Source organism: Kocuria sediminis, assembly GCF_009735315.1.
Taxonomy (GTDB): domain Bacteria; phylum Actinomycetota; class Actinomycetes; order Actinomycetales; family Micrococcaceae; genus Kocuria; species Kocuria turfanensis.
The window spans coordinates 340099-396579 of record NZ_WOGU01000002.1; the positions used below are offsets into that span (position 1 = coordinate 340099).

52 protein-coding genes, 4 tRNA genes and 1 riboswitch (1 of these 57 only partly in view) are annotated in these 56481 nt (G+C 73.5%); of the genes, 39 read left to right on the forward strand and 17 right to left on the reverse strand.

Translation table 11 applies throughout. The features are described 5' to 3' along the window. Nucleotides 1-117 precede the first annotated feature (117 nt). On the reverse strand, nt 118-279 hold the full coding sequence (locus GMA12_RS03760; RefSeq protein ID WP_156267260.1) for a hypothetical protein: 162 nt from the start codon (nt 277-279) through the stop codon (nt 118-120). A 111-nt stretch (nt 280-390) separates the two neighbouring features. Next, nucleotides 391-882 (reverse strand): YajQ family cyclic di-GMP-binding protein, encoded by a 492-nt coding sequence (locus GMA12_RS03765; RefSeq protein WP_156267262.1) that lies wholly within the window; start codon nt 880-882, stop codon nt 391-393. Between the two features lie 139 nt (nt 883-1021). On the opposite strand from GMA12_RS03765, the gene GMA12_RS03770 reads away from it, so the two are divergent. From GMA12_RS03770 to GMA12_RS03785, 4 genes are all read left to right on the forward strand, one after another. Then, nucleotides 1022-1330: a hypothetical protein gene (locus GMA12_RS03770; RefSeq protein WP_156267264.1), complete on the forward strand. Its 309-nt coding sequence runs from the start codon at nt 1022-1024 to the stop codon at nt 1328-1330. An 88-nt stretch (nt 1331-1418) separates the two neighbouring features. Continuing rightward, nucleotides 1419-1500, forward strand: a tRNA-Tyr gene (locus GMA12_RS03775). A 565-nt stretch (nt 1501-2065) separates the two neighbouring features. Next, complete coding sequence (locus tag GMA12_RS03780; protein ID WP_156267266.1) at nt 2066-2731, forward strand: hypothetical protein; 666 nt, start codon at nt 2066-2068, stop codon at nt 2729-2731. A gap of 87 nt (nt 2732-2818) precedes the next feature. After that, nucleotides 2819-3499, forward strand: coding sequence for a class F sortase (locus GMA12_RS03785; RefSeq protein ID WP_156267269.1), 681 nt, complete (start codon nt 2819-2821; stop codon nt 3497-3499). Between the two features lie 15 nt (nt 3500-3514). Here the strand turns inward: GMA12_RS03785 and GMA12_RS03790 are convergent, their stop codons facing one another. Next, the gene (locus tag GMA12_RS03790; protein WP_156267271.1) at nt 3515-4552 is read right to left on the reverse strand and encodes an LLM class flavin-dependent oxidoreductase; all 1038 of its coding nucleotides are present in this window, start codon (nt 4550-4552) and stop codon (nt 3515-3517) included. A 116-nt stretch (nt 4553-4668) separates the two neighbouring features. Between GMA12_RS03790 and GMA12_RS03795 the strand changes: the two genes are divergently transcribed. After that, nucleotides 4669-5046: a thioredoxin family protein gene (locus GMA12_RS03795; protein ID WP_062735004.1), complete on the forward strand. Its 378-nt coding sequence runs from the start codon at nt 4669-4671 to the stop codon at nt 5044-5046. A 98-nt stretch (nt 5047-5144) separates the two neighbouring features. Here GMA12_RS03795 and GMA12_RS03800 read toward each other — a convergent pair whose 3' ends face one another. Both GMA12_RS03800 and GMA12_RS03805 read right to left on the reverse strand, forming a co-directional pair. Continuing rightward, nucleotides 5145-5864 (reverse strand): VIT1/CCC1 transporter family protein, encoded by a 720-nt coding sequence (locus GMA12_RS03800; protein ID WP_156267273.1) that lies wholly within the window; start codon nt 5862-5864, stop codon nt 5145-5147. A 62-nt stretch (nt 5865-5926) separates the two neighbouring features. Further along, nucleotides 5927-6919, reverse strand: a complete 993-nt coding sequence (locus GMA12_RS03805; RefSeq protein WP_156267277.1) for a DNA-3-methyladenine glycosylase family protein — start codon at nt 6917-6919, stop codon at nt 5927-5929. Nucleotides 6920-6925: 6 nt separating this feature from the next. On the opposite strand from GMA12_RS03805, the gene GMA12_RS03810 reads away from it, so the two are divergent. The 13 genes from GMA12_RS03810 to GMA12_RS03870 all read left to right on the forward strand — a co-directional run bounded on the left by GMA12_RS03810 (nt 6926) and on the right by GMA12_RS03870 (nt 18862). Further along, nucleotides 6926-8437 (forward strand): DUF2079 domain-containing protein, encoded by a 1512-nt coding sequence (locus GMA12_RS03810; RefSeq protein WP_240898570.1) that lies wholly within the window; start codon nt 6926-6928, stop codon nt 8435-8437. Nucleotides 8438-8676: 239 nt separating this feature from the next. Then, complete coding sequence (locus GMA12_RS03815; RefSeq protein WP_156267279.1) at nt 8677-10548, forward strand: DEAD/DEAH box helicase; 1872 nt, start codon at nt 8677-8679, stop codon at nt 10546-10548. An 87-nt stretch (nt 10549-10635) separates the two neighbouring features. Further along, nucleotides 10636-12225: a sensor histidine kinase gene (locus tag GMA12_RS03820; RefSeq protein WP_156267281.1), complete on the forward strand. Its 1590-nt coding sequence runs from the start codon at nt 10636-10638 to the stop codon at nt 12223-12225. A 9-nt stretch (nt 12226-12234) separates the two neighbouring features. Next, on the forward strand, nt 12235-12903 hold the full coding sequence (locus tag GMA12_RS03825; RefSeq protein WP_162459441.1) for a response regulator transcription factor: 669 nt from the start codon (nt 12235-12237) through the stop codon (nt 12901-12903). Nucleotides 12904-13046: 143 nt separating this feature from the next. Then, nucleotides 13047-14243, forward strand: coding sequence for a glycosyltransferase family protein (locus GMA12_RS03830; RefSeq protein ID WP_156267283.1), 1197 nt, complete (start codon nt 13047-13049; stop codon nt 14241-14243). Nucleotides 14244-14255: 12 nt separating this feature from the next. Then, the gene (locus tag GMA12_RS03835) at nt 14256-14618 is read left to right on the forward strand and encodes a hypothetical protein (RefSeq protein WP_156267285.1); all 363 of its coding nucleotides are present in this window, start codon (nt 14256-14258) and stop codon (nt 14616-14618) included. A 100-nt stretch (nt 14619-14718) separates the two neighbouring features. After that, nucleotides 14719-14790 (forward strand) — tRNA-Thr (locus GMA12_RS03840). 61 nt (nt 14791-14851) lie between these two features. Further along, a tRNA-Met gene (locus GMA12_RS03845) sits at nt 14852-14925 on the forward strand. Between the two features lie 226 nt (nt 14926-15151). Then, nucleotides 15152-15607, forward strand: a complete 456-nt coding sequence (locus tag GMA12_RS03850) for a MaoC family dehydratase N-terminal domain-containing protein (RefSeq protein ID WP_156267287.1) — start codon at nt 15152-15154, stop codon at nt 15605-15607. Further along, complete coding sequence (locus tag GMA12_RS03855; RefSeq protein WP_162459442.1) at nt 15604-16083, forward strand: MaoC family dehydratase; 480 nt, start codon at nt 15604-15606, stop codon at nt 16081-16083. Before GMA12_RS03850 ends, GMA12_RS03855 begins: the two co-directional genes overlap by 4 nt. After that, nucleotides 16080-17330 carry an MFS transporter gene (locus tag GMA12_RS03860; RefSeq protein WP_156267290.1) on the forward strand — a complete coding sequence of 417 codons (1251 nt, stop codon included), beginning with the start codon at nt 16080-16082 and terminating at the stop codon, nt 17328-17330. Before GMA12_RS03855 ends, GMA12_RS03860 begins: the two co-directional genes overlap by 4 nt. A 10-nt stretch (nt 17331-17340) precedes the next feature. Further along, nucleotides 17341-18456, forward strand: coding sequence for a UDP-N-acetylmuramate dehydrogenase (locus GMA12_RS03865; protein ID WP_156267292.1), 1116 nt, complete (start codon nt 17341-17343; stop codon nt 18454-18456). A 10-nt stretch (nt 18457-18466) separates the two neighbouring features. After that, nucleotides 18467-18862, forward strand: coding sequence for a PGPGW domain-containing protein (locus GMA12_RS03870; RefSeq protein WP_156267294.1), 396 nt, complete (start codon nt 18467-18469; stop codon nt 18860-18862). A gap of 45 nt (nt 18863-18907) precedes the next feature. Here the strand turns inward: GMA12_RS03870 and GMA12_RS03875 are convergent, their stop codons facing one another. From GMA12_RS03875 to GMA12_RS03915, 9 genes are all read right to left on the reverse strand, one after another. After that, nucleotides 18908-19288 carry a GntR family transcriptional regulator gene (locus GMA12_RS03875; RefSeq protein WP_162459443.1) on the reverse strand — a complete coding sequence of 127 codons (381 nt, stop codon included), beginning with the start codon at nt 19286-19288 and terminating at the stop codon, nt 18908-18910. 2 nt (nt 19289-19290) lie between these two features. Further along, nucleotides 19291-20433 carry an aspartate-semialdehyde dehydrogenase gene (gene asd, locus GMA12_RS03880; protein ID WP_156267296.1) on the reverse strand — a complete coding sequence of 381 codons (1143 nt, stop codon included), beginning with the start codon at nt 20431-20433 and terminating at the stop codon, nt 19291-19293. A 10-nt stretch (nt 20434-20443) separates the two neighbouring features. Continuing rightward, a complete protein-coding gene (locus GMA12_RS03885; protein WP_162459444.1) occupies nt 20444-20836 on the reverse strand; it encodes a GNAT family N-acetyltransferase in 393 nt (130 codons plus the stop codon). Between the two features lie 69 nt (nt 20837-20905). Then, the gene (locus GMA12_RS03890) at nt 20906-21472 is read right to left on the reverse strand and encodes a dihydrofolate reductase (RefSeq protein ID WP_156267300.1); all 567 of its coding nucleotides are present in this window, start codon (nt 21470-21472) and stop codon (nt 20906-20908) included. After that, nucleotides 21469-22317, reverse strand: coding sequence for a thymidylate synthase (locus GMA12_RS03895; protein ID WP_156267302.1), 849 nt, complete (start codon nt 22315-22317; stop codon nt 21469-21471). Before GMA12_RS03895 ends, GMA12_RS03890 begins: the two co-directional genes overlap by 4 nt. Nucleotides 22318-22348: 31 nt before the next feature. Then, nucleotides 22349-23446: an NUDIX hydrolase gene (locus GMA12_RS03900; protein WP_156267304.1), complete on the reverse strand. Its 1098-nt coding sequence runs from the start codon at nt 23444-23446 to the stop codon at nt 22349-22351. A gap of 86 nt (nt 23447-23532) precedes the next feature. After that, the gene (locus GMA12_RS03905; protein ID WP_156267306.1) at nt 23533-25812 is read right to left on the reverse strand and encodes an RNA degradosome polyphosphate kinase; all 2280 of its coding nucleotides are present in this window, start codon (nt 25810-25812) and stop codon (nt 23533-23535) included. Nucleotides 25813-25868: 56 nt separating this feature from the next. Then, a complete protein-coding gene (mshD, locus tag GMA12_RS03910; RefSeq protein WP_156267308.1) occupies nt 25869-26804 on the reverse strand; it encodes a mycothiol synthase in 936 nt (311 codons plus the stop codon). A 53-nt stretch (nt 26805-26857) separates the two neighbouring features. After that, nucleotides 26858-27541: a response regulator transcription factor gene (locus tag GMA12_RS03915; protein ID WP_162459445.1), complete on the reverse strand. Its 684-nt coding sequence runs from the start codon at nt 27539-27541 to the stop codon at nt 26858-26860. A gap of 202 nt (nt 27542-27743) precedes the next feature. Between GMA12_RS03915 and GMA12_RS03920 the strand changes: the two genes are divergently transcribed. The 3 genes from GMA12_RS03920 to ygfZ all read left to right on the forward strand — a co-directional run bounded on the left by GMA12_RS03920 (nt 27744) and on the right by ygfZ (nt 30160). Next, nucleotides 27744-28349, forward strand: coding sequence for a hypothetical protein (locus tag GMA12_RS03920; protein WP_062734985.1), 606 nt, complete (start codon nt 27744-27746; stop codon nt 28347-28349). Between the two features lie 117 nt (nt 28350-28466). Next, a complete protein-coding gene (locus GMA12_RS03925; RefSeq protein ID WP_162459446.1) occupies nt 28467-29066 on the forward strand; it encodes a heme-binding beta-barrel domain-containing protein in 600 nt (199 codons plus the stop codon). Between the two features lie 5 nt (nt 29067-29071). Beyond that, nucleotides 29072-30160, forward strand: a complete 1089-nt coding sequence (gene ygfZ, locus GMA12_RS03930) for a CAF17-like 4Fe-4S cluster assembly/insertion protein YgfZ (RefSeq protein ID WP_162459447.1) — start codon at nt 29072-29074, stop codon at nt 30158-30160. Between the two features lie 236 nt (nt 30161-30396). Here ygfZ and GMA12_RS03935 read toward each other — a convergent pair whose 3' ends face one another. Beyond that, a complete protein-coding gene (locus GMA12_RS03935; RefSeq protein WP_156267312.1) occupies nt 30397-31428 on the reverse strand; it encodes a 6-phosphofructokinase in 1032 nt (343 codons plus the stop codon). 193 nt (nt 31429-31621) lie between these two features. On the opposite strand from GMA12_RS03935, the gene ppk2 reads away from it, so the two are divergent. Beyond that, entirely contained in the window at nt 31622-32521 is a 900-nt protein-coding gene (gene ppk2 / locus GMA12_RS03940) for a polyphosphate kinase 2 (protein WP_156267543.1), read from the forward strand. Nucleotides 32522-32592: 71 nt separating this feature from the next. Here the strand turns inward: ppk2 and GMA12_RS03945 are convergent, their stop codons facing one another. Both GMA12_RS03945 and GMA12_RS03950 read right to left on the reverse strand, forming a co-directional pair. Then, nucleotides 32593-32928: a hypothetical protein gene (locus GMA12_RS03945; protein ID WP_370830149.1), complete on the reverse strand. Its 336-nt coding sequence runs from the start codon at nt 32926-32928 to the stop codon at nt 32593-32595. After that, nucleotides 32925-34130 (reverse strand): pyridoxal phosphate-dependent aminotransferase, encoded by a 1206-nt coding sequence (locus tag GMA12_RS03950; RefSeq protein ID WP_156267314.1) that lies wholly within the window; start codon nt 34128-34130, stop codon nt 32925-32927. Before GMA12_RS03950 ends, GMA12_RS03945 begins: the two co-directional genes overlap by 4 nt. Before the next feature lie 287 nt (nt 34131-34417). Here GMA12_RS03950 and GMA12_RS03955 point away from each other — a divergent pair. The 17 genes from GMA12_RS03955 to GMA12_RS04035 all read left to right on the forward strand — a co-directional run. Further along, nucleotides 34418-34490, forward strand: a tRNA-Trp gene (locus tag GMA12_RS03955). Nucleotides 34491-34599: 109 nt separating this feature from the next. Beyond that, nucleotides 34600-34872, forward strand: a complete 273-nt coding sequence (secE, locus tag GMA12_RS03960; RefSeq protein WP_047803896.1) for a preprotein translocase subunit SecE — start codon at nt 34600-34602, stop codon at nt 34870-34872. Between the two features lie 77 nt (nt 34873-34949). Further along, the gene (gene nusG / locus GMA12_RS03965) at nt 34950-35741 is read left to right on the forward strand and encodes a transcription termination/antitermination protein NusG (protein WP_162459448.1); all 792 of its coding nucleotides are present in this window, start codon (nt 34950-34952) and stop codon (nt 35739-35741) included. A 146-nt stretch (nt 35742-35887) separates the two neighbouring features. After that, on the forward strand, nt 35888-36319 hold the full coding sequence (gene rplK, locus GMA12_RS03970) for a 50S ribosomal protein L11 (protein ID WP_047803898.1): 432 nt from the start codon (nt 35888-35890) through the stop codon (nt 36317-36319). Nucleotides 36320-36407: 88 nt separating this feature from the next. Continuing rightward, complete coding sequence (rplA, locus tag GMA12_RS03975) at nt 36408-37112, forward strand: 50S ribosomal protein L1 (RefSeq protein ID WP_047803899.1); 705 nt, start codon at nt 36408-36410, stop codon at nt 37110-37112. 118 nt (nt 37113-37230) lie between these two features. After that, nucleotides 37231-38379, forward strand: a complete 1149-nt coding sequence (locus GMA12_RS03980; protein ID WP_162459449.1) for a GNAT family N-acetyltransferase — start codon at nt 37231-37233, stop codon at nt 38377-38379. 325 nt (nt 38380-38704) lie between these two features. Then, complete coding sequence (rplJ, locus tag GMA12_RS03985; protein ID WP_156267316.1) at nt 38705-39229, forward strand: 50S ribosomal protein L10; 525 nt, start codon at nt 38705-38707, stop codon at nt 39227-39229. A gap of 96 nt (nt 39230-39325) precedes the next feature. Continuing rightward, nucleotides 39326-39709, forward strand: a complete 384-nt coding sequence (rplL, locus tag GMA12_RS03990) for a 50S ribosomal protein L7/L12 (protein ID WP_047803902.1) — start codon at nt 39326-39328, stop codon at nt 39707-39709. Nucleotides 39710-39829: 120 nt separating this feature from the next. Then, a riboswitch (glycine riboswitch) is annotated at nt 39830-39937 on the forward strand. Nucleotides 39938-40102: 165 nt separating this feature from the next. Next, nucleotides 40103-42955 (forward strand): aminomethyl-transferring glycine dehydrogenase, encoded by a 2853-nt coding sequence (gene gcvP / locus GMA12_RS03995; RefSeq protein ID WP_156267318.1) that lies wholly within the window; start codon nt 40103-40105, stop codon nt 42953-42955. Next, nucleotides 42952-44061: a glycine cleavage system aminomethyltransferase GcvT gene (gene gcvT / locus GMA12_RS04000; RefSeq protein ID WP_156267320.1), complete on the forward strand. Its 1110-nt coding sequence runs from the start codon at nt 42952-42954 to the stop codon at nt 44059-44061. Before gcvP ends, gcvT begins: the two co-directional genes overlap by 4 nt. Before the next feature lie 245 nt (nt 44062-44306). Continuing rightward, a complete protein-coding gene (rpoB, locus tag GMA12_RS04005) occupies nt 44307-47816 on the forward strand; it encodes a DNA-directed RNA polymerase subunit beta (protein WP_156267322.1) in 3510 nt (1169 codons plus the stop codon). A 62-nt stretch (nt 47817-47878) separates the two neighbouring features. After that, nucleotides 47879-51763 (forward strand): DNA-directed RNA polymerase subunit beta', encoded by a 3885-nt coding sequence (locus GMA12_RS04010; protein WP_156267324.1) that lies wholly within the window; start codon nt 47879-47881, stop codon nt 51761-51763. Between the two features lie 163 nt (nt 51764-51926). Beyond that, nucleotides 51927-52703 carry an IclR family transcriptional regulator gene (locus tag GMA12_RS04015; protein WP_156267326.1) on the forward strand — a complete coding sequence of 259 codons (777 nt, stop codon included), beginning with the start codon at nt 51927-51929 and terminating at the stop codon, nt 52701-52703. 97 nt (nt 52704-52800) lie between these two features. Then, nucleotides 52801-53997 (forward strand): 4-hydroxybenzoate 3-monooxygenase, encoded by a 1197-nt coding sequence (locus GMA12_RS04020; protein ID WP_156267328.1) that lies wholly within the window; start codon nt 52801-52803, stop codon nt 53995-53997. 165 nt (nt 53998-54162) lie between these two features. Continuing rightward, nucleotides 54163-54990, forward strand: coding sequence for a protocatechuate 3,4-dioxygenase subunit beta (gene pcaH, locus GMA12_RS04025; RefSeq protein ID WP_156267330.1), 828 nt, complete (start codon nt 54163-54165; stop codon nt 54988-54990). Continuing rightward, nucleotides 54983-55567, forward strand: a complete 585-nt coding sequence (gene pcaG, locus GMA12_RS04030; protein ID WP_156267332.1) for a protocatechuate 3,4-dioxygenase subunit alpha — start codon at nt 54983-54985, stop codon at nt 55565-55567. The genes pcaH and pcaG overlap by 8 nt, the downstream gene beginning before the upstream one ends. 97 nt (nt 55568-55664) lie before the next feature. Further along, nucleotides 55665-56481 carry the 5' portion of a lyase family protein gene (locus GMA12_RS04035; RefSeq protein WP_156267334.1) on the forward strand. 629 nt of this gene lie beyond the right edge of the window, so only the first 817 of its 1446 coding nucleotides appear in the window; its start codon is at nt 55665-55667; its stop codon lies off the right edge, out of view.

Here is a 56481-nt window from a genome sequence, read left to right on the forward strand (position 1 = left end):
CCTCCGGTTCATCCGGGGGCGGTACGGTCGTGCCGTCCACCCCCGGGGACGGGTGCCCGAGACCCCCATCGGGTACAAGGACGCCCCGTCTGCCGCACGGCAGGCGGGGCGCTCTCGTCACCGCTCGAGCGTCGCCTCGGCGTGCTCGAGCAGCTCGGCCATCATGCTGAGCACGGCGTGGCGCTCCAGCGCGTTGATCGCCGCGGGATCCGTCCGGTACCTCGTCGACAGCGCGGTGTGGAAGGTGCGGATCTCCTCGAGCCGGTGCGCAGTCATCATGCACCGACCGTAGCCGCGGGCCGGACCGCCGACCAGCTGTTCCGCTGTGACCGTGCGACGTCGGGGAAGCCCCTCCGTAGCCCGCGCGCCGGCCGGGGCCGGCGCCCGGACTCAGCGGTAGTTGATGAACTGCAGGTCGACCTCGAGGTCCGAGCCCTTGAGCAGGGCGATCACGTCCTGCAGGTCGTCGCGGGACTTGGAGGACACCCGCAGCTCGTCGCCCTGGATGGTGGCCTTCACGCCCTTGGGGCCCTCGTCGCGGATGAGCTTGGTGATCTTCTTCGCCTGGTCCTGGGCGATGCCCTCCTTGACGGAGGCCTCGATCCGGTACTCCTTGCCGGAGGCGAAGGGCTCCCCGGCGTCGAGAGACTTCAGGGAGATGCCGCGCTTGACGAGCTTCGACTGGAAGACGTCGAGCACCGCACCGACCCGCTCCTCCGAGTTGGCCTTCATGAGGATCTTCTCGCCGGAGAAGTCGATCTCCGCCCCGACGCCCTTGAAGTCGTAGCGCTGGGCGATCTCCTTCTGCGCCTGGTTCAGGGCGTTGGACACCTCCTGCTTGTCCACCTTGCTGACGACGTCGAACGAGGAATCGCTGGCCATTGTGCCTCCCGGACTGTGAGCTGCGGAGCGGGCGACGTGCGTCCCGCCGGACTGGGCGCCAGTCTAACGGGCGGTCCCCGTCACCGTTTCGTGACCCGCACCCAAGGATCCGTCCAGGTCGGCCTTCGAAGATGGCGGCATGAGCACACCCCAGGACCCCGACGACGTGGTGCCCGGTCCGGCTCGGAGCCTGCGCGGGACGGCCGTGGCGGCGACCGCCCTGGCGGCCGCCCTGCTGATGGGCATCGGGCTCGGCCCGGTCGCGGCCGACCCGGCCGCCGCTCCGGGGGGCACGGTCACCGCCGCCCCCGCAGCGATCGGCCCGGAGGCCGCGGAGCGGCTGGCCGGGATCGCCGAGGATCTCGCGGAGGCCGTCACCCACGGGGAGATCACCACCCAGCAGGCCGAACGCTTCCTCCTGCAGGTCCACCACCGCATCGTGTCCTGAGCCCGCCGGGACGGGGGACCGGGCAATTTCGCATCCCGCTCGATCTTCTGTACTGTTGAAGTGCTCCCGCACGCGGGGGCCGCACCCCGGCAGATTACCCGAGCGGCCAAAGGGGGCTGACTGTAAATCAGCTGGCATTGCCTACGGGGGTTCGAATCCCTCATCTGCCACAGTGAGATGTCGCAGGACATCGGAAACACCCCGGACCTGTGGTCCGGGGTGTTTTTTCGTGCCCGGGCGCTGATGGCCGGGTCGCCGGCGAGGGCGTCGCCGCAGCGTGCGCCGGCCCCGATGTCCTTCCGGCCTGCCGTGGGCCCGCGCCGGTCCCTCGCCGCCGGGACGGGAAGGGCCGGCGCCGGACCCGCTCCGGCCGTGGGGAGGTCCGGCGGTCGCGGCGCCACCGGTCCGTCGTCGCAGGCGCCGTGTCCGCGCCGTCCCGCGGGCGGCGCCCCCGGAAGAGGGGACCGGGCGGCGGAGCCGCCGCGCCGACGCGCCATTAACAATTGCTAAAAAGATGCAAATCCTTGTAGCTTGAACCGACAGCATCATCCGGCCGCGCTCCAGCACCCCCCGAGCTGGGCGCCGGGACCCCCCACACCGGATGAACCAGCAGCACGACGAACCCTGCCGCGATTCCGCCGGTGCACGTCCCCGGGACGCCAGGAGAACTGTGCCGCGCGCTGGTACCCCAGGGGCAGGCCCGGGGTTCTGAACGATCTGAGGAGACGTACCGATATGACTGCTGTGAAGAAATGGGTGGCCGCCGGTTCGTCGGCCGCGGTTCTGGCGGGCGGCCTGTTCCTGGGTGCTCCGGCGGCCCACGCCGACACCTGCACCGCTCCCGAGATGAGCGCCACCGTGAGCAACCTGGTCACGGCTGCCGACCACCTCCACGACACGAGCGTGCACTTCAACTCCCTCGTGGCCGACGCGGGGACCCTCGCCCAGCTCGAGACGGCGCAGGCCGACCTGGAGCAGGCCATCGTGCACGCCGACACCATGGGCCCGGCGCGCGACGCCTGGAACACGATCCTCGGGCTGCAGCAGGGCTACGCCGACGCCACCGAGGACCCGGCGGTCGACGAGGCCGCCGCGGCCTCCGCCGCCGCCGCCGCGCACTTCCAGACGGCCGCCACGGACGCCCGCGCCCAGGGTGAGGTCTACATGGAGGACGGCGCCGCGCTCCTCGCCCTGTTCCAGGGCAGCTGCGGCGGCCTGCTCACCGGCGCCGACGACTGGACCGGCGCCGAGGGCGACTCGGCCGCCGGCGTGAACGAGGGCATCAACATGCAGACGGCCGAGCAGAGCGGCCCCGGTGCCGGCGTGCTCGCCGCGCTGCTGGCCTCCGTCGCGGCCGTGGCCGGGGCCGTGGCCTTCCGGGTGCGCCGCGCCCGCGCCTGATCCCGTCTAGGCTGGAACGCCCTGGTGCCGCGCCCGCGCGGCACCAGGGCGCAGTCGTCTGCCGACCCGAGCACGGAGGCTCCCCGCATGGACCCCACGCAGCACCAGGCACCACGCCGCCGGTCCGTGGCGCGCTGGACGGCCGCGGCCGGCGGCCTCGCCGCCGTGGCGGTCCTGTCCACGGTCCTGCTGACCGACCCGCTCGGTGCGACCCCGCCGGAGCCCGCCCCGCAGGCCCCCGCCGCGTCCGTGACCGCGGCGCCCACCCCGGCCCCGGCCGCCGAGGCCGCGCCGGAGCCGGACGCCGCCCGCCCGGAGGCCGCTGCGCCCGTCCGGCTGCGGGTCGAGGACGCCCAGCTCGACGTGGCGGTGCTGCCCCTGGCCCCCAGCGAGCAGGAGCTGGCCACCGAGATGCTCGTCCCGCCGGACACCCTGGACGGCTACTGGCTCACCCCCTACGGCATGCCGGGGGAGGGCTCGGAGAACACCACGTACATCACGGGGCACAGCTGGGAGGGCCGTGACGCCCCGTTCAACCGGCTGAGCGACCCGGGGCTCGTGGGCAGCGAGATCGAGCTGGAGACGGAGACCGGGACCCTCGAGTACCGGGTGGACTCCGTGGTCACCCACGACAAGAACACCCTCAAGGACAGCGACATCTGGCGGATCGTGCCGGACCGGCTGGTCGTCGTCAGCTGCTACACCGAGGACCTCTGGGGCAAGAACGTCGTGCTCACGGCCTCACCGGTGCCGCCGGAGCAGGCCTGAGGACTGCCGGGGCGCTCAGCACAGCGCGGCCCGCACCCGGGGCACCACCTCGGTGCCGAGCAGCGTGATCGCCTCGAGCGCCAGGCGGTGGGGGACGCCTCCGGCGTCCATCCGCAGCAGCAGCCGCCCGTGGCCCAGCGCCTGCTGCTGGGCCACGATCTTGGCGACGACCTCGTCCACGTCCCCCACCACGAGGGAGCCCTCGGGGGCGCACTGCCGGTCGTACTCCTCGCGGGTCCACCGGGGATCACGCGCGAGGACGGGGCCGTGGCTGCGGGCCCCCGCCGCGAAGTAGGGATAGCTGAGCTCGCGCGCCTGCTCGGGGGTGCGGGCGACGAAGCCGGGGACGTTCAGGCTCACCGGGGTGCCCGTGTCCCGCCCGGACTCCTCGAGGGCCTGGCGGTAGGCCGCCACGGCCGGGAGCGCGTCGGCGAGGGGACCGTGCGTGCGCAGCAGCGCGAGGGGCAGGCCCAGCACGCCGGCGCGCACCACCGAGTGCAGGGTGCCGGAGGAGCCCACCCACACCGGAAGGCGCGCCTGCAGCGGGCGCGGCTGGAGGTCGAGCTCCGCCTCCCGGCCGGCGAGCCGGCCGTCGAAGGTCGAGGGGTTCGTCTCCAGCAGCTCCAGCAGCTGGAGCAGCTTCTGCTCGAACAGCGCGTCGTGGTCCTGGCCCTCCAGTCCCAGGGCGCGCAGCACGCGTGCGGACGCGCCGCGGCCCACGACCATCTCGGCGCGCCCGCCCGAGATGTTGTCCAGCATCGCAATCTGCTCGTAGAGCTGCACGGGGTTCCCGGCCGTGAGCACGGACACGGCGGTGGTGAGGCGCAGCAGGCTGGTGCGTCCGGCGATCGCGGACAGCAGCACCACCGGTGAGGCGGCCACCACGTCCGTGCCGTGGTTCTCCCCGACGCCCATGACCGTCAGACCGGCGCGCTCGGCGGCCTCGGCCTGCTCGATCATGTCCCCGAGCCGCTGCCGGGTGTCGGGCCGGGCGCCCGTGACGGGGTCCTGGACGACCTCGCCGAGGGAGAAGATGCCGATCTCGAATTCCATGGTCCGCCTCCGCCCGTCCCGGTCGTGCCCCTCAGTGTAGGAGCAGCGCGGGCCCGTCTTGAGCCACGAGTGAAATCCGGTGCCGCCCGGGCGGCCCGGCCCCTACGCTGGGTCCCATGGCTACCGTTGACATCACCCAGGACACCCTGGGCCAGACCATCGCCGAGAACGACATCGTCCTGCTCGACTGGTGGGCCGAGTGGTGCGGACCGTGCAAGCAGTTCGCGCCCACGTACGAGGCCGCCTCCGAGAAGCACGAGGACATCGTGTTCGGGAAGGTCGACACCGAGGATCAGCAGATGCTCGCCGCGTCGGCGCAGATCTCCTCGATCCCCACGCTCATGGCCTTCCGCGAGGGCATCCTCGTGTTCTCGCAGCCCGGTGCGCTGCCCTCCTCCGCTCTCGACCAGGTGATCGACGCCGTCAAGGGCCTCGACATGGACGAGGTCCGCGCGGAGGTCGCCAAGCACTCCCAGGACGCGACCGACGCCTGAGCGCCGGTCCGCTGCCGCTGACGACGCCGGGCCCCGCCTCCTCGTGAGGCGGGGCCCGGCGTCGTCGTGGGCGGGACGCGCACCCGGTCGCGCCCGGGTCAGGCGACGCCGGCGACGCCGAACAGCGAGCCGAGCGCGAAGGTGGCCACCAGGGCCAGCGCCCCGCCGACCACCACGCGCACCACCGCGCGGCCGCGCTGCGGGGTGCCGCCGAGCTGGGCGCCCAGCCAGCCGGTGACGGCCAGGGCGGCGAGCACGGCGACGAAGGTGACCGGGATCCGCCAGGCCTCCGGCGGCAGCAGGATCGCCAGCATGGGCAGCAGCGCCCCGACGAGGAAGGACAGTGCCGAGGCGACCGCCGCGCCCCACGGGCTGACGATGTCCTCCTGGTCGATGTTGAGCTCCGCGTCCAGGTGCGCGGCCAGGGCGTCGTGCTCGGTGAGCTCGCGCGCCACCTGCCCGGCCGTGCCGGCGGACAGGCCCTTGGCCCGGTAGATCTCGGCGAGCTCGCGGAGCTCGGCCTCGGGCATGTCGATCAGCTCCTGCTTCTCCTTCTCGATGAGGGCCCGGTGGGAGTCCGCCTGGCTGGACACGGACACGTACTCGCCCTGGGCCATGGACAGGGCCCCGCCGACCAGGGCGGCGCCCCCGGCCAGGAGGATCGCGCTGGTGCTCGTCGTGGCGCCGGCCACGCCCACCACCACCGCGGCCACCGAGACGATGCCGTCATTGGCGCCCAGGACCCCGGCCCGCAGCTTGTTCATCCGCTCGGTGTAGCCCGCGCCGTGCGGTTCCTCGATCACGTGTTCGGTCGTCATGGCTCCATTGAACGCCCGGCGGCGCCGTCCGGCCAGGAAGGACAGGATGTCCTCACCGCGCGTCAGCGGTGCCGGTGGTCCTCCGGGTGCAGCCGCGGGGCGAACGAGGGCTTGCGGAAGCCCGAGGCCCGCAGCAGGCGCACGACCCGCTGCCGGTCGCCCCGCCACGGCTCGAGCAGCTCGAGCATCCGCCGGTCGTCGCCGGGGCGGCGGTCGAAGAACCAGCACACGGTGTCCGCGAGGTGGAAGTCGAAGACGCTGACCGAGTCCGGGTCCCCGTGCGTGCACTGGAGGATCTCCGCGGCCGTCCACGGGCCCAGGCCCGGGATCGAGCGCAGGGCCCGGTGCAGGCCGGCGTCCAGCGGGCCGCGGCCCAGGCGCTCCAGGGCGGCGGCCCGCTCGGCCACGCGCCGGACGGTGGCCGCCCGCGCGCCGTCGACCCCGGCCCGGTGCCACTCCCACGAGGGCACCGCGCGCCACGCCTCGGCGGTCGGGGGGATCCGCATCCCCTCCGGGGCCGGCCCCGGCGCGGGCTCGCCGTGGCGGCGGACGAGCCGGCGGTGCGCGGCCACGGCCTCGCGCACGGTGACGCGCTGCTCCAGCACCGACAGCACCGCCCGGTCCAGCAGCCGCCCGGTCGAGGGCAGCCGCAGGCCCGGGTGGTGGTGCCGCGCCGCGGCCAGCCGGTGCGGCAGCGCGCGGAAGGCGTCCGAGGCCTCGAACTCCGCCCAGGAGTCCTCCGCCCCGGCCCACCGCGGGGCCTCCGCGAGGAACTCCTCCGCCCCGGGGCCCCAGGCGCGCACCAGCACGGGACGCTGCAGGGGCCGGCCCGCTCCGGTGCGGGAGAACCGGGCCGTCACGGGTCCCGCCGCCGTGCGGGCGGCCACCCACACGCCGTCGGGCGCCGTCACCCGGACCAGCGGGTCGCCGGACCCGCGGGAGAGCACCCCGAGGGTCTGCCCCAGGTGCAGGGCGCCCGCGGGGTCCCACACCAGCTCGGCGTCCGCGGGCCGGGCCGGGCGGGGGCCGGCGGACGGGGGAGCGGGGGCGGTCATGAGACCATGATGGCAGTCCTGTCCGACGGCGCCGCGCCGGTCCGGGCGGGCCGCCCAGCCACCGAGGAGGCCATGCCCGCCACCGCGCTCCGGCGCCCCGCAGCCCCGGCCCCGCCGCCCGGACCCCTCACCGGGCGGGCGCGGCTGGTGCCCGTGGGCGTGGGGGCGCTCGTGCTGGTCCTGTACATGTGGTGGTCCCTGCTGCAGTGGCACCGCTGGGAGGTCCCGTCCTGGGACCTGGGGATCTTCACGCAGCTGGCCAAGTCCTACGCGGGCGGGCACGGGCCGGTCGTCCACCTCAAGGGGCACGGCGCCAATCTGCTGGGCGACCACTTCCACCCGATCCTCGTCCTGCTGGGCCCGCTCTACGCCCTGTTCCCCTCCGCGCTGGCGCTGCTGGTGCTCCAGGACGTGCTCGTGGCGGTCTCCGCCGCGGCGCTGACCGGCTTCGCCGTGCGCGGTCTCGGCCCGGCGCCGGGTGCGGCCCTGGGGCTGGCCTACGGGCTGAGCTTCGGGCTGCAGGCCGCCGTGGCGGTGCAGTTCCACGAGGTCGCCTTCGCCCTCCCGCTGCTGGTGCTCGCCCTGGGGTGCCTGGTGGAGCGCCGCTGGACGCCGGCCGCGCTGTGGGCCGCGCCCGTCGTCCTCGTCAAGGAGGACCTCGGCGTCACCGTGGCGGTGCTCGGCCTCGTGCTCGCCTGGCGGGCCCACCGGGAGGCGGGCGGGGACCGCGGTCCGGTTCTGCTGGGTCTGGGCCTCGCCGGGTGGGGGCTCTCCTGGTCCCTCCTGGCGGTCGCCGTGGTGCTGCCCGCCCTCAGCCCGGACGGCCGGTTCGCCTACGCCGACCGGCTGGACCTCGCGGCCGCCGCGGCCGATCCCCTCGGGGCGCTGGTCTCCCTCGTGGTGCCGGGGCAGAAGGCGCTGACCTGGCTGACGCTGCTGGCCACCGGGGCGGTGCTCGCGCTGCGCTCGCCGCTGGTCCTCGTGGCCCTGCCCACGCTGGCCTGGCGGATGCTCTCCCCGAACCACGGCTACTGGGGCACCGGCTGGCACTACAGCGCGGTGCTCATGCCCGTCGTCCTGCTCGCCCTGCTCGACGCCGTGCTGCGCCTGCGGGACGGGCGGCTGCACCGGCTCGCCCGCGCCGCCCCGGCCCTGGCCCTCGCGGTGGCGCTGCTGCTGGTCCCGGGCCGGCCGCTGGCCGACCTCGCGGACCCGGCCGCGTACCGGCCGGACCCCCGCGCGCCCGCCAAGGAGGCGGTCCTCGCCGCCGTTCCCGAGGGGGCGAGCGTGGCCACGGACCTGACCCTGATCCACCACCTCGTCCCCGGCGGGGAGGTGCACTGGCTGGGCTCCGAGGGGGACCCCGCCCCGGAGTACGTGGTGGTCGACCGGCTCGGCGCCACGTGGGGCGGGAACCCGCCCGGGGACGTCGCCGCCTACGCCCGGGACCGCTACGGGGCCGAGTACACGGTGGTGCGTGACCAGGACCACCTCGTGCTCGTGCGGCGCCGGACCTGAACGGGCCGCCGCGTGCGATAGAGTGGTCGGACCGAATCCGGTCACTCCCTCACTTTCTCGTGCAACGCGATGCCATGACGCGCATCGTGTTCGGCCGCGGCCCGTCCGCGCCGTGTCCGACGCTCCCGCCCCGCGCGGGGCTCCAAGTGGTTGGCAGGGACGTCCGGACACCACGACCGTGGCCGACGCCCCTGGGAACGCTCCCGGGCCGCCACCCGCACAGAACGAGGCACTGCTCCATGACCACCGACACCTCCACCGCGCCCGGCACCGCCGACGAGCACACCACCACCTTCGCCGAGCTGGGCATCGACCCCCGCGTGCTCGCCACCCTCGACGAGGTCGGCTACGAGAACCCCACCCCCATCCAGGCCGCGACCATCCCGGCGCTGCTGGCGGGCAAGGACGTCGTGGGCCTCGCCCAGACCGGCACCGGCAAGACCGCTGCCTTCGCGGTGCCCGCCCTGTCCCGGCTCGCCGAGCTCTCCGACGTCAACGGCGTCTCCCGCGACACCCAGGTGCTCGTGCTCGCCCCGACCCGCGAGCTCGCCCTCCAGGTCGGGGAGGCGTTCTCCTCCTACGCCGGCCACCTCGAGGACTTCACCGTCCTGCCGGTCTACGGCGGCTCCCCCTACGGCCCGCAGCTGGCCGGACTGCGCCGCGGCGCCCAGGTGGTCGTCGGCACGCCCGGCCGCGTGATCGACCACCTCAAGAAGGGGTCCCTGGACCTGTCCCACCTGCAGTACGTGGTCCTCGACGAGGCCGACGAGATGCTGCGGATGGGCTTCGCGGAGGACGTCGAGGAGATCCTCTCCCAGACGCCGGTCGAGAAGCAGGTCGCGCTGTTCTCCGCGACCATGCCCCCGGCCATCCGCAAGATCGCCAAGCAGTACCTGCGCGACCCGCAGGAGATCGCGGTCAAGGGCAAGACCACCACGGGCACCAACACCCGGCAGCGCTACCTGCAGGTCATGGGCTCGCACAAGATGGAGGCCATGACCCGGATCCTCGAGGTCGGGGACTACGACGGCGTGATCGTCTTCGTGCGCACCAAGGCCGCCACCGAGGAGGTCGCCGACCGGCTCAAGGCCCGCGGCTACGCCGCCGCCGCCATCAACGGCGACATCCCGCAGAACATGCGCGAGCGCACCGTGGAGGCCCTGCGCGAGGGCAAGGTCGACATCCTCGTGGCCACGGACGTCGCCGCCCGCGGCCTCGACGTCGAGCGCATCTCCCTCGTGGTCAACTACGACATCCCCCACGACACCGAGTCCTACGTGCACCGGATCGGCCGCACCGGCCGCGCCGGGCGCTCCGGCGAGGCGATCCTGTTCATGACCCCGCGGGAGAAGTACCTGCTGCGGGCCATCGAGAAGGCCACCCGCCAGCCGGTGGAGCTCATGCGCATGCCCTCGACCGAGGACGTCAACCGCACCCGCAAGGACAAGTTCGCCCAGCAGATCACGGACACCATGGAGTCCGAGGACCTCGCCCAGTTCCGCGAGCTCGTCGAGCAGTACCAGGCCGAGCACGACGTCGACGCCGTGGAGATCGCCGCCGCGATCGCCGTCATGGCCCAGGACGGGCGGCCCTTCTTCGTGGAGGAGCTGCCCGAGCCGCCGCAGCGCAGCCGGGACCGCGAGCGCCCGGGCCGGGACGGCGACGACCGGCCGCGGCGCGAGCCGCGCAGCGAGAAGGGCATGGCCACGTACCGGATGGCCGTGGGCCACCGCCACCGCGTGTCCCCGGGCTCCGTGGTGGGCGCGCTCACCAACGAGGGCGGCCTGAGCGGCGAGCAGATCGGGGCGATCGACATCCGCTCCACGCACACCCTCGTGGGCCTGCCCGAGAACCTGCCCGCCTCCACCCTGGAGCGGCTCTCCCGCACCCGCATCAACGGCGAGCTCATCCAGCTCGAGGCCGACCGCGGCCCGGGCGCCGGTGGCCGGGCCCGGCCGCGGAACACCTCCTCCTACCAGGACCGCCCCCGCCGCGGCGGGCCCCGGGGCGGGGAGTCCCGCGGCGGCTACCAGGGCCGCAAGCCCGGGTACTCGGCCGGGGAGCGCGACGGCGACCGGACGCACCGCAAGCCGCGCCACAAGAACTACTGAGCCGGGCGGCGGCACCGCGGTGCCGCCGGGCGAGGGTGGGCCGGCCGGCCCACCCTCCTCCCAGCTCCCGGCGCTAGACTGCCGCCCATGGCGGTCGCACGCTGGGGGAGGCTGCGGACGGAGCTGCGTTCCGTCCGCACCAGGGTGCTCGCCACGACCCTGGCCGTCCTGGCCGTGGCGCTGCTCGCGGTGGGCGGGCTGACCCACTACCTGCGGCTCGTGGACCTCGACGAGTCGGTGCAGCGCGACCTGGCCCAGGAGGCCGGGGAGCTGCAGAGACTGGCCCAGCGCGGCCCCCTGCGGCCCGGGGCGCCCCTCTCCGACGACCTGGACACCCGGTCCCAGGAACGGTTCACCGACCTGCGCCGGCTGTTCTACTCCTTCATGACCACCACGGTCCCGGGCGAGTACGAGAGCGTGCTGGCGGTGATCGACGGGGAGCCGATCTTCGAGCACGCGGACCGGTCCCGCTTCGAGCTCGACGACCCCGGCACGCTCGCCGCGGTCTCCGAGCGCGTCCTCCCCGGGCAGACCGTGGTCTTCGACGTCGAGCAGAACGGACGGCAGCTGCGCCTGGGGGTCGTCTCCGTGCTCCTCGACGAGGACCCCCGCCAGGGCTACCTGGTGGTGGGCGTCGACATGGGGGCCCAGCGCGCGATCATCCTCGACTCCCTGTGGCGCTACCTCGGCGTCTCGGCCCTCACCGTGGGCGTCGCGGGCCTGGTGGCCTACGTCCTGGTCGGCCGGGTCACCGCCCCCATCACGCGGCTGCGCCGGGCCACCGAGCAGATCAGCCCCGAGGACCTCGGACAGCGCGTGCCCGTGGCGCAGAACGACTCGGACGTGGGCCAGCTCGCCGTGAACTTCAACGGCATGCTCGACCGGATCGAGGCGGCCTTCGCCCAGCAGCGCCAGTTCCTCGACGACGCCGCCCACGAGCTCCGGACCCCGCTGACCATCCTGCACGGCAACCTCGAGCTGCTGGACGAGCAGGACCCGGCGGACGTGGAGGAGACCCGGGCGCTCCTGCTCGACGAGATCGAGCGGATGAACCGGCTCGTGGACGATCTGCTCCTGCTGGCGACGGCCCAGCGGGCGGACTTCATCCGCCCCGGCGACCTCGACGTGCCGGTGTGGCTGGCGCGGACCATGGAGCGGGTGCGCGCGCTGGGCGACCGGCGGTGGGCACTGGAGTCCCGGGCCGAGGGGCGGATCGTGGCCGACGGGCAGCGGCTGACGCAGGCCGTGGTCCAGCTCGCGGCCAACGCCGTGAAGTTCTCCGGCCCGGGGGACACCGTGGCCCTCGGGGCGGCCTGGGCCCCGGGGCCGGCGAGGCCCGGGCCCGGCACGCCGGGGCGGCACCTCGAGGTGTGGGTGCGGGACACCGGAGTGGGCGTGGCGCCGGAGGACCAGCAGCGGATCTTCGAGCGCTTCGGCCGCGCCGAGTCCGGGCGCACCGTGGAGGGCTCCGGGCTCGGTCTCGCCATCGTCGCGGCCATCGCCCAGGGCCACGGCGGGACCGTGGCGCTGCGCTCGAGGCCCGGACAGGGAGCCACCTTCACGCTCCGGCTGCCGGGCTCCCCGCCCGCCGCCCCCGGAGCCCCGGCCCCGGGCGCCCCGGCGAGCGCCCCCGCCGCCGGCACCTCCCGGCCGGCACGAGCCGGCCTCGGAGCCTAGGGGCACCCGGTGGTGAGCATCCTCATCGCCGAGGACGAGGAACGGATCTCCCGCTTCGTCCAGAAGGGCCTGCGCGCCGCCGGCTACACCACCACCGTGGTGGAGGACGGGCTCAGCGCCCTGGACTACGCCAGCACGGGGGAGTTCGACCTGCTCGTCCTCGACGTGGGGCTGCCCGGCATGGACGGGTTCACCGTGCTCTCGGCGCTGCGCTCCATGGGCAGCTCGCTGCCGGTGATCATGTGCACCGCCCGCGACTCCGTGGCGGACACGGTCGCGGGCCTGGACCAGGGGGCCGACGACTACCTCGCCAAACCGTTCCGCTTCCAGGAGCTGCTCGCCCGCGTCCGGGCCCGGCTGCGGGACCGTCCCACGGACCGGCCCGCCCCGGACCGGCTGAGCTACGGGGGGCTCTCCCTGGACCTGGACACGCGGTGCGCGGTGGTCGAGGGCCGGCAGATCGAGCTCTCCGCCCGCGAGTTCGCGATGGCCCGGACCTTCCTCGAGAACCCGGGCCAGGTGCTCACCCGGGACCAGCTGCTCACCAAGGTCTGGGGCTACGACTTCACCGGATCGTCCAACGTGGTCGACGTCTACGTCCGGCACCTGCGCACCAAGCTCGGCGCCGAGCGGATCGTGACCGTGCGCGGGGCCGGCTACCGCCTGGCCCTCCTCTGAACGGCACCGGGGCGTCCGGGCGGCGCCGGGGCCGTCGATGAAAGCCCTCTCATCGACGGCTCATGTCCCCGTCATGTCCCGCGGCCACAATCGACGGCGGAGGAACCACGCCGGACCGTCCGGGCCTCCGCGAGGAGGACTCGATGCACGACGACGAGCTGCGGCTGGTGCTGTACTCGCACGACCGCGGGGGACAGGGCCACGCCCGGCGGAACCTGGCACTCGCCGGGGCCCTCGCCCGGCAGCTGCCGGTGCTGACCGGACGCCGGACGACGGGCGTGCTGCTGACCGGTGTCGACGTCGCCGCCTCCCGCGCCTGGCCCGCGGGGTTCGACCAGGTGGTCCTGCCCGGCAGCGGCCAGGACACGGACGGGCGCGTCCCCGCCGCGCCGGCCGTGCCCGCGGCGCGCGTGCGCTCCGAGATGGTGGACGCCGTGCTCACCGACGTCCGCCCGCACCTGGTCGTCGTGGACGGCCGCCCGTGGGGACCGGACCAGGAGCTGCTGGAGCCGCTGCTGAGGCTGCGCGCCGGCTCGCCCGGCACGGTCGTCGTCCTGGGTCTGCCGGAGGTGCTCGGCGAGTCCTGGGCCGCGGCCCGCGAGTGGATCGCCCCCGAGGACCTCGGTCTCCTGCAGGAGGCGTACGACCAGATCTGGGTCTACGGCGACCCCGCCGTGCACGACCCGCTGTCCACCGGCGAGATCCCCGCCGCGCTCGCCGGCCGGGTCCGCTGCACCGGCTACCTGGCCGAGGGCCGGGATCCCCGGCGGCGCACCGCCGGCGACGACGCGCCCCACGTCCTGACGCTGGCGGGCGCCGGGCCCGAGGGCCACCGCCTGGCCCTCACAGCCGCCCGCACCCGGGTCCCGCACGGTCACCGCCACGTGCTGGTCACCGGGCCGCAGATGCCCGAGGAGCACGCCGCGCAGGTGCGCGCGGCCGCCGTGCCCGGCACGCTGGTGCTGCCCGTCCTCCCGGACGCGCTCGCCGAGGTCGCGGACGCGGCCGCCGTCGTGTCCTCGGGCGGCTACACCTCGGTCGCAAAGATCCTCGGCACGCACGCCCCCGCCCTCGTGGTGCCCCAGGCCGGTGCCGGCCCGGAGCAGCTGATCCGGGCCCGGGCCCTCCAAGGGCACGGCGCGGTGGACGTGCTGACCGCGGACTCCCTGACCGGCGCCGCGATCGGCGGTTGGCTGCACCGCGTGGTCGGCACGGTGCGGCCGCGCGAGCACCTCTCCCTCGACGGACTGCGCGTGGCGCCGGCCCTGGCCGCGTGCCTGCTGCCCGGTCCGGGCGCCGAGGACGGCGCCGAGCTCGCGCTCGCCGGACTGAGCGCCTGAGGGCGCCCTCCGGTGACCGAGCCCGCCCCGCCCCGGTCCCCGGGGCCGGGCAGGACGCAGCTGTGGGCGGCGGTGCTGCTCGCCCTCGCCGTGGGGACGGTGCTGCTGCTGCGGCACGTGCTCGGCGGCCCGGACGGGACGGAGATCGGACGGGACGGCGTCTCCGTCGGCGGCACCCCCGCGCCCTCGTCCCTGTCCGTGCCGGTCGGTCCCGCTCCGCCGGCGCAGCTGCCCCTGCCAGTCCGCCCCGCGCCGGCCGGCCCGGACCGGGACGACGGCGGCGCTGCGGCCCCCGGCACGCTCCGCGCCCCTCCGCCGGGCTCCCCGGAGGCGCCGGGAGCGCCGCCGGGGGGCGGCCGGGAACCGCCCCCGTAGGAGGCCGGGAACCCGGGGACACGGCTGCCGGCGGAGCGCCCGGCGGGGACCTCCGGCGATTTTTGTTTTGCCCGAACGTACTGGTAGAGTCTTCGTCGTTGCCCCGATAGCTCAGTGGTAGAGCGCCATCTTGGTAAGATGGAGGTCCCGGGATCGATTCCCGGTCGGGGCTCTCGTGATGAGATCCCGTGGGCACGGCCACCAGGCCGTGCACCGCGGTTTCCCATCGACCTGGCGGTGTAGCTCAGCTGGTTAGAGCGCACGACTCATAATCGTGAGGTCGACGGATCGAGCCCGTCCACCGCTACGGCGAGAAGCCCGTGACCCTTGCCGGTCACGGGCTTCTGTCGTCCCCGACCGGCTGCTCCCCGCCCGGGCTCCCGGCACCGGCCCCGCGGCGACCCGGGCCCCGGCCGCGAGTCCGCGGGCCGGAGCGCGCGCGCCGGGCGGCGCACCACGACGGCGAGGGGCCCCGCCGTAGACTGGGCAGGTTCCTGCCGCTCCAGCGCGGCGCCGTCCAGCGAGGAGCTGCCATGCCCGTGAACCCCGATCTGGTCGGGCGGACCTATCCGCCGACCGAGACCTACAGCGTCGGCCGGGAGGCGATCCGCGAGTTCGCCCGCGCCGTCCAGGCCGGCCACCCCGCCCACCACGACCTCGAGGCCGCCCGGTCGCTGGGGCACGCCGATCTCGTGGCGCCCCCCACCTTCGCGATCGTCGTGGCCCAGCGTGCCGACGCCGCGCTCATCGCCGACCCCGAGGCCGGCATCGACTTCTCGCGCGTGGTCCACGCCGACCAGCGCTTCACGCACCACCGCCCGATCGTCGCCGGCGACGAGCTCGTGGCCGAGCTGCACGTGGACCAGGTCCGGGCCATGGGCGCCGGCGCCATGGTGACGTCACGGGCCGAGATCCGCACCGTGGACGGCGAACAGGTCGCCACGACCGTGTCGTCCCTGCTGGTGCGCGGAGAGGAGCAGGACGCGTGAGCATCGCCTTCGACGACCTCAAGAAGGGCCAGGAGATCGGGCAGCGCCGCATCGAGCTCTCCCGCGCGGACCTGGTCCGCTACGCCGGCGCCTCCGGGGACCTCAACCCCATCCACTGGAACGAGCAGTTCGCCCGGGCCGTGGACCTGCCCGACGTCATCGCGCACGGGATGCTCACCATGGGCGCCGCCGTGCAGCTCGTCACCGACTGGGCCGGCGACCCCGGCGCCGTGGTCGACTACCAGACCCGCTTCACCAAGCCGGTCGTCGTGCCCAACCGCTTCGGGACCGCGGTGGAGGCCTCCACGGCGCTCACGGTCACCGGGAAGATCGGGGCGCTCGACGCCGCCGCCCGCACCGCGCGCGTGGACCTCACCGTGACCGCCCCGGACCTCACCGCCCCGGACGCCGACCCGGCGACCGCCGCGCAGCTCAAGGTGCTGGTGAAGGCCCAGGCCGTGGTGCAGCTGGCATGAGGGCCTGGCGGGACGCGGTCCTCGCCGTCTACCTCGCCTCGGGGCTGGCGCTCTCGGCCTGGCTGACCCGCCTGCCCGCCATCGCCGACGGACTCGGGCTCTCGCCCGCGGGACTGGGGGCCCTGCTGCTCACGCAGACGGTGGCGGCCTTCGTGTCCGTGTCGCTGTCCGGGGTCACGGTGGCGCGCCTGGGCCCGGCCCGTGCCCTGCGCCTGACCTCCGCCCTGGTGGCGGCCGGGCTCGTGCTCATCGGCGCCGGCGCCTCCGCGCTCGGGTCCCTGCCCGTGACCACGGCCGGTTTCCTGCTCTTCGGCACCGGCCTGGCCACCTGGAACGTGGCCGCCAACGTCGAGGGAGTGGCCTGCGAGAGCGCGCTCGGCCGGACGGTCATGCCGGTCATGCACGCGTTCTTCTCGGTCGGCACCGTGCTCGGCGCCGGGATCGGCGCCGGTGCCGCGGCCCTCGGGGTGCCGGTGGCCTGGCACACGGGGGCCATGGCCGTGGTCGTCCTGGCCGTCGTCCGCACGGCGGTGCGCTCCTTCCGGGGGGAGGACCCCCGTGTCCGGGCGGAGCCGCGCACCGACACCGGGTCCCTGGACCTCGAGGCCGTCGCCGCCGCGTCCGCGCGCACGCACGGGGTGCGGGGCGCGTGGCGCACGCCGCGCAACCTGGTGGTCGGGCTCTTCGTGCTGGGCGTGGCGCTCGCCGAGGGCGCGGCCAACGACTGGGTGGCGCTCGCCCTGACCCAGGGCTACGGCACCACCGAGGCGATCGGCGCCCTCGGCTACGGGATCTTCGTGACGGCGATGACCGCCGGACGGCTCGCCGGGACGCCGCTGCTCGACCGGTTCGGGCGGGTGACGATCCTCCGGGCGGCGGGCACCCTGGCCGCGGCGGGTCTCGGCGTGTTCGTGCTCTCCCCGTGGCTGTGGCTGGGTCTCGCCGGGCTGTTCGTGTGGGGCCTGGGGGTCTCCCTCGGCTTCCCGGTCGGCATGTCCGCCGCCGCGGACGACACCGAGAACGCGGCCGCCAACGTCTCCGTCGTCTCGACCATCGGCTACGGCGCCTTCCTCGGGGGCCCACCGCTGCTGGGCCTGCTCGGCGAGGCGGTCGGGGTGCGCCCGGCGCTGGGCGCCGTGGCGCTGTTCGTCGTCGTCTCCCTGCTCCTGGTCCCCGCGCTGCGCCCGGCGAACCCCTCGGCGCCGCCGCGGGCCGTGGGCGCCGGCTCTCCCCGGGACGGCCGATAAACTGGGCGCCATGACGTCCCCTCACCTCGCAGACCTCACCACCGCCGCCGTGGGCGGTCCCGCCCGGCACTACGTGCGGGCGGAGACCGAGCAGGCGGTCGTCGACGCCGTGGCGGAGGCCGACGCCGCCGGGCGGGCCGTGCTCGTGGTCGGCGGCGGATCCAACCTCATCACGGCCGACGACGGGTACGCGGGCACCGTGGTGCACGTGGCCTCCCGGGGCGTGCAGGTCGTGGCGGAGGACGCGGGCAGCGTGCTCCTGGAGGTCCAGGCCGGGCACTCCTGGGACGAGCTCGTGGCGCAGGCCGTGGCCGAGGGCCTGGTGGGCATCGAGGCGCTCTCCGGCATCCCGGGGACCACCGGCGCCACCCCGGTGCAGAACGTGGGCGCCTACGGCCAGGAGGTCGCCCAGACCGTGGAGCTCGTGCGCGCCTGGGACCGGCACGAGCGCCGGGTGCGGGAGTTCGCCCCGGCCGAGCTGGCGTTCGCCTACCGCGACTCGGCGCTCAAGCGCAGCACCGTGGACGGCTCGCCCCGCCACGTGGTCCTCGCGGTGCGCTTCCGGCTCGCGCGCGGGGCGGCCAGCGCCCCCGTCCGCTACGGCGAGCTCGCCCGCCGGCTGGGCGTCGAGGTGGGGGAGCGCGCCCCGCTGGCGCAGGTCCGCGAGACCGTCCTGGCCCTGCGGGCCGGCAAGGGCATGGTGCTCGACCCCGCCGACCGCGACACGTACAGCACCGGCTCGTTCTTCACCAACCCGATCCTCCCGGTGGGCGCGCTCGGGGACCGGCTGCCCGCCGAGGCCCCCCGGTTCCCCGTGGTGGACGCCGCCGGGAACCCGCTGGAGGACCGGGTGAAGCTCTCGGCCGCCTGGCTCATCGACCACGCCGGCTTCGGCAAGGGCTTCGGGCTGCCCGGGACGCGCAACGAGGTGCTGGACCTGGACGGCGCCGCGGTGGCCGGGGGCCGGGCCTCGCTGTCCACCAAGCACACGCTCGCGCTGACCAACCGCGGGGACGCCTCGGCCGCGGACCTCATGGCCCTGGCCCGCACCGTGCGCGACGGGGTGGCCTCGGTCTACGGGGTGGACCTGGTCGCCGAGCCCGTCATCGTGGGCACCGGCGTCTGAGGCGGCCCCGATGAGCAGCCTCGAGGACGAGATCGCCCAGGGGGAGGACTCCGAGGGCCGGGTGCGCCGGACCCTGGGCCGGGTGCGCACCTGGGCCCGGGGCCACCCGCTGCTCTTCGTCGCCTACAAGACGTTCGTGACGGTCCTCGGCGGGGTGTTCGTGCTGGCCGGGCTGGTCATGCTCGTCACCCCGGGCCCGGGCTGGCTGGCCGTCTTCCTCGGCCTGGGCATCTGGAGCACCGAGTACCACTGGGCGCACCGGCTGAACATGTGGGCCAAGGGGCAGGTCATGCGCTGGTGGCGCTGGTGGCTGGCCCGCACCGCGGAGGGCCGTCACCGCCGGGCGCTGGCCGGTCCGGGCGGGCTGGTGCCGGGGCCGCGGCACCTGCGCAGTCCCGGGGCCTGAGCTCGGGCAGTGCTCAGCCGGGCCGGGGCTCAGCCGGGCCGGGGCTCAGCCGGAGCGGCGCAGCTGGGCGGCGACGAGCTCCAGGGCCCGTGCGGACGGGACCCCGAGCCCGGCGACCGTCTCGGCGTAGCGGCGGGCGGCCTCGACGGCCAGCTCCTCGCCGCGGTCCCCGGCGCGCACGAAGCTGCCCAGCCGGCCGCGGGTCTCGATCACGCCGGCGGACTCCAGCTCCCGGTAGGCCTTGGCCACGGTGTTCGCCGCGAGACCGAGCGCCTCGGCGAGCCGGCGCACCGGCGGGAGCCGGGTGCCCGCCGGCAGGGTGCCGTCCTCCCGGCCCCGCAGCACCGCCTGCTTGAGCTGCTCGTAGGGCGGGCGCGGATCGGCGGGGTCGAGGGCCAGCGCCGCGGGGACCCCGGTCTCGGCCACGGCTACAGGGTGCCGGTGGCGATGCGCAGCATGCGGCGCAGCGGCTCGGCCGCGCCCCACAGCAGCTGGTCGCCGATCGTGAAGGCGCTGATGTAGCCCGGGCCCATGGCGAGCTTGCGGATCCGGCCCACGGGGATCTGCAGCGTCCCGGAGGTCGCCACGGGGGTCAGGGCCCGCATCGTGTCCTCCTTCGTGTTGGGCACCACGGTGGCCCACTCGTTGTCGGCGTCGATGATCCGCTCGATCTCCTCCACCGGCAGGTCCTCCCGCAGCTTGAGCGTCAGGGCCTGGGAGTGCGAGCGCATCGTGGCGATGCGCACGCACAGCCCGTCCATGGGCACCCAGTCCTGGGCGAAGCGGTCCGTGCGGCCGAGGATCTTGTTCGTCTCGGCCGCGGACTTCCACTCCTCGCGGGACTGCCCGTTGCCGAGGTCGGCGTCGATCCAGGGGATCAGGGAGCCGGACAGGGGCGCGCCGAACATCGAGCTGTCCAGGGCGTCGCCGCGCTGGGTCTCGAGGACCTTGCGGTCGATCTCCAGGATCGCGGAGGCGGGGTCGGCGAGCTCGTCGGCGACGGCTCCGTGCAGGGCGCCGAACTGCGTGAGCACCTCGCGCATGTGCCGGGCCCCGCCGCCGGAGGCCGCCTGGTAGGTCATGGACGTGGCCCACTCGACGAGGTCGTTGCGGAACAGCCCGCCCAGGCCCACGAGCAGGCAGGAGACCGTGCAGTTGCCGCCCACGAAGTCCTTCACGCCGGCCTCGAGGCCCCGGTCGATGACGTCGCGGTTGACCGGGTCCAGGACGATGATGGCGTCGTCGTTCATCCGCAGGGTCGACGCGGCGTCGATCCACAGCCCGTCCCACCCGGCGGCGCGTAGCTCGCCGTGCACGGCCTTGGTGTAGTCCCCGCCCTGGGCCGTGACGATCACGGGCAGCGACGCGAGGCACTCGAGGTCGTAGGCGTCCTGCAGCACCCCGGCGTCCCCGGCGAACGAGGGGGCGGGCCGGCCGGCGCTCGAGGTGGAGAAGAACACCGGGGTGATGCCGGCGAAGTCCCCCTCCTCCTGCATGCGCTGCATGAGCACGGAGCCCACCATGCCCCGCCAGCCGACGAACCCTACCTGATCTCCCGCGCGAAAAGTCATGGCCCCCAGTCTAGTGGGAGCGGTGCAGGGCCCAGCGACGCCGCTTCTCCTTGACCGCCGGGGCGGGGGGCAGCTCGCAGCCGGGCGCGATGAGATCCTGGTACTGGGGGAAGCGGTGCAGGTAGTCCTGGACGTAGGTGCACGTGGGCCGCACGGTGATCCCCTGGGCCCGGAAGCCCTCCAGGAGCAGGGTCACGAGGGTGCGGGCATAGCCCTGCCGGCCGAACTGCTCGCCGATGATCGTGTGCTGCAGCTCGACCGTGCCGTCCTCGTGCTTCTGGAAGCCCTCGAAGCCGATGAACTGCTCCCCGTTCCACAGCTCGTAGCGGTCGAGGTCCGCGTTCTCCACGACGCGCAGCTGCTCGTCGTCGCGGATCGCCGGGTCGGGGTGCGGTGCGGTCACGGTCGTCCTCCTGGTCGGGGTGCGGCTCACGCTACCGCAGCGCCGGGACGGACGGAACAGGCCGGCGGGTCAGGAGCGGGTGCGCCGGTCGATCCGGTAGCCGAGTCCGGTGCGGGAGACGGAGGGCCCCACGACCGGCTCCGTGGTCCACCCGTCGCCGAGCTCCGGGGCGTGCGTGTCCCCCTCCACGGTGAGGTCGATGACCGTCACGAGCACCTCCGTCACGGGGTCGCGGGGGTCGGCCAGGGCCTGCCGGTAGACCTCCCCGCCGCCGATCACCCAGATCCGCTCCGCGCCGGGGCTGCTCCGCGCCAGCGCGACGGCCTCGGGGTACGACGGCGCGGTGCGCACGGCGCCGTCGCCGCCGCCGGGGGCCACCCGCTCCGGGGCGGAGGTGACCACGATGTTGGTGCGCCCGGGCAGGGGACGGAAGCGCTCGGGGAACGACTCCCAGGTGCGCCGGCCCATGATCACGGGGTGGCCGGTGGTCGTGCGCCGGAAGAAGGCCAGGTCCTCCGGCAGGGACCAGGGCATCGTGCCGCCGCGGCCGATGACGCCCTCGGCGGTCTGCGCCCAGATCGCCCCCACGGTCCCCGCGGGGGCCTGCGGCGCGTGCTGCCCGGAGTCCTTGCTCATACGGCCACCGGCGCCTTGATCGCGGGGTGGTGGCGGTAGTCGACGACCTCGAAGTCCTCGTAGGCGTAGTCGAAGAGGGAACCGGGCCGCCGGGTCAGCCGCAGCCGCGGATAGGGGTAGGGCGTGCGGGAGAGCTGCTCGCGGACCTGCTCCACGTGGTTGTCGTAGACGTGGCAGTCCCCGCCGGTCCACACGAACTCGCCGGGCACCAGGTCGGTCTGCTGGGCCACCATGACGGTCAGCAGCGCGTAGGAGGCGATGTTGAACGGCACGCCCAGGAACATGTCCGCGGAGCGCTGGTAGAGCTGGCACGAGAGCCGCCCCGGCCCGTCCTCGGCGGGCTGGACGTAGAACTGGAACAGGGCGTGGCACGGCGGCAGCGCCATCTCGTCCACCTCGGCCGGGTTCCACGCCGTCACCACGTGCCGGCGGGAGTCGGGGTTCGTGCGGATCTGCTCCACGACCTTCGCGATCTGGTCGATGGAGCCGCCGCCGGGGGTGGGCCAGGAGCGCCACTGCACCCCGTAGACGGGCCCGAGCTCGCCGTTCTCGTCGGCCCACTCGTCCCAGATGGACACGCCGCGCTCCTGCAGCCAGCGCACGTTCGAGTCCCCGCGCAGGAACCACAGCAGCTCCAGCGCCAGGGACCGGAAGTGCACCCGCTTGGTGGTCAGCAGCGGGAAGGAGTCCGCGAGGTCGAAACGGATCTGGCGGCCGAAGACGCTGCGGGTCCCGGTGCCCGTGCGGTCCGGCTTGTGCACGCCCGTCTCGAGGATCTCGCGCAGGAGGTCCTCGTAGGGAGTGGGCACGGGCGTGGTCGCGGGCACGGGGGAGGGGGAGGTCATGCGGGGCTCCTCGGGCAGGGAGACGGAAGGGTCAGTCGTCGAAGGGCTTCACGAGCTCCACGGAGACCACCCGCCGGCGGTGCCGCCGGGAGATCTGGAGCACGATCATCTCGCCCGGCGACAGGTACGGGTCCTTGGCGGGCAGCTGCTCGGCGAGCTCGGGCGCCATGTGCCGGGCGAGCACCTTCAGGACGGTCGGCAGCACCGGGCGGTGGGTGCACAGCGCGGCCGGGACGTCCTTGTCGAACAGGGTCTGCACCACGGCGGCGGCCTTCTTGGGGTGGCGCTTGTGGGAGGCCTCGGTCAGCTGGGGCCGCTCCCGCACGGTGACCCCGGCCTTGCGGGCGTAGGGCACCACGGTGGACAGGCAGCGCAGCCAGGGGGAGGTGACGATCCGCTCGGGCGACCACGCCCGCAGGAGCCGGGTCACCGCGAGCGCCTGCCGCTTCCCGGTCGCGGCGAGCGGACGGTCGCCCTCCGCCCGCGACCACGCCGAGCGCGGCTTGGCCTTGGCGTGGCGCACCACGATCGCCGGGCGGGTGGCGAGGTCGCCGCGGGCGTGCAGGTCCACGAGCGCGGCCAGGGGCTCGAGGTCGGAGGGGTTGGTGAGCATCCGGGCCGCCGTCTTGGGGTCCGTCCAGCGGACCTCGTCGACCTCCCGCCCGTCGGGCACGGGCCGGGCGCCGGGGCCGAACTCCGCCGCCCAGTAGCGCACGTCCTTGACGCCGTCCTTGACGCCGTAGCGGATCGTGGGCAGCGGGACGCCCAGGCGCGGCAGCAGCCCGATCTCCTCGCCCACCTCCCGGTGGGCGGTCTCGGGCAGCGTCTCGCCGGCGTCCTGCTTGCCCTTCGGGAAGGACCAGTCGTCGTAGCGCGGGCGGTGGATGAGGAGCACCTCCACCCCGGTGCCCGCGCGGCGCCAGCACAGGCACCCCGCCGCCAGCACGTCGGCGGGGCGTGCGGCCGACCCGCCCTCCCGCGGAGCGGCCCGCCCGGCGGGCTTCTCGGCAGTTTTCTCCGGGACCTTCTCCGGGGTCTTCCCGTTGGACTTCCCAGCGGACTTCCCGGTGGTCTTCCCGGTGCTTGTCTCAGTGGTCCTCGGAGCGGTCTTCTCAGCGGTCCTGGGCATGGTCCCTCTCTCGTCCCGTGTCCGTGGTGCACCGCCCCGCCCCGGCCCGGGGTCCTCGGGTGGCACCCCCACGATGGTACCGGTGCTCAGATCGTGGGGCGGCCCAGGGCCCGGCTGCGCAGGAGGTGCTCCTGGACGTCCACCAGCGGGCGCCCCTCGGCGTCCCGGTGGTGCCGGGTCCACACCCCGTCCGCGCCCAGGTGCCAGCTGCTCGTGGCGTCCGAGGCGTACCGGGCGAGCAGCCGCACCAGCGCCTCGGCCTGCTGCGGGTCGGTGATCCGCACGAGGGTCTCCACCCTGCGGTCCAGGTTGCGGTGCATCATGTCCGCCGAGCCGATGTAGACCAGCGGCTCCCCGGCGTTGCAGAACGCGAAGACCCGCGAGTGCTCCAGGAACCGGCCCAGCACCGAGCGGACCCGGATGTTCTCGCTCAGCCCCGGCACCCCCGGGCGCAGGGCGCAGATCCCGCGCACCACCACGTCGACGGGCACCCCGGCCTGGGAGGCCCGGTAGAGGGCGTCGATGACGGCCTCGTCCACGATGGAGTTGCACTTGACCTGGATCCGGGCCGACCGGCCGGCCCGGTGGTGGCGGATCTCGGCCTCGACCAGGTCGACCAGCCCGGAGCGCACCGACCGGGGGGCCACCAGCAGGCGCTGGAAGGTGGTCTTCGGGGCGTAGCCGGAGAGCTGGTTGAACAGCCGCGAGACGTCCTCCCCGACCTCCGGGTCGCAGGTGAGCAGGCCCAGGTCCTCGTAGAAGCGCGCGGTGGAGGGGTGGTAGTTGCCGGTGCCGATGTGCACGTAGCGGCGCAGCCCCTGGTCGTCCTGGCGCACCACCAGCGAGAGCTTGCAGTGGGTCTTCAGCCCCACGATGCCGTAGACCACGTGCACCCCGGCCTGCTCGAGCTTGCGGGCCCAGGAGATGTTCGCCTGCTCGTCGAAGCGGGCCTTGATCTCCACCAGCGCCAGGACCTGCTTGCCCGCCTCGGCGGCGTCGATGAGCGCGTCCACGATCGGGGAGTCCCCGGAGGTGCGGTACAGGGTCTGCTTGATCGCCTGGACCTTCGGGTCCGCGGCGGCCTGCTCCAGGAAGGCCTGCACGCTGGTGGCGAAGGAGTCGTACGGGTGGTGCAGCAGCACGTCCTGGGACCGGGTCGCGGCGAAGACGTCGGCGGCCTTCGCGGTCTCCGCGGCGTTGAGGTAGCGGGAGGTGTGGGCCACGTGGCGGGGATAGTGCAGCTCCGGGCGGTCGACGCCGGCGATGACCCCCAGCCCGCGCAGGTCCAGCGGGGCCGGCAGGCGGTAGATCTCGGACTCGTCGATGCCCAGCTCGGAGACCAGCAGCTCGAGCACCTCCGCGCTGATGCTGTCCGTGACCTCCAGGCGCACCGCCGGGCCGAAGCGGCGGCGCAGCAGCTCCTTCTCCAGGGCCTGCAGCAGGTTCTCGGCGTCATCCTCCTCGACCTCCAGGTCCTCGTTGCGGGTCACCCGGAACACCTGGTGCTCCTCGACCTCCATCCCGGGGAACAGGTCGTCCAGGTGCTGGGCGATGACGTCCTCGAGCGGGATGAAGCGGACCTGCCCGTGCGGCGCGCGGGACGCGCTCGGCCCGTCCACCGAGAGCAGCCGGGGCAGCTGGTCCGGGACCTTGACGCGGGCGAACAGCCGCTTGCCCGACTGCGGGTTGCGGACCATCACGGCCAGGTTGAGGCTGAGCCCGGAGATGTAGGGGAACGGGTGGGCCGGGTCCACCGCCAGCGGCGTGAGGATCGGGAAGACCTTGCGGTGGAAGTCCCGGGTGAGCCGCTCCCGGGTGGGGCCGTCGAGGTCCTCCCACCCGATGAGGTGGATGTCCTCCCGGGCCAGCTCCGGGCGCACCAGGTCGTGGAACGCCTGCGCGTGGCGCTCCTGCAGCTCGTGGGCGCGCACCGCGATGGTCGCCATCTGCTCCGCGGGGGAGTGCCCCGAGGCCGCCGGCCGGGCGATGCCCGTGGCGATGCGCCGCTTGAGCCCGGCCACCCGGACCATGAAGAACTCGTCCAGGTTGGAGGCCACGATGGACAGGAAGTGCACCCGCTCCAGCAGGAACAGGTCCGGGTCCTCCGCCAGCTCCAGGACCCGGGTGTTGAAGGCGACCCAGCTCGCCTCCCGGTCGAGGAAGCGCTCGGGCCCGTGGGTGCCCTCGAGCACCTGCCGGGCGGCGGGCACGGGGTCGTCGATCCGGTCGCGGTCCCCGTGGCCGCGGGCGGCGTCGGCCAGCTCGGCGGCACCGTCGGCGGAGGGCGCCGCCGGCTCCGCCTCCGGGGACGCGGTCGGGTGCGGGGCCGGCGCGGGCTGCGGTACGTCCTGCTGGTGCGTGGTCATGGCGGTCCTGTCTGGTGGGGCCGGTGCGGGACCGGGCCGGGGCGCGGGCGGGTGGGTCAGGCGGGGGAGGTGCGGGCGTACATCACGTCGAGGTGCCAGGGCCGGAAGCCCAGCCGCTCGTACAGCCGCAGCGCGGCGGTGTTGTCACCGTCCACGTAGAGCATGACCTCGCCCAGGCCCTGCCGGGCCAGGTGGTTGACCCCCGCGGCGGTCAGGGCCCGGCCCAGGCCGGTGCCCTGGTGCTCCGGGGCGACGCCCACGGCGTAGACCTCGCCCAGGGCGCGGCGCTCGCCGTCCCCGGGGTGGACCTTGGTCCAGTGGAAGCCGGCCACGGTGCCCGGCTGCCCGGACCGGACCGCCAGCAGGAACCCCGCCGGGTCGAACCAGGGCTCGGCCTCCCGCTGCCGGAGGTCCTCGAGACTCATCCGGCCCTGCTCGGGGTGACCGGCGAACGCGGCGGCGTTGACGCGCAGCCACTCGTCCTCGTCCCGGCCGGGTTCGAAGGCGCGCAGCCGGTAGCCGGAGGGCATCTCCTCGGGCAGGGGCAGGTCGGGGGCGTCGCCCAGCGGGCGGAGCAGGCGGTGCAGGTCGCGCACCGGCACCAGCCCGTGCCGGGCGGCCAGCGCCGCCGCCCCGGGATGGCCGCCGTGGGCCCACGCCCGGACCGTGCCCGCGGTCTCCTCGGCCAGGGCCCCGGCCAGCGCCGCCCCGATCCCGCCGCGGCGGTGCCCGGGGTCCACCACGAGCTCCACGAGCGCGGCGCCGTCCTCGGGCTCGTGCACGCGCACCGCCGCGCCGAGCAGCTCCCCGCCGGAGGACCGGGCGAGGACCGTGCGCACCCGCCCGCCGGGCGCGGTCCGCAGGTCCACGAGGGTCTGGTCGGAGAACGGCGGGTCGCCGTCCGCGGCCTCGGCCCGGGAGGCGAGGGCCGTGATCTCCTCGACCGGCGCGACGGCTGGGCGCTCGAGCTCGTACGGCACGGACTGGGGCATCTGGACCTCCTGCGGAACGGGGCGGCGGGGCGGACGGGCCGGTGGGCCGGTGCTCAGTGCTCCCGGCTCCGGCTCGTGGCGAAGCTGTAGCCCACGTTACGCACCGTGGTGATCAGGTGCTCGTGGTCGGCGCCCAGCTTGGCCCGCAGCCGCCGCACGTGCACGTCCACGGTGCGGGTGCCGCCGTAGTAGTCGTAGCCCCAGACCTCGCTCAGCAGCTGGGCGCGGGTGAAGACCCGTCCGGAGTGCTGGGCCAGGAACTTCAGCAGCTCGAACTCCTTGTAGGTCAGGTTCAGCGGGGCGCCGTTGACGTGGGCGGAGTAGGCGGCGTCGTCGATGACCACCGAGCCCGCGCGGATCCGGGTGTCGTCCTCGGGGGTCTCGGCCGTGCGGGAGGAGGCCAGGCGCAGCCGGGCCTCGACCTCCGCCGGGCCGGCGGTGTCGAGCACCACGTCGTCGACCATCCAGTTCGCGGCCACCGCGGCCATCCCGCCCTCGGTGAGGACCATCAGCAGCGGCGCCGCCAGCCCCTTCGTGGTGAGCAGCTGCGCCAGGTTGCGCGCGGTGATCAGGTCGGTGCGCCCGTCCAGCAGCACGACGTCGGGGTGGCGGCCGTCGAGGCTGCCCGAGACGGTGCGGGTCGGGGCGACCGTCACCCGGTGGTTGAGCAGGTCGAGGGCCGGCAGCACCGATGCCGAGGGACCGTCCGCGTCGGTCAGCATCAGGATCTGGAACACTCGTGCTTCTCCACTCTGGCGTACGGGCTGAGCTGTCAGTATAAGTCGGCGCCGGTCCCCTCCCGCGCGACGCGGCCCCGGCGCGGGGCGCCGCGCGCCCCGCCGGTCCTCCGCGGCCAGCCGCTATCGTTGCTCGTGTCCGCCCGGTCGCCCCGGTCCGGGCGCCGGCCCCGACCCTCGACAGTGCAGGAACCCGATCGCCATGAGATACGCCATGATCGCCGCGTGCAGCGTGCTCAGCCTGGCGGCGGCCCTGGCCGCGGTCGTGGTCGCCGGTCCCGCGCCGCTGCTCCTGGCCGCCGGGATGTCCCTGGTGATCGGCTTCGGCTGGCCCGCCGCCACCGGCATCGCCGCCCGGCACCGGCACAACGTGATCATGAGCGCGGCCGGCGTCGTGGCCGCCCTGCTCGTCCAGACCCTGCCCGGCCAGCAGCTGGTGTGGCTGCCCGCGGTCGTGGGCGTGGCCCTGGTGACCGTGTTCGCGGCGGAGCTGGTGCGCGGCGAGGGCGCCGAGCACCGGCTGGAGTCCACGATCGCCTCCACGGCGGGAGTGCTGGCCACGGTCAGCTCCTCCGGCTGGATCGCCCTGGCCAGCGACTACCGGGCGACCGGACCGGACCCCGTGCAGCTGGTGGTGGTCGGCGCCGTGGTCGCCGCGCTCGTGGGCGTCGTGGGCGCCCGGGTCATCTCGTCGGCCCCGAAGCGCTCGCCGAAGCGGGGCGTGGTGGCCCTCGGCGTGACCCCCGTGGCGTTCCTCGGCGTGGGGGCCCTGTTCACGGCCCGTCTGGTGAGCACCGTGGTAGCTTAGGGACCATGCTTGCACTCGAGATCTTCTACCTGGTCCTGCTGGGCATCTCCGGTCTGTTCATCGCCGGGATCTCCGTCAAGGTGATCCTCGGCCTGTTCAAGGGACAGCACTAGTTCCGTGCCGATCGAGATCCCCTCGGATCTGACTCCCGAGCTCGTCCCGTTCGCCTGGTTGCTGGGCACCTGGGAGGGCGACGGCTTCATGGGCTACGGCGAGGTCGAGCAGCGTCCCTTCCGGCAGCGCGTGACCTTCGAGCAGAACGGCCTGCCGTTCCTCGAGTACCGGGCGGAGACCACGCTCCTCGACGAGGAGGGGCAGCCGATGCGCCCGGCCACCGTGGAGCAGGGCTTCTGGCAGCTCGACCGCACCCTGGAGGACGGCGACGTCGGCCCCGGGATGCTCCCGCCGGACCTCGTGCCGGTGCTCAAGGGCGCCGAGGACGTCGAACGGCTGCGCAACGGCGACGGCGGCTTCGACGTCCTGGTGACCCTCACGCACCCCGGCGGCATCGTCGAGCTCTACCTGGGCCAGATCAAGGGCCCCCGCATCGACCTCGCCACGGACGCCGTGGTGCGCGCCCGGGGCGCCAAGGAGTACAGCTCCTCGACCCGGATGTACGGTCTGGTCCACGGCGACCTGTTCTGGGCCTGGGACATGGCGGCCTTCGGCGAGCCGCTGGCCACGCACGCCTCCGCCCAGCTCAAGAAGATCGGCTGAATCCCGTGACCCCCTACCGCTCGCCCCTGCTCGACCGCCCGGGCGCCGTCGAGGCCGAGGGCCTGGACCGAGGGGTGGCCGCCCACTACGGCGACCCCGTGCGCGAGCAGCGCGCCCTGGTCCGGACCCCCGGCACCGTGGTCGACCTCTCCCAGAAGGGCGTCGTCACCGTCACCGGCCCGGACCGGCTCAGCTGGCTGACCACGCTCTCCTCGCAGGTGCTCACCGGGCTCGCCCCGGGCAGCAGCGCCGAGACCCTGTTCCTCTCCGTGCAGGGGCGCATCGAGACCGCGCCGCACGTCGTGGACGACGGCACCGCCACGTGGCTGATCACCGAGGCCGACGAGACCGCGCCGCTGGCCGCGTGGCTGGAGTCCATGCGCTTCGCGCTGCGCGTGGAGGTGGCCGACCGCTCCGGCGAGTGGGCGGTGCTCGGCGCCTCCGGTCCCGTGCCCGGGCTGGGGGACGGACCGGTCTGGCGCGACCCCTGGCCCGCGGTCGCCCCGGGCGGGTGGAGCTACGCCGCCCTCGACGGCCCGCACCCGGGGGAGGAGCGCACCTGGTGGGAGCACCTGGTGCCCCGTGCCGAGCTCGACGCCCTGACCCGCGAGCTGCCCCTCGCCGGCGCGTGGGCGGCCGAGGCGCTGCGGATCGCCGCCTGGCGCCCGCGCTGGGGGGCCGAGACCGACGAGCGGACGATCCCGCACGAGCTGGACCTCCTGCGCACCGCCGTGCACCTGCAGAAGGGCTGCTACAAGGGGCAGGAGACCGTGGCGCGCGTGCACAACCTGGGCCACCCGCCCCGGCGGCTCGTGCTGCTCGACCTCGACGGCTCCGAGCACACCCTGCCGTCCCCGGGCGCCGAGGTCCTCGCGGGCGAGCGGGCCGTCGGCCGGGTCACCTCCGTGCAGCTGCACCACGAGCAGGGCCCGATCGCGCTGGCCGTGCTCAAGCGCACCGCCGATCCCGAGGCCCCGCTCCTCGTCGCGGACGGCGAGCAGCGCTGGGCCGCGGCCCAGCAGGTCGTGGTCCAGCCCGACGCCGGCCAGGTGGTCGGGCGGCGGTCCGGCTTCCTCCGCGGCCCCCGCCCCTAGCGGCACCCGGCCGGCCACGGGGCGGGCCGCGGCCCACGGTCCGGTGCCGCCGCCGGTGGGCCGTGAGGCCGCACCGGGCGCGGGACCGTTCCCGGTGGTTCAGCGCCGGAGCCGGCGATCGGACCACGGTGCACGCCGGGAGCGCGGACGGGCTCGGGCCGGGATCCCGGCGCCGACGGGGGACCGCCGGCGCGGCGCTCCGGAAGCCCCCCGAGAGGTGTCTGTGCGCGCCGCGGTCAGCGGCCGAAGAGGACCCGGGCCTCGTCCCAGCGGTGCTGGGGCACGGTCTTGAGCCCGTCGAGGGCCTCGCCGAAGGGGACCCGGACCATGTCGGTGCCGCGGATGGCGACCATCTGCCCCCAGCCCTTGTCGGTGACCAGGTCCACGGCGGCCAGCCCGAAGCGGGTGGCCAGGACCCGGTCGAAGCCGGTGGGGGCCCCACCGCGCTGGATGTGGCCCAGGATGGTGTTGCGGGTTTCGATCCCGGTGGCCGCCTCGATCTGCTCGGTGACGTACTCCCCGACCCCGCCCAGCCGGGGGCGGCCGGAGGCCTCGGTGCCCTTGCCGGCGAGCACGTCCTCGTGGCCCTCGGGGATGAAGCCCTCGGCCACGACCACCAGCGGGGAGCGGCCGCGCTCGTGCACCTCGGTGACCCAGGCGCAGACCTGCTCCATGGACACCGACTGCTCGGGGATCAGCACCGCGTGCGCCCCGGCGGACATCCCCGAGTGCAGCGCGATCCACCCGACGTGGCGGCCCATGACCTCGGCGACCATGCACCGGTGGTGGGACTCCCCGGTGGTGCGCAGCCGGTCCATCGCGTCGGTGGCGATCTGCACGGCGGTGTCGAAGCCGAAGGTGTAGTCGGTGGCCTGCAGGTCGTTGTCGATGGTCTTGGGCACCCCCACGACCGGCAGCCCGGCGTCGGCCAGCCGCTTGGCCCCGGCCAGGGTGCCCTCCCCGCCGATGGCCACGATCGCGTCGATGTGGTGGCGCTCGAGCATCACGGCGATCTTCTCCGGTCCGCCGCCGGGACCGTCGTAGGGGTTGGTGCGGGAGGTGCCCAGGATGGTGCCGCCCTCCCGGGCCAGTCCGCGCACCCGGGTGCGGGGCAGATCCATGATGTCGCCCTCCACGACCCCGCGCCAGCCGTCGCGGAAGCCCACGAACTCGTGGCCGTAGCTCTTGATCCCGTGCAGCACCGCCCCGCGGATCACCGCGTTGAGCCCCGGGCAGTCCCCTCCGCTGGTCAGCAGTCCGATCTTCATCCGTACAGTCTCCTCCGGGTGGGCGGCGTGCGAGTCGGCCGGACGTGCACCGGCTCGCCCAGTCTAGTGAACGGGCTCCGGGGCGGGGACCGCAGCGGGCCGGGCGGGCAGGGTCCCCGTGCCGCGGGGCCGGGCCTAGACTGCGGGAAAGGGGCCTGACGGGCCCGGAAGGAGGTCTGCGGTGAACGAGGACATGGAACCGGTCCGGGAGAACCTGCGGGAGTTCATCGACAAGCTGGTCGACCAGGGCTACACGGTGCGGGACGGGCAGTCGCCGGACCCGGACCTGATCGACCCGGGGGGCTCGGCGGTGGAGACCTGGCGGGAGGACTACCCCTACGAGGAGCGGCTGGACCGGGAGGACTACGAGCTGGAGAAGTACCAGCTGCAGATCGAGCTGCTGAAGTTCCAGTACTGGGGCCAGGACCACGACCTCCGGCACGTCATCGTGTTCGAGGGCCGCGACGCGGCCGGCAAGGGCGGGACGATCAAGCGCTTCACCGAGCACCTGAACCCGCGCGCCGCCCGGGTGGTGGCGCTGACCAAGCCCTCGGACCGGGAGCGGGGGCAGTGGTACTTCCAGCGCTACATCGGCCACCTGCCCACCGCCGGGGAGATCGTGATGTTCGACCGCTCCTGGTACAACCGGGCCAACGTGGAGCGGGTGATGGGCTTCTGCTCGGACACGGAGTACGAGGACTTCATGGTCCAGGCCCCGGTGTTCGAGAAGATGCTCGTGGAGTCCGGCATCCACCTGACCAAGTTCTGGTTCTCCGTCACCCAGCACGAGCAGCGCACCCGCTTCGCGATCCGCCAGATCGACCCGGTGCGGCGCTGGAAGCTCTCCCCGATGGACCTCGCCTCCCTGGACCGGTGGGAGGACTACACCGAGGCCAAGGAGGAGATGTTCCTGCGCACCGACACCGACCACGCCCCGTGGATCACGGTGAAGTCCAACGACAAGAAGCGGGCGCGGCTCAACGCCATGCGCTTCTTCCTGAACCAGTTCGACTACGAGGACAAGGACCCGGCGGTGGTCTATCCGCCCGACCCGCTGATCGTCCGGCGCGGCCGGGACGCCGTGGGCGACTGAGCCGCGGCACGGCCGACGACGCCGCCCGCCCCCGGCCGGGGGCGGGCGGCGTCGTCGCGGGACGGGGCGGCTCAGCGGCCGGGACGGTCCACCAGCACGGCGTTGGCGGCGGCGTTGACGGCCGTGACGGCCAGCACCGAGGGCCAGGCGCCGATCCGCTTGGCCAGCGGGTGGGAGAGCCCGAAGCCCAGGACGTAGAGCCCGCCGAGCGCCGCCGTGGTCGCCGGTCCGCCGCGGTGCCACCACGAGTGGGCGGCCGCCGCACCGGCGGCGGCCAGCACCGCCCCGCCCAGGGGGCGGACGCCGGTGACCCGGGCGGTGGCGTAGCCGCCGATCAGCCCGCCGGTCACGAGCACGGCGGCGGGCACCGACTCCGCCGCGGCCACGGCGCCGTCGAGGGCGCTCACGCGGCGCTCCCCAGGAACTCCTGCAGCCGGCGCAGGCCCTCGGCGAGGTCGTCGTCGCCCAGGGCGTAGGACAGCCGCAGGAAGCCGGAGGGCCCGAACGCCTCGCCGGGCACCACGGCGACCTCGGCCCGCTCGAGGACCAGCTCGGCCAGCTCGGCCGAGGTCCGCGGCACGGCGTCGCCGAAGCGCCGGCCGAGCAGCCCGCGCACGTCGGCGTAGGCGTAGAAGGCGCCGGTGGGCACGGGGCACGCCACGCCCTCGATCGCGTTGAGCGCCTCCACCATGGTCCTGCGCCGGCGGTCGAACGCCTCCCGCATCCGGTGGGCCTCGTCGAGGGGCCCGGACACCGCGGCCAGCGCCGCGCGCTGGGCGATGTTGTTCACGTTGGAGGTCAGGTGGGACTGCAGGTTGGTGGCGGCCTTGACGACGTCCGGGGCCGCGATCATCCAGCCCACGCGCCAGCCGGTCATCGCGTAGGTCTTGGCCACGCCGTTGAGGATCACCACCCGGTCGCCCAGCTCGGGCACGGCGGCTGCGATCGAGGTGAACGGGACGCCGTCGTAGGTGAGGTGCTGGTAGATCTCGTCGGTGAGCACGAAGATCCCCTTCTCGGCCGCCCAGCGGCCCACGGCGGCGGTCTCCTCGGGGGAGTACACCGCGCCGGTGGGGTTGGACGGGGAGCAGAACAGCAGCGCCTTGGTGCGCTCCGTGCACGCCTCCTCGAGCAGTTCCGGGGTGACCTTGTAGCCGAGCTCCGGGCCGGCGAAGACCTCCACCGGGTTGCCGCCGGCGAGCTTGATCGCCTCCGGGTAGGTGGTCCAGTACGGAGCGGGGAGCAGGACGTCGTCGCCCTCGTCCACGACCGTGGCGAAGGCCTGGAACACGGCCTGCTTGCCGCCGTTGGTGATGAGCACCTGCGCGGGCTCCACCGCGTACCCGTCGTCCCGGGCGGTCTGCTCGGCGACCGCCTTCCGCAGCTCGGGCAGGCCCGCGGCCGGCGTGTACCGGAAGTTGGCCGGGTCCTGCAGGGCCGCCGCGGCGGCGTCCACGATGTACTGCGGGGTGGGGAAGTCGGGCTCCCCGGCCCCGAAGCCGATCACGGGGCGGCCGGCGGCCTTGAGCGCCTTCGCCTTGGCGTCCACCGCGAGCGTCGCGGACTCTGCGATGGCGCCGACGCGCCGGGAGATGCGGGATGCGGTCATGACCGGGGGCCTCCTGGAAGGGGGACGGGCGGGCGTCGCCGTGCGCGGCGACGGCGGTGCGGACCTGCCCCATGCTACTCGGGGCGGCCGCGGGGCCCCGGGCCGCCGGGCGCGCCGCCGCCCCCGGCGGATTGCACGGGCACGCCCCGGTCCCCTAGGATGGACGACTGGTGTCATCGACGCCTGCCCGGGCGCGCCGTCGCGGCGGTGCCGGGTGGTAGAGTCGGTGACCGGGTCCGAGCGATCGAGGCCGGCGTGCGCACGCCGGCCGAGGCCGTGAGGCGCGAAGGGCAGTGGCGCAATTGGTAGCGCAGCGGTCTCCAAAACCGCAGGTTGCAGGTTCGAGTCCTGTCTGCCCTGCTCCAGTCCGGAGCGGATCCGGCGCCCCCTCCGGGGGGTGCCGGGCCCGCACGGCGACGGCGGGCCGGCAGCACCGCACGGCCCGCACGAGTCCACACAGGGAGAGCCGATGTCGCAGACCACCGCCGGCAGGGCGTCGGGCCAGCCCCCGGGGCAGGGCGCCGAGAGTCCTCGCGGCATCTTCGGGCGCCTGTTCCTCTTCCTGCGCCAGGTCGTCGGGGAGCTCCGGAAGGTCGTCACCCCCACGCGGCGCGAACTGGTGAACTACGTGCTGGTCGTCCTCGTGTTCGTCGCGTTCATGATGGTGCTCATCTCCGTCCTGGACCTCGCGTTCGGGCAGGCCGCCCTGTGGATCTTCGGGCAGGGCGACGCCGCCGGATGACCCGGGCGGCGCACGGACCCGGAACGGCGACCGTGGCCCAGCAGAGCACGACATCCACGACAGAACAGGGAGATCCAGTGACCGAGCACGAGCTCGAAAACGGCACCGAGGCACCGGCCGAGGTCGACCAGCAGGCCCCGGCGCTGCCGGAGTCCGAGGCCTCCGTGCAGGAGGAGGACTTCGCCGCCGCCCACGCGCCGGAGGAGTCCGCGGCCGCACCCGTCGCCGAGGAGGAGCCCGTTCGGGACGAGGCCCCCGCGGTGGACCCTGTCGAGGAGTTCAAGTCCAAGCTGCGCCGCCAGGAGGGTGACTGGTACGTCATCCACACCTACGCCGGCTACGAGAACCGTGTGAAGACGAACCTCGAGACCCGCATCCAGTCCCTCAACATGGAGGAGGACATCTTCCAGATCGAGGTCCCCATGGAGGAGGTCGTCGAGATCAAGAACGCCCAGCGCAAGGTGGTCCGCCGCGTGCGGATCCCCGGCTACGTGCTGGTGCGCATGAACCTCACCGACGCCTCCTGGGGCGCGGTGCGCCACACCCCGGGCGTGACCGGCTTCGTGGGCCAGGACGCGTACAACCCCGTCCCCCTGCGCCTGGACGAGGTCTTCGAGATGCTCAACCCGGTGTTCGAGGCCCCGCAGGGCGCGGGCGGCGAGGCCGCGGCCCAGCCGAGCGCGCAGCCGCAGATCGACGTCGACTTCGAGGTCGGGGAGTCCGTGATCGTCAAGGAGGGCCCCTTCGAGACCCTCCCCGCCACCATCTCCGAGATCAAGGTGGAGTCCCAGCAGCTCGTCGTCCTCGTGTCGATCTTCGAGCGCGAGACCCCCGTCACCCTCGGCTTCAACCAGGTCTCCAAGATCTGACCCGGCGGGCGCGAGCGCCCGCCCACCGTTCCCGTCCCCGCGGCGCATGCTTCGCCGCCGGGGCCGACCGGCCGCCGCGCCACGGCGGCCACCCGCCGTCGTACGCTCCTGTGCGCCGGTACGTCCAGCAGAAGAAGGACCAGCACATGGCTCCCAAGAAGAAGAAGGTCTCCGGCCTCATCAAGCTGCAGATCCAGGCAGGTGCCGCCAACCCGGCGCCCCCCGTGGGCCCGGCCCTCGGTCAGCACGGCGTCAACATCATGGAGTTCTGCAAGGCCTACAACGCGGCCACGGAGTCCCAGCGCGGCAACATCGTCCCCGTGGAGATCACGGTGTACGAGGACCGCTCGTTCACGTTCGTCACGAAGACCCCGCCCGCCGCGCAGCTGATCAAGAAGGCCGCCGGCGTCGCCAAGGGCTCCGGCGTCCCGCACACCCAGAAGGTCGGCAAGCTCACCATGGACCAGGTCCGGGAGATCGCCGAGACCAAGAAGGAAGACCTCAACGCCAACGACATCGACGCCGCGGCGAAGATCATCGCCGGCACCGCCCGCTCGATGGGCATCGAGGTCGAGTGATCAGCCTCGGCTGACACCACCCACCGTTATTGACGTGGCAGGGCCGAGCGCGGTCCGCAGACCACAACTGCACAAGGAGAAGAAGCAGATGGCAAAGCGCAGCAAGGCATACCAGGCGGCAGCGGCCCGGATCGGCGAGGGCCTCTACAGCCCGGCCGAGGCCGTGGCCCTGGCCAAGGAGATCGACACCGCCAAGACCGACTCCACCGTGGAGGTCGTCCTCCGTCTCGGCGTGGACCCCCGCAAGGCGGACCAGATGGTCCGCGGCACGGTGAACCTGCCCAACGGCACCGGCAAGACCGCCCGCGTCGTCGTCTTCGCGACCGGCGACAAGGCCGCCGCCGCGGAGGAGGCCGGCGCCGACCACGTGGGCTCCGACGACCTGATCGCCCGCATCCAGGGCGGCTGGACCGACTTCGACGCCGCCGTGGCGACCCCGGACATGATGGGCAAGGTGGGGCGCCTGGGCAAGGTGCTCGGCCCGCGCAACCTCATGCCGAACCCGAAGACGGGCACCGTCACCATGGACGTGACCAAGGCCGTCAACGACATCAAGGGCGGCAAGATCGACTTCCGCGTCGACAAGCACTCGAACCTGCACTTCATCGTGGGCAAGACCTCCTTCGAGGTCGAGAAGCTGGCAGAGAACTACGGCGCCGCGCTCGAGGAGATCCTGCGCCTGAAGCCCTCCGCCTCGAAGGGCCGCTACATCACCAAGGCGACCGTCTCGACCACGTTCGGCCCGGGCATCCCGGTCGACCCGAACGCCACCGAGGTCGTCGTCGGCGCCTGACGCCGGACACCGGGCCCCGACGGGCCCGCACGGGGGGCCCGGCCGCTGCGGCCGGGCCCCCCTGTCGTTCCACCCACGCGAGCCCGGGGGCACCGCCGCCCTCCGGAAGGGAGTCCCCGTGATCGAGCACCCCCCAGTGCGGATCGAGCAGATGCGCATCCCCGACGACTTCGACGCCGCCGCCCAGGAGCTGCTGGGCCGGGTCGCCGGTCTCGTGCGCCGGTCCCGTCAGCACGTCTGGGGCATCTCGGACCTCACCGGCGACGCGCAAGAGCTCTACCGCGACCTGCTGGACCCCTTCGAACGGGTCGTGGTGCTGCTGGCCTGGGCGGGGGACCGGCTCGCGGGCCGGGCCGAGGTGCGCCTGCCGCTGGTGGCCTCCACCGGGACCGCGCACATCACCGTGGACGTGGACCCCGAGGTCACCTCGCAGGGCACGGGCAGCGAGCTGCTCAGCGCCGCCGAGCAGCTCGCGGTGGGCGAGTCCCGCCGGCACCTGCGGATCCAGACCGAGCACCCCGGCCCGGAGGAGATCCAGGGCGACGGCAGCGTGACCGGGGTCTTCCCCGTGATCACCCCGGGCATGGTCGAGTGGGTCGACGCCGCGGACGGCTCCGGCCGCCTGCCCGTCTCCAACCGGCAGACCCGCTTCGCCCTCCACGCCGGGTACCGGCTGGAGTCGGTCAGCGACTTCGGCGTCCTGGAGGTCCCCCTGCCGCCGGCCCGCGTGCAGGCCCTGCTGCGGGAGGTCGCAGCCTCCCCGGCGCCGGAGGCGTACCGCATCCACGTGTGGGCCGGGCCCGCTCCCGAGGAGCGGCTCGACGAGCTCGCGGCCCTGCACTCGCGCATGGCCGCCGACTCCTTCCTGGCGCCGGTGGCGGCCGACCCGGAGCCCTGGGACGCCGAGCGGGTGCGCCGCACCGAGCAGCTGCGCGCCGAGGCCGGCAACGTGTCCCTGGTGGCCGTCGCCGAGCACGGGACCACCGGCCACCTCGTCGGGATGACCGAGATCGTCCTGGCGGGGGAGGACCCGGTGATCGGGATGCAGGACGAGACCGTGGTGCTGCGCGAGCACCGCCGCCGCTGGCTCGCCACCCGCCTCAAGCTGGCGAACCTGCAGCAGCTCGAACGGCTGGCCCCGGCCGTGCGCACCGTGTACTCGTGGTCCCACAGCGGCGACGACCGGATGAGCCGGGTCAACAGCCGCCTCGGCTTCCGGGTCGCCGGGCGCAGCGGCGTGTGGTCCCGCGAGTTCCCGGCGGCCTGACCGGCCCGGGAGCGGGGCCGGTCCCCGGGGCCGCGCCCGTCTGCGGGGCGGCGCCGATTTGGCGGGTGCGGGACCCTCGGGTAGGGTGGGTCGTACCAAAGACCGCCGGTCGTGTTCTCCCCTGCCTCGTGCGCCCCGTTCAGGAGCGTGCGCCACGGGGAGCAGCCGTAAGAGTTCCGCCAGGAACGGCCAGCGCAGGTGAACCAGCACAGCGAGCACGCCCCGGACCAGGGGCGGGCCGTCGAGCCCCGGGCATCTGCGCGGGGCTTTTTCTGTGCCCGGACCCTTCCGGCAGCGCCCGGCATCGAAGACCGGAAGGAGTACCATGGCGAACCCGGAAAAGGCAGCCGCGGTCGCCGAGTTGAAGGAACTGTTCTCCAACTCGGACGCCGCTGTCCTGACTGAGTACCGCGGCCTCACCGTGGCCCAGCTCAAGGAGCTGCGCCGCTCGCTCGGTGAGAACGCCGAATACGCCGTGGTGAAGAACACGCTGACCGCGATCGCGGCCAAGGAGATGGGCATCGACGCGTTCGACGGCCAGCTCGCCGGCCCGAGCGCGATCGCCTTCATCTCGGGGGACCCCGTCGAGGCCGCCAAGAGCCTGCGTGACTTCGCCAAGGCGAACCCGCAGCTCGTCGTCAAGGGCGGTTACCTCGAGGGCAAGGCCCTCAGCGAGGCGGAGATCAAGCAGCTCGCGGACCTCGAGTCCCGCGAGGTGCTGCTGGCCAAGGTGGCCGGTGCCGCCAAGGCGTCCCTGTCCCAGGCCGCGGCGCTGTTCCAGGCCCCGCTGTCCAAGACCGTCCGTACGGCCGAGGCGCTGCGCGCCAAGGTCGAGGAGCAGGGCGCCTGACCAGCACCCCGCCGCGAGGCACATTCTCACCACGGAACCAGACCGTCCCGCGCCGACGAACCCGGCCGGGGCACACCATCGAAAAGGAGCCACACCATGGCCAAGCTCACCACCGCTGAACTGATCGACGCGTTCAAGGAGCTCTCCCTCATCGAGCTCTCCGAGTTCGTCAAGGCCTTCGAGGAGACCTTCGACGTCACCGCCGCCGCCCCCGTGGCCGTCGCCGGTGCCGCCGCTCCGGCCGCCGCCGCCGAGGAGGCCGAGGAGCAGACCGAGTTCGACGTCGTGCTCGAGGCCGCCGGCGACAAGAAGATCCAGGTCATCAAGGAGGTCCGCGCGCTGACCTCCCTCGGCCTCAAGGAGGCCAAGGACCTCGTGGACTCGGCCCCCAAGGCCGTCCTCGAGGGCGCCAACAAGGAGGCCGCGGACAAGGCCAAGGAGGCCCTCGAGGGCGCCGGCGCCACCGTCACCCTCAAGTAGTCCCCTCTCGGACGCGCCGCGGCGCGACCGATCCCGCGAGGCCCCGGACGCTCGGCGTCCGGGGCCTCGCGCCGTGCCCGGCAGGGTGTGGGACACTGGAGGCACAACCACATCGGCCGCCCACCCGCAGCGGGAGAGTCCGCCGCCGTCCGCATCCGGACGGCCGGCGGCGCCGAAGGAGCAAATCCTCCCCGGGAATCTCTCAGGCACCCGTACCGCTGCGAGCAGGCCACTCTGAAGAGGTCCACCCGCCCACGGCAACCGGCCCGGGCGGACGGCCACCGACGGTGCAGGCCGGCCCCCGTCCGGGGCCGGTGAAAACTCTCAGGTCAGCGAACAGAGCGGGGAGGGCCGGACGGGCCCCACCGGGCCTCGAACCACGAGGAGCTGACCTTGTCCTTCCTTCCACGCCACCTCGGACCGGACGCCGCCGAGACCGGGATCATGCTCGAGACCGTCGGAGCGGCCGACCTCGACGAGCTCGTCGCCCGCGCGGTCCCCCGGGGCATCACCACCGACGAGCCCCTGCGGCTGCCGGAGCCCATGTCCGAGCACGAGGCCCTCACCGCCCTGCGCCGGATCGCGGCGAAGAACCGGGTGATGACGCAGATGATCGGGCAGGGCTACGCCGACACCGTCACTCCGCCCGCCCTGCGCCGCAACATCCTCGAGAACCCCGCCTGGTACACCTCCTACACGCCGTACCAGCCGGAGATCTCCCAGGGCCGGCTCGAGGCCCTGCTGACCTTCCAGAACGCCGTCATGGACCTCACCGGCCTCGACCTGGCCAACGCCTCCCTGCTCGACGAGGCCACCGCCGTGGCCGAGGCCGTGCTCATGATGCGCCGCGCCAACCGCAGGTCCGGCAGCCGGCGCGTCGCCGTCGACTCCCGCACCCTGCCGCAGACCCTCGCCGTGCTGCGCGGCCGCTGCCGGGCCGTGGGCATCGACCTCGTCGTCGCCGACCTCGCCGAGGGCCTGCCCGAGGGCGAGTTCTTCGGCGTCGTCCTGACCCAGGTCGGCGTCGACGGGGACGTCGCCGACCTGGCGGAACGCACGGAGCAGGCCCATGCGCAGGGCGCGCTCGTGGCCGTCGCCACCGACCTGCTCGCCCTCACCCTCCTGCGCTCCCCGGGGGAGCAGGGCGCGGACATCGCCGTCGGCTCCGCCCAGCGCTTCGGGGTGCCCCTGTTCTTCGGCGGGCCCCACGCCGCGTTCATGGCCTGCCGCAAGGGCCTGGAGCGCAATCTGCCCGGCCGCCTGGTGGGCGTCTCGGTGGACTCCTCCGGCCGGCCGGCCTACCGCCTGGCGCTGCAGACCCGCGAGCAGCACATCCGCCGCGAGAAGGCCACCTCCAACATCTGCACGGCCCAGGCGCTGCTGGCCATCGTCGCCGGCGCCTACGCCGCCTACCACGGCGCGGACGGGCTGCGCGCCATCGCCGAGCGCGTGCACCGGCTCGCCGCGCGGCTGGCCGCGGGGCTCACCGCCGCCGGGGTGCCGGTGGTGCACGACACGTTCTTCGACACCGTCCTGGCCGAGGTGCCCGGCCGCGCCGACGCGGTCGCCGCCGCCGCCGCCGAGCGCGGCATCAACGTCCGCCGGGCCGACGCCGACCACGTGTCCGTCTCGGTGGGGGAGCCCCACGACGAGCGCGACGTGGACGCGGTGCTCGCCGCCTTCGGGGCGCGCGCCCCCGAGGACGGGACCGCCGGCTGGGACCTGCCGGACGCGCTGCTGCGCACCGACTCCTACCTCGCCCACCCGGTGTTCACCCTGCACCGCTCCGAGACCGCGATGATGCGCTGGCTGCGCTCCCTCGCGGACAAGGACCTGGCCCTGGACCGGACCATGATCCCGCTGGGCTCCTGCACCATGAAGCTCAACGCGGCCGCGGAGATGGAGCCCATCAGCTGGCCCGAGTTCGCCTCGATCCACCCGCTGGCCCCCGAGGAGCAGACCGCCGGCTACCGGGAGCTCATCGCCCAGCTGGAGTCCTGGCTCGCGGAGATCACCGGCTACGCCGCCGTGTCCGTCCAGCCCAACGCCGGGTCGCAGGGGGAGCTCGCCGGCCTGCTGGCGATCCGCCGCTACCACCTCTCCCGCGGGGACGACCGGCGCACCACCATCCTCATCCCGTCCTCCGCCCACGGCACCAACGCCGCGTCCGCGGTGCTCGCCGACCTGAAGGTCGTGGTCGTGGCCACCGCCGAGGACGGCTCCGTGGACCTGGACGACCTCGCCGCGAAGATCGCGGCGGTGGGGGACGAGCTCGCGGGGATCATGATCACCTACCCCTCCACGCACGGGGTGTTCGAGGAGCAGGTCACCGCCGTGTGCGCGGCCGTGCACGACGCCGGCGGGCAGGTCTACGTGGACGGCGCCAACCTCAACGCCCTCATGGGCCTGGCCCGTCCCGGCCGCTTCGGCGGGGACGTCTCCCACCTGAACCTGCACAAGACCTTCTGCATCCCGCACGGCGGCGGCGGGCCCGGGGTGGGTCCGGTGGCGGTCGCCGAGCACCTGGTGCCGTTCCTGCCCGAGGACCCCGCCGCCGCGGAGGCGGGCGCGGGCGCGGAGACCTTCCCCGTCTCCCAGGCCCGCTACGGCTCCGCCGGGGTGCTGCCGATCTCGTGGATGTACATCGCCATGGCCGGCGCCGAGGGACTCACCGCGTCCTCGCGCACCGCGATCCTCAGCGCCAACTACGTCTCCGCCCGGCTCGCGGACGTCTTCCCGACGCTGTACACCGGCCCCGGCGGACTCGTCGCCCACGAGTGCATCCTGGACCTGCGCCCCCTCACCAAGGCCTCCGGGGTCACCGCCGAGGACGTGTGCAAGCGGCTGGTCGACTACGGCTTCCACGCCCCCACGCTCGCGTTCCCCGTGGCCGGCACCCTCATGGTCGAGCCCACCGAGTCCGAGAACCTCGCCGAGCTGGACCGCTTCGTGGCCGCGATGCGCTCCATCCACGCCGAGATGCAGGCCGTGGCCGACGGCGAGGTGTCGCTCGAGGACTCCGTGCTCCGCCACGCCCCGCACACCGCGGAGGTGCTCACGGCCGACTCCTGGGAGCGCGCCTACCCGCGCTCCCAGGCCGCCTACCCGCTGCCCGAGCTGCGGCTGGCCAAGTACTGGGTGCCCGTGGGCCGGGTGGAGAACGCCGCCGGGGACCGCAACCTGGTCTGCAGCTGCCCGCCGATCGAGGCCTTCGCCTCGGCCGCGCCGGCGGAGGCCGCCCGATGAGCCCCCGCACCACGCCGCTGGAGGACGCCCACCGGGAGGCCGGCGCCGTGAGCACCGACTTCGGCGGCTGGCAGATGCCCCTCAAGTACGGCAACGACGTCGCCGAGCACCACGCGGTGCGCCGGGCCGCCGGGGTCTTCGACCTGTCCCACATGGGCGAGATCGCCGTGGAGGGCCCGCACGCGGCCGCGTTCCTGGACGCGGCGGTCGTCTCCCGGATGAGCGCCCTGGCCCCCGGCCGGGCGAAGTACTCGCTCCTCGTCGACGAGGCCGGCCGGGTCCTCGACGACCTCATCACCTACCGCCTGGCCGAGGACCGCTTCCTGGTGGTGCCCAACGCGGCCAACACGGCGACCGTGCTGCGGGCGCTGCGCGAGCGCGCGGACGGCCACGACGTCACGGTCGAGGACCGCACGGAGTCCACCGCCCTGGTGGCCGTCCAGGGCCCCGCGGCCCAGGACACGCTGCTCGCCGCCGGCTGCGCCGACCCGGACGCCGTGCGGGGGCTCCGGTACTACGCCTGCACGCCCACCGAGGTCGCCGGGGTGCCCGCGCTCGTGGCCCGCACCGGGTACACGGGCGAGGACGGCTTCGAGCTCTACGTGGCCCCCGAGCACGCGCGCACCGTGTGGGACGCGCTGCTCGCGGCGGGGGAGAGCCGCGGGGTCGTGCCCGCCGGGCTCGCCGCCCGGGACTCGCTGCGCCTCGAGGCGGGGATGCCGCTGTACGGCCACGAGCTCGGCCCGTCGATCACGCCGTTCGAGGCCGGGCTGGGCCGGCTCGTGGAGGCGGCGCTGCGCGGCAAGGGCGACTTCGTGGGGCGGGCCGCGCTCGAGGCGCAGGCGGCCGTGCCCCCGGGCCGGGTGCTGGTGGGGCTGCGGGGGCTCACCCGCCGTCCGGTCCGCGCCGGCCACACGGTGCTCGCGGGGGAGGAGACGGTCGGCGAGGTCACCAGCGGCGTCCCGTCACCGACCCTCGGCCACCCGGTGGCCATGGCCCTCGTGCGGCCGGCGGCGCTGGAGGCCGGGGTCGCGCTCGAGGCCGACGTGCGGGGCCGCCGCGCCCCCGTGGAGGTCGTCGAGCTGCCCTTCTACCGCCGCGGCTGAGACGCACGGCACGAAATTCCTCATCCTACGGCCGGTGGGCGCCTGCGTCCACCGGCCGGGTGGACAGACCGCCGACTCCGGCCTATGCTGTTTATTTGCGTTGTCCCTCATTCTGCGTGCCTTCATATAGCGGTGGGCACCCCCGGGGCGCGAACCAGCGGCTCAGCGCGCTGGCCCTCGCGCACCCGTATCCCCGATCTCGGGAACTGCGCGATTCAACTGCAGGTCTGTGGAAGGAATCCATCTTGGTCGCCTCGAGCACCGATTCGAACGTAACCGCTAACCGACCGGCCGACGGGAACCTCCCGCGCCGCATCTCCTTCGCCAAGATCCACGAGCCGCTGGACGTGCCGAACCTGCTGGCCCTCCAGACGGACAGCTTCGACCGTCTCGTCGGCAACGAGCGCTGGCAGGCCCGCGTCCAGCAGGCCGTCGAGAACGGTGAGCAGGGCATCGCCCGCACCTCCGGGCTCTCCGACATCTTCGAGGAGATCTCCCCGATCGAGGACTTCCAGGGCACCATGTCCCTGTCCTTCTCGGAGCCGGAGTTCTACGAGCCCAAGTACACCATGGACGAGTGCAAGGACCGGGACGCCACGTACTCGGCGCCCCTGTACGTCAAGGCCGAGTTCATGAACAACAACACGGGCGAGATCAAGCAGCAGACCGTGTTCATGGGCGACTTCCCGCTGATGACCGAGAAGGGCACGTTCGTCATCAACGGCACCGAGCGTGTCGTCGTGTCCCAGCTCGTCCGCTCCCCGGGCGCCTACTTCGAGCGCGGCCAGGACCGCACCTCGGACAAGGACATCTACTCCGCGAAGATCATCCCCTCCCGCGGGGCCTGGTTCGAGCTGGAGATCGACAAGCGCGACCAGGTGGGCGTGCGCCTGGACCGCAAGCGCAAGCAGTCCGTGACCGTGCTGCTCAAGGCCCTGGGCTGGAGCGAGTCCCGCATCCTCGAGGAGTTCGGGGAGTTCGACTCGATCCGCGCCACCCTCGAGAAGGACACCGTCGACTCGCGCGAGGACGCGCTGCTGGACATCTACCGCAAGCTGCGCCCGGGGGAGCCGCCCACGGTCGACGCCGCGCAGGCGCTGCTGGACAACATGTACTTCAACTCCAAGCGCTACGACCTGGCCAAGGTGGGTCGCTACAAGATCAACCGCAAGCTGGGCCTGGACAAGGCGTTCGAGGACGAGGACGCCTCGGTGCTCTCGGTCGACGACATCGTCGCGATGATCCGCTACCTCGTGACCCTGCACGCCGGCGGCGGCACCATGAAGGGCGTGCGCAACGGCGAGGCCCGGGAGATCGTCGTGGACGTCGACGACATCGACCACTTCGGCAACCGCCGCATCCGCGCGGTCGGCGAGCTGATCGAGAACCAGATCCGCACCGGGCTCTCCCGCATGGAGCGGGTCGTGCGCGAGCGCATGACCACCCAGGACGTCGAGGCGATCACCCCGCAGACCCTGATCAACATCCGTCCCGTCGTGGCGGCGATCAAGGAGTTCTTCGGCACCTCGCAGCTGTCGCAGTTCATGGACCAGAACAACCCGCTGGCCGGGCTGACGCACAAGCGGCGCCTGTCCGCGCTGGGCCCCGGCGGTCTCTCCCGCGACCGCGCCGGCATGGAGGTCCGTGACGTCCACCCGTCGCACTACGGCCGCATGTGCCCGATCGAGACCCCTGAGGGCTCCAACATCGGCCTCATCGGCTCGCTGGCGACCTACGGGCGGATCAACCCGTTCGGCTTCATCGAGACCCCGTACCGCAAGGTCGTGGACGGCGTGGTGACCGACGACGTCGAGTACCTCACCGCCGACGACGAGCGCGGCGTCACGATCGCGCAGGCCAACGCCCCGCTGTCCGCCGACAACCGGTTCGCCGAGGACGCCGTGCTCGCGCGCGCCGCCGACGGCTCGGGCGAGGCCGTGCTGGTCGACCCGACCGCCGTGCAGTTCATGGACGTGTCCCCGCGGCAGATGGTGTCCGTGGCGACCGCGCTCATCCCGTACCTCGAGCACGACGACGCCAACCGTGCGCTCATGGGCGCCAACATGCAGCGCCAGGCCGTGCCGCTGCTCGAGTCCGAGGCCCCGCTCGTGGGCACCGGCATGGAGCGCTACGCGGCCCTGGACGCCGGCGACTCGGTGCTGGCCCGCAAGGCCGGCGTGGTCGAGGAGGTCTCCGCGAACCTCGTGCGCGTGCTCAACGACGACGGGACGACCACCGTCTACCCGATCAACAAGTTCACGCGCTCCAACCCGGGCAACACCTACAACCAGCGCGTGATCGTCTCCGAGGGCGAGCGCGTCGAGGAGCGCTCGGTCATCGCCGACGGCCCCTCCACGGACCAGGGCGAGCTGGCCCTGGGCAAGAACCTGCTGGTGGCCTACATGTCCTGGGAGGGCCTCAACTACGAGGACGCGATCATCCTCTCCCAGCGGATGGTCTCCGAGGACGTGCTCACTTCGATCCACATCGAGGAGCACGAGATCGACGCCCGCGACACCAAGCTGGGCGCCGAGGAGATCACCCGGGACATCCCGAACGTGTCCGAGGAGGTGCTGTCCGCCCTCGACGAGCGCGGCATCATCCACATCGGCGCCGAGGTGCAGGCCGGGGACATCCTGGTCGGCAAGGTCACGCCCAAGGGCGAGACCGAGCTCACCCCGGAGGAGCGGCTGCTGCGGGCGATCTTCGGCGAGAAGTCCCGCGAGGTGCGCGACACGTCCCTGAAGGTGCCCCACGGCGAGTCCGGCACCGTCATCGGCGTGCGCGTCTTCGACCGCGACGACGAGGACGACGACCTGCCCGCGGGCGTCAACCAGGTGGTCCGGGTGTACGTGGCGCAGAAGCGCAAGATCACCGACGGCGACAAGCTCGCCGGCCGGCACGGCAACAAGGGCGTCATCTCGAAGATCCTGCCGCTGGAGGACATGCCGTTCCTGGAGGACGGCACCCCGGTGGACATCATCCTCAACCCGCTGGGCGTGCCCGGCCGCATGAACCTGGGGCAGGTCCTCGAGGTGCACACCGGCTGGCTGGCCAAGCAGGGCTGGAACATCGAGGGCGACCCCGAGTGGCTGGACCGGCTGCCGAACTTCCCGAAGCAGTCGGGCCCCACGAACGTGGCGACCCCGGTGTTCGACGGCGCGCGCGAGGAGGAGATCTTCGACCTCCTCGACCACACCAACCCGACCCGCGACGGCGTGCGCCTGATCGACCGGTCCGGCAAGGCCCGGCTGTTCGACGGCCGCTCCGGCGAGCCGTTCCCGGACCCGGTGTCGGTGGGCTACCAGTACATCCTGAAGCTGCACCACCTGGTCGACGACAAGATCCACGCGCGCTCGACCGGCCCGTACTCGATGATCACCCAGCAGCCGCTGGGCGGCAAGGCGCAGTTCGGCGGCCAGCGCTTCGGCGAGATGGAGGTCTGGGCGCTCGAGGCGTACGGCGCCGCCTACACGCTGCAGGAGCTGCTGACGGTCAAGTCCGACGACGTGCACGGGCGCGTGAAGGTCTACGAGGCCATCGTCAAGGGCGAGAACATCCCCGAGCCGGGTGTTCCCGAGTCCTTCAAGGTGCTCATCAAGGAGATGCAGTCGCTGTGCCTGAACGTCGAGGTGCTCTCGGCCGACGGCAACACCATCGAGATGCGTGATTCGGATGACGAGGTCTTCCGGGCGGCCGAGGAACTGGGCATCGATCTCTCGCACTCCGAGCCCAGCTCGGTCGAAGAGGTCTGAGACCCTCCGTTCCACCCCCGACGAGACGTCACACTTTCCAGAGAAAGAGATAAAGGACCCTCATGTCCAACGAATCTTCACTTGGCCTCATGCGGATCGGTCTTGCGACCGCGGAGGACATCCGGACCTGGTCGTACGGCGAGGTCAAGAAGCCGGAGACCATCAACTACCGCACGCTCAAGCCGGAGAAGGACGGCCTGTTCTGCGAGAAGATCTTCGGCCCCACCCGGGACTGGGAGTGCTACTGCGGCAAGTACAAGCGGGTGCGCTACAAGGGCATCATCTGCGAGCGCTGCGGCGTGGAGGTCACCCGCGCCAAGGTGCGCCGTGAGCGCATGGGCCACATCGAGCTCGCCGCTCCCGTGACCCACATCTGGTACTTCAAGGGCGTGCCCTCGCGGCTGGGCTACCTGCTGGACCTGGCCCCGAAGGACCTCGAGAAGGTCATCTACTTCGCGGCGTACATGATCACCTCGGTGGACGAGGACGCCCGCCACGACGACCTGCCCAACCTGCAGGCCGCCGTGGACCGGGAGAAGGCCCAGATGGAGGCCACCCGCGACGCCGACATCGCCGCGATCGCCCGTGACCTCGAGACCGAGCTCGGCCGCGTCGAGGAGGAGGGCGGCAAGGCCGCGGAGAAGCGCAAGCTCCGCGACTCCGCCGACCGCCAGATGGCCAACGTGCGCAAGCGCGCCAACCTGGAGATCGACCGCCTCGAGCAGGTCTGGGACCGCTTCAAGAACCTCAAGGTCAACGACCTCGAGGGCGACGAGGCGCTCTACCGCGTCATGGTGGACCGCTACGGCATGTACTTCGAGGGCTCGATGGGCGCCGAGGCGATCAAGAAGCGCCTGGAGACCTTCGACCTCGAGGCGGAGGCCGAGTCCCTGCGCGAGACCATCGCCACCGGCAAGGGCCAGCGCAAGACCCGCGCCCTGAAGCGGCTGAAGGTCGTCAACGCGTTCCTGACCACGGACAACTCCCCGCTGGGCATGGTCCTGGACGCCGTCCCGGTGATCCCGCCGGAACTGCGCCCCATGGTCCAGCTCGACGGCGGCCGCTTCGCCACCTCGGACCTCAACGACCTCTACCGGCGCGTGATCAACCGCAACAACCGCCTCAAGCGGCTGCTGGACCTCGGCGCCCCGGAGATCATCGTCAACAACGAGAAGCGGATGCTCCAGGAGGCCGTGGACTCGCTGTTCGACAACGGCCGCCGCGGCCGCCCGGTCACCGGGCCGGGCAACCGTGCGCTGAAGTCGCTGTCCGACATGCTCAAGGGCAAGCAGGGCCGGTTCCGCCAGAACCTGCTCGGCAAGCGCGTCGACTACTCGGGCCGCTCGGTCATCGTGGTCGGCCCGCAGCTGAAGCTGCACCAGTGCGGCCTGCCCAAGCAGATGGCGCTCGAGCTGTTCAAGCCGTTCGTGATGAAGCGGCTCGTGGACCTCAACCACGCGCAGAACATCAAGTCGGCCAAGCGGATGGTCGAGCGCTACCGCCCCCAGGTGTGGGACGTGCTGGAGGAGGTCATCACCGAGCACCCCGTGCTGCTCAACCGTGCCCCCACCCTGCACCGTCTGGGCATCCAGGCGTTCGAGCCGCAGCTCGTCGAGGGCAAGGCCATCCAGCTCCACCCGCTCGTGTGCGGCGCGTTCAACGCCGACTTCGACGGCGACCAGATGGCCGTGCACCTGCCCCTGTCCCCGGAGGCCCAGGCCGAGGCCCGCATCCTGATGCTGTCCTCGAACAACATCCTGAAGCCCTCGGACGGCAAGCCGATCGCCCTGCCCTCGCAGGACATGATCATCGGCCTGTACCACCTCACCACCGTCCGCGAGGGCGAGGTGGGGGAGGGCCGGTCGTTCTCGTCCGTGGCCGAGGCGATCATGGCCCACGACGCGGGCAAGCTGCACCTGAACGCCCTGTGCCGGATCGAGCTGGACGACTTCGTGCCGTTCGAGGGCTGGACCGCCCCCGAGGGCTGGGAGCCGGGCCGGCCGGTCCTGGTGGAGACCACCCTGGGCCGCGTGCTGTTCAACGACACGCTGCCGGAGGACTACCCCTGGGACGAGGCCGTCGCGGACAAGAAGCACCTGTCCGCGCTGGTCAACGACCTCGCGGAGCGCTACCCGATGGTGACGGTGGCGCACACGCTGGACGAGCTCAAGGACGCCGGGTTCCACTGGGCGGCCCGCTCGGGCGTGACCGTGGCGATCTCCGACATCGCGACCCCGCCGGAGAAGCCCGCCATCATGGAGGGCTACGAGGCGCAGGCCGCGAAGATCCAGGGCCAGTACGACCGTGGTCTGATCGACGACGACGAGCGCCGCTCGGAGCTCATCGACATCTGGACCAAGGCCACCGACGAGGTCGCCGAGGCCATGCAGGCCAACCTCTCGCCGCTGAACACCATCAACCGCATGGTGTCCTCCGGCGCCCGAGGCAACTGGATGCAGGTCCGCCAGATCGCCGGCATCCGCGGGCTCGTGTCCAACCCCAAGGGCGAGATCATGCCCCGCCCGATCAAGTCCTCCTACCGCGAGGGCCTGTCGGTGCTGGAGTACTTCATCGCGACCCACGGCGCCCGCAAGGGCCTGGCCGACACCGCGCTGCGCACGGCGAACTCGGGCTACCTGACCCGTCGCCTGGTCGACGTCTCCCAGGACGTCATCGTGCGCGAGGCGGACTGCATGACGGAGCGCGGCCTGAACCTGCCGATCGCCGACGTGCTGGAGACCGGTGCCCGCACCCTGCACGAGGACATCGAGAACACCGTGCACGGGCGCGTGCTCGCGGTCGACGCGGTGGACGCGAACGGGGAGATCCTGGCCTCGGCCGGCACGGACCTCTCCGACCCGCTGATCCACGCGCTGTTCAACGGCGGGATCGACACGGTGCGCGTGCGCTCCGTGCTGACCTGCGAGTCCGCGGTCGGCGTGTGCGCGGCGTGCTACGGCCGCTCCCTGGCGTCCAACCAGCTCGTGGACATCGGCGAGGCGGTGGGCATCATCGCCGCCCAGTCGATCGGCGAGCCGGGCACCCAGCTCACGATGCGCACCTTCCACACCGGTGGTGTCGCGTCCTCGGACGGTGACATCACGCAGGGTCTGCCCCGCATCCAGGAGCTCTTCGAGGCCCGCACGCCCAAGGGCGTCGCGCCGATCTCGGAGGTCGCCGGGCGGGTCAGCCTCGAGGACACCGAGAAGTCGCTGAAGGTCGTCGTGACCCCGGACAACGGGGACGAGGCGATCGGCTACCCGGTGCTGCGCCGCGCCAAGCTGCTCGTCACCGAGGGGGACCACGTCGAGGTCGGCCAGCAGCTGGTCTCGGGCGCCGTGGACCCGAAGGAGGTGCTGCGCATCCGCGGTCCGCGGCAGGCGCAGAAGCACCTCGTGGACGAGGTGCAGCGCGTGTACCGCTCGCAGGGCGTGGGCATCCACGACAAGCACGTGGAGGTCATCGTGCGGCAGATGCTGCGCCGCGTGACGATCATCGAGTCCGGCGAGACGGACCTGCTGCCGGGCGAGCTCGTCGAGAACGTCCGCTTCCTGGAGGCCAACCGGAAGGCGGTGGCCGAGAGCACCCGGCCCGCCGCCGGCCGGCCGGAGCTGATGGGCATCACCAAGGCCTCGCTGGCCACCGACTCGTGGCTGTCGGCCGCGTCCTTCCAGGAGACCACCCGCGTCCTCACGCAGGCGGCCATGGAGGGCAAGTCCGACCCGCTGGTGGGCCTCAAGGAGAACGTGATCATCGGCAAGCTGATCCCGGCCGGCACCGGGCTCGCGCGGTACAACAACATCGACGTGGAGCCGACGGACGAGGCGAAGGCCTCGCTGTTCACGGAGCCGGGGGCGTTCTCGGACTTCAGCTACGCGGAGGAGAACTCCTCGCCGGCCGAGTTCCAGGCGATCCCGCTGGAGGACTACGACTTCGGGTCCAACTGAGGTCGGTGTCCTGACAGGGACGTGATCACGCGGTGATCAGCACGGCAGCCCCGCCCCGGAGGAGCACCTCCGGGGCGGGGCTGCCGCCGTTGCACGGCAGTGCACGTGCCGGGCGCGCCGCCCGGCACGTGCACTCCGCCTCCGGAAAGGAGCCAGCAGGACCATGGCCAACTCACCCAGCGGGGAGTCCGTGCTCGAGCGCGCGGACCGCATCCTCGCGGCCTTCACGGCGGAGGAGCCACGGCTGACCGGGGCCGGCATCGCCGCCCGCGCCGGGCTGCCCCCGGCCACGGCCCACCGGCTGGTGCGGGAGATGGCCCGCCGGGGGTGGCTCGACCGGGTCGAGGGCGGGCGCTACGTCGTCGGCACCCGGCTGTGGGAGCTGGCCAACCGGTCCTCCCGGGAGCTCGGCCTGGCGCAGGCCGCCCGCCCGTTCATGGGGGACATCCACGCGGTGCTGCGCCAGCACGTGCAGCTCGGCATCGTGGAGGGCCGGGAGGTGCTGCTGGTGGAGCGGCTCTCCCACCCGCGCGCGGTGCCCGTCCGCTCCGCGGTGGCGGGACGGCTGCCCCTGCACCTCTCGGCCACGGGCCTGGTGCTGCTGGCGCACGCCCCCGAGGACTTCCAGGAGAGCTACCTCGAGGGCCCGCTCCCGGCGCTCACCGAGCTCTCGCCCACGGACCCGGGGGTGCTCGCGGAGGAGCTCGCCCGCATCCGGGTCGCCGGGCACGCCCTGCAGACGGGCTACCTGGAGACCGACACGGCGGGCATCGCCGTCCCGGTGCGCGGGCGGGGCGAGCAGGTGGTGGCGGGCCTGGGGGTCATCACCCCGGCCGGCGACCCCGCCGCGCGGGCCGGGGCCATCGTCCAGGCCCTGCACACCGCGGCGCACGGCATCCGGCGCACGCTGCGGGAGACCCGCCGGGAGACGGCCGAGTGAGCGCGCGGCCCTCATCTCGATGAACGGGAGGCCTGTGGTGGCCCCCACAGGCCGCTGAGACACTGGACACATCCCGTCCGCCGTCCCAGGAGCATCCATGAGCACCGAGCGCACCGTTTTCTCGACCCGAGTCGGCATCGTCGGCGCCGGCCCGGCGGGCCTCATGCTCGCCCACCTCCTGGACCGGGCCGGGATCGACAGCATCGTGATGGAGAAGCGCGACAAGGACACGATCCACGCCACCCACCGCGCGGGCATCCTGGAGGCCGCCACGGTGCGGATGCTCACCGAGACGGGCGTGGACGGACGGGTGCTCACCGAGGGCCACGAGCACCGGGGCACCGTCCTGCGCTTCCAGGGCGAGAGCCACCGCATCGACTTCCAGGAGCTCGTCGGCCACTCCGTGTGGCTCTACCCGCAGAACGAGGTGTTCTGGGACCTGGCCGCGGCCCGCGAGCGCGACGGCGGGGACGTCCGCTGGTCGGTCACGGACACCGAGGTGCTCGGCCTGGACACCGAGCGGCCGCGGATCCGCTTCACCGACGCCCAGGGTACGCCGTGCGAGGTCCGCTGCGACGTCCTCGTGGGCGCCGACGGGTCGCAGAGCATCTGCCGCCGCGCGATCCCGGAGCACGCGCGCACCGACAACTTCGTCGAGTACCCCTTCGCGTGGTTCGGCATCCTCACCCAGGCCCCGCCGAGCGCCCCCGAGCTGATCTACGCGAACTCCGAGCACGGCTTCGCCCTGATCTCCTCGCGCAGCGAGGAGGTCCAGCGCATGTACTTCCAGTGCGACCCGGACGAGGACGTCGCCCAGTGGGACGACGAGCGGATCTGGGCCGAGCTGCAGCGCCGGGTCGACGGCCCGGACGGCCTGCGGCTGCAGCGGGGCCCGATCTTCGACAAGACCGTGCTGAAATTCCGCTCCTACGTCTGCGAGCCCCTGCGCCACGGCAACCTCTTCCTCGTGGGCGACGCCGGCCACACGGTGCCCCCGACCGGGGCGAAGGGCCTGAACCTGGCGTTCTGCGACGTCCGCACCCTGGCCCCGGCGCTGGTCGACTTCTTCCGGAGCGGCGACGATACCGGGCTGGCCGGCTACTCGGCCGCCGCCCTGGAACGGGTCTGGAAGGCGCAGAACTTCTCCTACTGGGCGACCAACCTGCTGCACGCCCAGCCGGGGGAGAACCCGTTCCACCAGAAGCGCCGGCACGGGGAGTTCACCGCGATCACCTCGTCCGCCCGCGGCGCCGCCTATTTCGCCGAGTGCTACACCGGCTGGCCCGAGGACTGACCCGCAGGTGCCCACCGGGCACCTCACATCGTGTTCGCATGTCGAACACTTGTGCGAAGAACGCACCGGTGCGCTAGAGTGCGGGAAGTCCTCCGCCGGGACGGCCGTCCGGTGCGGCAGCCATCCTGCAACAGCGCAGCCACCCCGCAACAGAGGAGTTGAACCATGGCAGAGGAAGACCAGGACGGGCTCGACGGCACCTTCGAGCCGGTCTCGTGGACCCGGGGCGCCGACGACGCGGCCGAGAGCCAGACGGACCTGAGTCGGGAGATGGACCGGATCAGCCAGGAGTACGCCGCCTCGGGGGCCGTGGAGACCCAGCCCCGCCTGGACTACGCGCCGTACCGCAGCTCGGTGCTGCGCCACCCCACCAAGGACCTGCACCACGCGGACCCGGAGACCATCGAACTGCACGCCCCCGCCTTCGGCGACCGGGACGTGCACGTGCTCGAGTCGGACCTGACCCTCCAGTCCGGCGGGGAGCCCATCGGCGAGCGGATCAAGATCCGCGGGCGGGTGCTCGACGGCGACGGCCGCCCGGTGCGCCGCCAGCTGGTGGAGATCTGGCAGGCCAACGCCGCCGGGCGCTACATCCACAAGCGCGACCAGCACCCGGCGCCCATCGACCCGCACTTCACGGGTGTGGGCCGCTGCCTCACCGGCGAGGACGGCTCCTACGAGTTCACCACCATCAAGCCCGGCCCGTACCCCTGGAAGAACCACCGCAACGCGTGGCGTCCCGCGCACGTGCACTTCTCCCTGTTCGGCACGGACTTCACCCAGCGGATGATCACCCAGATGTACTTCCCGTCCGACCCGCTGTTCGACCTCGACCCGATCTACCGCTCGATCCTCGACCCCACGGCCCGCGAGCGCCTCGTGGCGCGGTACGACCACGAGGTCTCCGAGCACGAGTGGCTGCTCGGCTACCGGTGGGACATCGTGCTCAGCGGCTCCCACCGCACCTGGACGGAAGGCGACACCCATGTCTGAGACTCCCTCGAGGACTCCGCTGCCGGCCACCCCCGGCCAGACCGTCGGGCCGTTCTTCGGCTACGCGCTGCCCTTCGAGGGCGGTGAGCAGCTCGTGCCGTTCGGGCACCCGCAGGCGGTGCGCCTGCACGGGGACGTCCTCGACGGCCACGGGGCGCCGGTGCCCGACGCCCTGCTGGAGATCTGGCAGGCCGACGGCAACGGCGAGGTCCCCTCCGCGCCGGGCTCGCTGCGGCGGGACGGCTGGACCTTCACCGGCTTCGGACGCGCGGCCGTGGACCACGCCGGGCACTACACCTTCACGACCGTCGACCCGGGCCCGACCGAACCGGGCAGGGCGCCGTTCATCGCGCTGACCCTCTTCGGCCGCGGCATCACGAACCGGCTGTTCACCCGCGTCTACCTGCCCGAGGACGCCGAGGCGCTGGCGGGGGACCCGCTGCTGGCCTCGCTGCCGGAGGAGCGCCGCCGCACCCTGATCGCCCAGCGGGAGGCCGACGGCTCCCTGCGCTTCGACCTGCGGCTCCAGGGGGAGGGGGAGACCGTCTTCCTCACCTATCCCCGCCACGAGCGGTGACTCGCCCGTGCAGGGGCCCCGGCCGGACCGGCCCCCTGCACGGGCAGCCGCACCCGCCGCGCCGGCACCGCCCGGCCGACCTGCCAGGAGGATCCGCATGACAGACGTCGGACTGCTCAGCCCCGGAGCCCACCGCGGCGCCGCGGCCACGGACGACACCGCCGTCCTCCAGGCGCTCCTGGACGCCGAGGCCGCCTGGGTCGCCGCGCAGGCGAAGGCCGGACTGGCCCCGGCGGCCGCCGCGGGCTCCGCCCGGGCGGCCGCCCGGGCGGAGGACTACGACGCCGCCGACCTCGCCCGGCGCGCCGAGGGCGGCGGCAACCCGGTCATCCCGCTGCTGGCCGACTACCGCCGCCGGCTGGGGCAGCACGACCCGGACGCGGTGCGCCTCGTCCACCGTGGGCTGACCAGCCAGGACGTCATGGACACCGCGATGATGCTGGTGGTCCGCCGCGCCGCCGAGCCCCTCGCCCGCGACCTGCGTGCTACCCAGGACGCCCTGGCCCGCCTCGCGGAGGAGCACCGCGGCACCGTCCAGGCCGCCCGCACCCTCACCCAGCACGCCCTGCCCACCACCTTCGGGCTCAAGGCGGCCGGCTGGCTCGCCGGGCTGCAGGACCTCGAGGAGGACCTCGCCGAGCTCGCCCGGCCCCCGCTGGCCCTCGGCGGGGCCGCCGGCACCCTCGCCGGGACCGTGGCCCTCTTCCCGGACGCCCCGGACGCCGCGCAGCGGGCCCTGGACCTCGCCGGGGCCTGGGCCGGGGAGCTCGGCCTCGAGCTCCCGCCCCACGTGTGGCACACCACGCGCCGGCCCGTGCTGCGGGCCGCCCACGCCTTCGCGGCCGTCTGCGCGGCGCTGGGCCGGATCGCCAACGACGTGCTGCTGCTCTCCCGGCCCGAGCTCGGGGAGCTGC

Coding starts and splice junctions, on each gene's coding strand:
- GMA12_RS03865 (WP_156267292.1), top strand. CDS start 17,341: ATGACGTCCCCTCACCTCGCAGACCTCACCACCGCCGCCGTGGGCGGT.
- pcaG (WP_156267332.1), top strand. CDS start 54,983: ATGTCTGAGACTCCCTCGAGGACTCCGCTGCCGGCCACCCCCGGCCAG.
- rplL (WP_047803902.1), top strand. CDS start 39,326: ATGGCCAAGCTCACCACCGCTGAACTGATCGACGCGTTCAAGGAGCTC.
- gcvT (WP_156267320.1), top strand. CDS start 42,952: ATGAGCCCCCGCACCACGCCGCTGGAGGACGCCCACCGGGAGGCCGGC.
- GMA12_RS03770 (WP_156267264.1), top strand. CDS start 1,022: ATGAGCACACCCCAGGACCCCGACGACGTGGTGCCCGGTCCGGCTCGG.
- rplK (WP_047803898.1), top strand. CDS start 35,888: ATGGCTCCCAAGAAGAAGAAGGTCTCCGGCCTCATCAAGCTGCAGATC.
- GMA12_RS03820 (WP_156267281.1), top strand. CDS start 10,636: ATGGCGGTCGCACGCTGGGGGAGGCTGCGGACGGAGCTGCGTTCCGTC.
- pcaH (WP_156267330.1), top strand. CDS start 54,163: ATGGCAGAGGAAGACCAGGACGGGCTCGACGGCACCTTCGAGCCGGTC.
- GMA12_RS03905 (WP_156267306.1), bottom strand. CDS start 25,812: ATGACCACGCACCAGCAGGACGTACCGCAGCCCGCGCCGGCCCCGCAC.
- GMA12_RS03785 (WP_156267269.1), top strand. CDS start 2,819: ATGGACCCCACGCAGCACCAGGCACCACGCCGCCGGTCCGTGGCGCGC.
- GMA12_RS03895 (WP_156267302.1), bottom strand. CDS start 22,317: ATGACCTCCCCCTCCCCCGTGCCCGCGACCACGCCCGTGCCCACTCCC.
- GMA12_RS03890 (WP_156267300.1), bottom strand. CDS start 21,472: ATGAGCAAGGACTCCGGGCAGCACGCGCCGCAGGCCCCCGCGGGGACC.
- mshD (WP_156267308.1), bottom strand. CDS start 26,804: ATGCCCCAGTCCGTGCCGTACGAGCTCGAGCGCCCAGCCGTCGCGCCG.
- GMA12_RS03920 (WP_062734985.1), top strand. CDS start 27,744: ATGAGATACGCCATGATCGCCGCGTGCAGCGTGCTCAGCCTGGCGGCG.
- GMA12_RS03790 (WP_156267271.1), bottom strand. CDS start 4,552: ATGGAATTCGAGATCGGCATCTTCTCCCTCGGCGAGGTCGTCCAGGAC.
- GMA12_RS03850 (WP_156267287.1), top strand. CDS start 15,152: ATGCCCGTGAACCCCGATCTGGTCGGGCGGACCTATCCGCCGACCGAG.
- GMA12_RS03935 (WP_156267312.1), bottom strand. CDS start 31,428: ATGAAGATCGGACTGCTGACCAGCGGAGGGGACTGCCCGGGGCTCAAC.
- GMA12_RS03830 (WP_156267283.1), top strand. CDS start 13,047: ATGCACGACGACGAGCTGCGGCTGGTGCTGTACTCGCACGACCGCGGG.
- GMA12_RS03760 (WP_156267260.1), bottom strand. CDS start 279: ATGATGACTGCGCACCGGCTCGAGGAGATCCGCACCTTCCACACCGCG.
- ppk2 (WP_156267543.1), top strand. CDS start 31,622: ATGGAACCGGTCCGGGAGAACCTGCGGGAGTTCATCGACAAGCTGGTC.
- GMA12_RS04020 (WP_156267328.1), top strand. CDS start 52,801: ATGAGCACCGAGCGCACCGTTTTCTCGACCCGAGTCGGCATCGTCGGC.
- GMA12_RS03805 (WP_156267277.1), bottom strand. CDS start 6,919: ATGACCGCCCCCGCTCCCCCGTCCGCCGGCCCCCGCCCGGCCCGGCCC.
- GMA12_RS03860 (WP_156267290.1), top strand. CDS start 16,080: ATGAGGGCCTGGCGGGACGCGGTCCTCGCCGTCTACCTCGCCTCGGGG.
- rplA (WP_047803899.1), top strand. CDS start 36,408: ATGGCAAAGCGCAGCAAGGCATACCAGGCGGCAGCGGCCCGGATCGGC.
- GMA12_RS03765 (WP_156267262.1), bottom strand. CDS start 882: ATGGCCAGCGATTCCTCGTTCGACGTCGTCAGCAAGGTGGACAAGCAG.
- secE (WP_047803896.1), top strand. CDS start 34,600: ATGTCGCAGACCACCGCCGGCAGGGCGTCGGGCCAGCCCCCGGGGCAG.
- GMA12_RS04015 (WP_156267326.1), top strand. CDS start 51,927: ATGGCCAACTCACCCAGCGGGGAGTCCGTGCTCGAGCGCGCGGACCGC.
- GMA12_RS03800 (WP_156267273.1), bottom strand. CDS start 5,864: ATGACGACCGAACACGTGATCGAGGAACCGCACGGCGCGGGCTACACC.
- GMA12_RS03795 (WP_062735004.1), top strand. CDS start 4,669: ATGGCTACCGTTGACATCACCCAGGACACCCTGGGCCAGACCATCGCC.
- GMA12_RS04010 (WP_156267324.1), top strand. CDS start 47,879: ATGTCCAACGAATCTTCACTTGGCCTCATGCGGATCGGTCTTGCGACC.
- rplJ (WP_156267316.1), top strand. CDS start 38,705: ATGGCGAACCCGGAAAAGGCAGCCGCGGTCGCCGAGTTGAAGGAACTG.
- GMA12_RS03815 (WP_156267279.1), top strand. CDS start 8,677: ATGACCACCGACACCTCCACCGCGCCCGGCACCGCCGACGAGCACACC.
- GMA12_RS03870 (WP_156267294.1), top strand. CDS start 18,467: ATGAGCAGCCTCGAGGACGAGATCGCCCAGGGGGAGGACTCCGAGGGC.
- GMA12_RS03900 (WP_156267304.1), bottom strand. CDS start 23,446: ATGCCCAGGACCGCTGAGAAGACCGCTCCGAGGACCACTGAGACAAGC.
- GMA12_RS03810 (WP_240898570.1), top strand. CDS start 6,926: ATGATGGCAGTCCTGTCCGACGGCGCCGCGCCGGTCCGGGCGGGCCGC.
- GMA12_RS03950 (WP_156267314.1), bottom strand. CDS start 34,130: ATGACCGCATCCCGCATCTCCCGGCGCGTCGGCGCCATCGCAGAGTCC.
- asd (WP_156267296.1), bottom strand. CDS start 20,433: ATGACTTTTCGCGCGGGAGATCAGGTAGGGTTCGTCGGCTGGCGGGGC.
- GMA12_RS03780 (WP_156267266.1), top strand. CDS start 2,066: ATGACTGCTGTGAAGAAATGGGTGGCCGCCGGTTCGTCGGCCGCGGTT.